Origin of the sequence: Acidovorax sp. SUPP3434 (assembly GCF_030159015.1) — a bacterium.
Classification (GTDB): Bacteria; Pseudomonadota; Gammaproteobacteria; order Burkholderiales; family Burkholderiaceae_C; genus Paracidovorax.
Genome location: NZ_BQXL01000015.1, coordinates 56424 through 112548, shown reverse-complemented (window position 1 = coordinate 112548; position 56125 = coordinate 56424). Strand labels below are relative to the sequence as shown.

The 56125-nt window shown below is 68.5% G+C and carries 49 protein-coding genes and 1 pseudogene (2 of these 50 only partly in view); 21 read left to right on the top strand and 29 right to left on the bottom strand.

Going from position 1 to position 56125, the window contains the following annotated elements; genetic code table 11:
* The coding region annotated (locus AVKW3434_RS19630) for a calcium-binding protein (protein ID WP_284407160.1) crosses the window boundary (this coding region is incomplete at its 5' end): on the top strand, positions 1-478 show 478 of its 1502 nt. Its footprint begins 1024 nt before the window's first position.
* 172 nt (positions 479-650) lie between these two features.
* Here the strand turns inward: AVKW3434_RS19630 and AVKW3434_RS19625 are convergent.
* Positions 651-1136 carry an NUDIX hydrolase gene (locus tag AVKW3434_RS19625; RefSeq protein ID WP_284407159.1) on the bottom strand — a complete coding sequence of 162 codons (486 nt, stop codon included), beginning with the start codon at positions 1134-1136 and terminating at the stop codon, positions 651-653.
* A 299-nt stretch (positions 1137-1435) separates the two neighbouring features.
* Between AVKW3434_RS19625 and paoA the strand changes: the two genes are divergently transcribed.
* Genes paoA through AVKW3434_RS19605 form a run of 4 tightly spaced genes read left to right on the top strand, consistent with a single transcriptional unit; the run spans position 1436 to position 6296 of the window.
* Positions 1436-2116: an aldehyde dehydrogenase iron-sulfur subunit PaoA gene (paoA, locus tag AVKW3434_RS19620; protein WP_284407158.1), complete on the top strand. Its 681-nt coding sequence runs from the start codon at positions 1436-1438 to the stop codon at positions 2114-2116.
* Positions 2113-3069, top strand: coding sequence for an FAD binding domain-containing protein (locus AVKW3434_RS19615; protein WP_284407157.1), 957 nt, complete (start codon positions 2113-2115; stop codon positions 3067-3069). Before paoA ends, AVKW3434_RS19615 begins: the two co-directional genes overlap by 4 nt.
* Positions 3066-5264, top strand: coding sequence for an aldehyde oxidoreductase molybdenum-binding subunit PaoC (paoC, locus tag AVKW3434_RS19610; RefSeq protein WP_284407156.1), 2199 nt, complete (start codon positions 3066-3068; stop codon positions 5262-5264). Before AVKW3434_RS19615 ends, paoC begins: the two co-directional genes overlap by 4 nt.
* 18 nt (positions 5265-5282) lie before the next feature.
* The gene (locus tag AVKW3434_RS19605; RefSeq protein ID WP_284407155.1) at positions 5283-6296 is read left to right on the top strand and encodes an XdhC family protein; all 1014 of its coding nucleotides are present in this window, start codon (positions 5283-5285) and stop codon (positions 6294-6296) included.
* A 46-nt stretch (positions 6297-6342) separates the two neighbouring features.
* On the opposite strand, the gene AVKW3434_RS19600 is transcribed toward AVKW3434_RS19605, so the two are convergent.
* Complete coding sequence (locus tag AVKW3434_RS19600) at positions 6343-6732, bottom strand: DUF4148 domain-containing protein (protein WP_284407154.1); 390 nt, start codon at positions 6730-6732, stop codon at positions 6343-6345.
* Between the two features lie 63 nt (positions 6733-6795).
* On the opposite strand from AVKW3434_RS19600, the gene AVKW3434_RS19595 reads away from it, so the two are divergent.
* The gene (locus tag AVKW3434_RS19595; RefSeq protein ID WP_272566480.1) at positions 6796-7233 is read left to right on the top strand and encodes a winged helix-turn-helix transcriptional regulator; all 438 of its coding nucleotides are present in this window, start codon (positions 6796-6798) and stop codon (positions 7231-7233) included.
* A gap of 23 nt (positions 7234-7256) precedes the next feature.
* Here AVKW3434_RS19595 and chrA read toward each other — a convergent pair whose 3' ends face one another.
* Together chrA and AVKW3434_RS19585 are read right to left on the bottom strand one after the other, a co-directional pair.
* Complete coding sequence (gene chrA / locus AVKW3434_RS19590; protein WP_284407153.1) at positions 7257-8615, bottom strand: chromate efflux transporter; 1359 nt, start codon at positions 8613-8615, stop codon at positions 7257-7259.
* A 121-nt stretch (positions 8616-8736) separates the two neighbouring features.
* Positions 8737-9441, bottom strand: a complete 705-nt coding sequence (locus AVKW3434_RS19585) for an SDR family oxidoreductase (protein WP_284407152.1) — start codon at positions 9439-9441, stop codon at positions 8737-8739.
* A gap of 115 nt (positions 9442-9556) precedes the next feature.
* Between AVKW3434_RS19585 and AVKW3434_RS19580 the strand changes: the two genes are divergently transcribed.
* Positions 9557-10477, top strand: coding sequence for a LysR substrate-binding domain-containing protein (locus AVKW3434_RS19580; RefSeq protein WP_284407151.1), 921 nt, complete (start codon positions 9557-9559; stop codon positions 10475-10477).
* Here the strand turns inward: AVKW3434_RS19580 and AVKW3434_RS19575 are convergent.
* The gene (locus tag AVKW3434_RS19575; RefSeq protein WP_284407150.1) at positions 10474-11385 is read right to left on the bottom strand and encodes a DMT family transporter; all 912 of its coding nucleotides are present in this window, start codon (positions 11383-11385) and stop codon (positions 10474-10476) included. The two genes, AVKW3434_RS19580 and AVKW3434_RS19575, sit on opposite strands and share 4 nt — an antisense overlap.
* A 181-nt stretch (positions 11386-11566) precedes the next feature.
* On the opposite strand from AVKW3434_RS19575, the gene gcvA reads away from it, so the two are divergent.
* The gene (gene gcvA, locus AVKW3434_RS19570; protein WP_284407149.1) at positions 11567-12457 is read left to right on the top strand and encodes a transcriptional regulator GcvA; all 891 of its coding nucleotides are present in this window, start codon (positions 11567-11569) and stop codon (positions 12455-12457) included.
* 21 nt (positions 12458-12478) lie between these two features.
* Here the strand turns inward: gcvA and AVKW3434_RS19565 are convergent, their stop codons facing one another.
* Positions 12479-13024 (bottom strand): GNAT family N-acetyltransferase, encoded by a 546-nt coding sequence (locus AVKW3434_RS19565; protein WP_284407148.1) that lies wholly within the window; start codon positions 13022-13024, stop codon positions 12479-12481.
* A gap of 218 nt (positions 13025-13242) precedes the next feature.
* On the opposite strand from AVKW3434_RS19565, the gene AVKW3434_RS19560 reads away from it, so the two are divergent.
* On the top strand, positions 13243-15018 hold the full coding sequence (locus AVKW3434_RS19560) for a diguanylate cyclase (RefSeq protein WP_284407147.1): 1776 nt from the start codon (positions 13243-13245) through the stop codon (positions 15016-15018).
* A gap of 105 nt (positions 15019-15123) precedes the next feature.
* On the opposite strand, the gene AVKW3434_RS19555 is transcribed toward AVKW3434_RS19560, so the two are convergent.
* The 7 genes and pseudogenes from AVKW3434_RS19555 to AVKW3434_RS19525 form a co-directional block, all read right to left on the bottom strand.
* Complete coding sequence (locus AVKW3434_RS19555; RefSeq protein ID WP_284407146.1) at positions 15124-15828, bottom strand: riboflavin synthase subunit alpha; 705 nt, start codon at positions 15826-15828, stop codon at positions 15124-15126.
* A gap of 112 nt (positions 15829-15940) precedes the next feature.
* Positions 15941-18756 (bottom strand): annotated as a pseudogene (locus AVKW3434_RS19550) (BPTD_3080 family restriction endonuclease).
* Positions 18756-19286, bottom strand: a complete 531-nt coding sequence (locus AVKW3434_RS19545) for a hypothetical protein (protein ID WP_284407144.1) — start codon at positions 19284-19286, stop codon at positions 18756-18758. The pseudogene AVKW3434_RS19550 and the gene AVKW3434_RS19545 overlap by 1 nt, the downstream one beginning before the upstream one ends.
* Complete coding sequence (locus AVKW3434_RS19540) at positions 19283-20515, bottom strand: AAA family ATPase (RefSeq protein WP_284407143.1); 1233 nt, start codon at positions 20513-20515, stop codon at positions 19283-19285. The genes AVKW3434_RS19545 and AVKW3434_RS19540 overlap by 4 nt, the downstream gene beginning before the upstream one ends.
* Positions 20515-23850, bottom strand: coding sequence for a site-specific DNA-methyltransferase (locus AVKW3434_RS19535; RefSeq protein ID WP_284407142.1), 3336 nt, complete (start codon positions 23848-23850; stop codon positions 20515-20517). Before AVKW3434_RS19535 ends, AVKW3434_RS19540 begins: the two co-directional genes overlap by 1 nt.
* A gap of 168 nt (positions 23851-24018) precedes the next feature.
* Complete coding sequence (locus tag AVKW3434_RS19530; RefSeq protein ID WP_284407141.1) at positions 24019-25380, bottom strand: esterase-like activity of phytase family protein; 1362 nt, start codon at positions 25378-25380, stop codon at positions 24019-24021.
* 140 nt (positions 25381-25520) lie between these two features.
* Positions 25521-26411: a DMT family transporter gene (locus tag AVKW3434_RS19525; protein WP_284407140.1), complete on the bottom strand. Its 891-nt coding sequence runs from the start codon at positions 26409-26411 to the stop codon at positions 25521-25523.
* 65 nt (positions 26412-26476) lie between these two features.
* On the opposite strand from AVKW3434_RS19525, the gene AVKW3434_RS19520 reads away from it, so the two are divergent.
* A complete protein-coding gene (locus AVKW3434_RS19520; RefSeq protein ID WP_284407139.1) occupies positions 26477-27403 on the top strand; it encodes a LysR family transcriptional regulator in 927 nt (308 codons plus the stop codon).
* A gap of 33 nt (positions 27404-27436) precedes the next feature.
* Here AVKW3434_RS19520 and AVKW3434_RS19515 read toward each other — a convergent pair whose 3' ends face one another.
* Positions 27437-28318, bottom strand: a complete 882-nt coding sequence (locus AVKW3434_RS19515; RefSeq protein ID WP_502869127.1) for a siderophore-interacting protein — start codon at positions 28316-28318, stop codon at positions 27437-27439.
* Positions 28319-28449: 131 nt separating this feature from the next.
* The gene (locus AVKW3434_RS19510; RefSeq protein WP_284407138.1) at positions 28450-28968 is read right to left on the bottom strand and encodes a PadR family transcriptional regulator; all 519 of its coding nucleotides are present in this window, start codon (positions 28966-28968) and stop codon (positions 28450-28452) included.
* Between the two features lie 232 nt (positions 28969-29200).
* Between AVKW3434_RS19510 and AVKW3434_RS19505 the strand changes: the two genes are divergently transcribed.
* Positions 29201-29959: a M91 family zinc metallopeptidase gene (locus AVKW3434_RS19505; RefSeq protein WP_284397440.1), complete on the top strand. Its 759-nt coding sequence runs from the start codon at positions 29201-29203 to the stop codon at positions 29957-29959.
* Positions 29960-29986: 27 nt separating this feature from the next.
* Here the strand turns inward: AVKW3434_RS19505 and AVKW3434_RS19500 are convergent, their stop codons facing one another.
* The 6 genes from AVKW3434_RS19500 to AVKW3434_RS19475 form a co-directional block, all read right to left on the bottom strand.
* A complete protein-coding gene (locus AVKW3434_RS19500) occupies positions 29987-31657 on the bottom strand; it encodes an FAD-dependent oxidoreductase (protein ID WP_284407137.1) in 1671 nt (556 codons plus the stop codon).
* A 30-nt stretch (positions 31658-31687) separates the two neighbouring features.
* Positions 31688-33352 carry a polyamine aminopropyltransferase gene (locus AVKW3434_RS19495; protein ID WP_284407136.1) on the bottom strand — a complete coding sequence of 555 codons (1665 nt, stop codon included), beginning with the start codon at positions 33350-33352 and terminating at the stop codon, positions 31688-31690.
* 97 nt (positions 33353-33449) lie between these two features.
* Entirely contained in the window at positions 33450-35621 is a 2172-nt protein-coding gene (locus AVKW3434_RS19490; RefSeq protein WP_284407135.1) for a TonB-dependent receptor, read from the bottom strand.
* 151 nt (positions 35622-35772) lie between these two features.
* Positions 35773-35997, bottom strand: coding sequence for a DUF350 domain-containing protein (locus tag AVKW3434_RS19485; protein WP_272566455.1), 225 nt, complete (start codon positions 35995-35997; stop codon positions 35773-35775).
* Positions 35998-36061: 64 nt separating this feature from the next.
* Entirely contained in the window at positions 36062-37558 is a 1497-nt protein-coding gene (locus AVKW3434_RS19480) for a DUF4178 domain-containing protein (RefSeq protein WP_284407134.1), read from the bottom strand.
* A gap of 71 nt (positions 37559-37629) precedes the next feature.
* Complete coding sequence (locus AVKW3434_RS19475) at positions 37630-38691, bottom strand: SPFH domain-containing protein (protein WP_284407133.1); 1062 nt, start codon at positions 38689-38691, stop codon at positions 37630-37632.
* Positions 38692-38867: 176 nt separating this feature from the next.
* Between AVKW3434_RS19475 and AVKW3434_RS19470 the strand changes: the two genes are divergently transcribed.
* Positions 38868-39119 (top strand): DUF2061 domain-containing protein, encoded by a 252-nt coding sequence (locus AVKW3434_RS19470; RefSeq protein WP_272566451.1) that lies wholly within the window; start codon positions 38868-38870, stop codon positions 39117-39119.
* Positions 39120-39318: 199 nt separating this feature from the next.
* Here AVKW3434_RS19470 and AVKW3434_RS19465 read toward each other — a convergent pair whose 3' ends face one another.
* On the bottom strand, positions 39319-39624 hold the full coding sequence (locus AVKW3434_RS19465; protein WP_272566450.1) for a flagellar basal body rod protein FlgC: 306 nt from the start codon (positions 39622-39624) through the stop codon (positions 39319-39321).
* A gap of 486 nt (positions 39625-40110) precedes the next feature.
* Between AVKW3434_RS19465 and AVKW3434_RS19460 the strand changes: the two genes are divergently transcribed.
* On the top strand, positions 40111-41355 hold the full coding sequence (locus AVKW3434_RS19460; RefSeq protein WP_284407132.1) for a DUF5666 domain-containing protein: 1245 nt from the start codon (positions 40111-40113) through the stop codon (positions 41353-41355).
* A gap of 122 nt (positions 41356-41477) precedes the next feature.
* On the opposite strand, the gene AVKW3434_RS19455 is transcribed toward AVKW3434_RS19460, so the two are convergent.
* Positions 41478-42170 (bottom strand): GntR family transcriptional regulator, encoded by a 693-nt coding sequence (locus tag AVKW3434_RS19455; protein ID WP_284407131.1) that lies wholly within the window; start codon positions 42168-42170, stop codon positions 41478-41480.
* An 81-nt stretch (positions 42171-42251) separates the two neighbouring features.
* Between AVKW3434_RS19455 and araD the strand changes: the two genes are divergently transcribed.
* The 3 genes from araD to AVKW3434_RS19440 all read left to right on the top strand — a co-directional run bounded on the left by araD (position 42252) and on the right by AVKW3434_RS19440 (position 45788).
* Positions 42252-43997 (top strand): L-arabinonate dehydratase, encoded by a 1746-nt coding sequence (gene araD, locus AVKW3434_RS19450; RefSeq protein ID WP_284407130.1) that lies wholly within the window; start codon positions 42252-42254, stop codon positions 43995-43997.
* 17 nt (positions 43998-44014) lie between these two features.
* Entirely contained in the window at positions 44015-44725 is a 711-nt protein-coding gene (locus AVKW3434_RS19445; RefSeq protein WP_284397471.1) for a ribonuclease activity regulator RraA, read from the top strand.
* An 88-nt stretch (positions 44726-44813) separates the two neighbouring features.
* The gene (locus tag AVKW3434_RS19440; protein ID WP_284407129.1) at positions 44814-45788 is read left to right on the top strand and encodes a Bug family tripartite tricarboxylate transporter substrate binding protein; all 975 of its coding nucleotides are present in this window, start codon (positions 44814-44816) and stop codon (positions 45786-45788) included.
* A gap of 107 nt (positions 45789-45895) precedes the next feature.
* Here the strand turns inward: AVKW3434_RS19440 and AVKW3434_RS19435 are convergent, their stop codons facing one another.
* Both AVKW3434_RS19435 and AVKW3434_RS19430 read right to left on the bottom strand, forming a co-directional pair.
* Positions 45896-46429 carry a HEPN family nuclease gene (locus AVKW3434_RS19435; protein ID WP_284407128.1) on the bottom strand — a complete coding sequence of 178 codons (534 nt, stop codon included), beginning with the start codon at positions 46427-46429 and terminating at the stop codon, positions 45896-45898.
* 124 nt (positions 46430-46553) lie between these two features.
* Positions 46554-47576, bottom strand: a complete 1023-nt coding sequence (locus AVKW3434_RS19430) for a LysR family transcriptional regulator (RefSeq protein WP_502869128.1) — start codon at positions 47574-47576, stop codon at positions 46554-46556.
* A gap of 174 nt (positions 47577-47750) precedes the next feature.
* Between AVKW3434_RS19430 and aptA the strand changes: the two genes are divergently transcribed.
* Both aptA and AVKW3434_RS19420 read left to right on the top strand, forming a co-directional pair.
* Positions 47751-49112, top strand: a complete 1362-nt coding sequence (gene aptA, locus AVKW3434_RS19425; RefSeq protein WP_284407126.1) for an omega-aminotransferase AptA — start codon at positions 47751-47753, stop codon at positions 49110-49112.
* Positions 49113-49203: 91 nt separating this feature from the next.
* The gene (locus AVKW3434_RS19420) at positions 49204-50730 is read left to right on the top strand and encodes a CoA-acylating methylmalonate-semialdehyde dehydrogenase (protein WP_284407125.1); all 1527 of its coding nucleotides are present in this window, start codon (positions 49204-49206) and stop codon (positions 50728-50730) included.
* A 100-nt stretch (positions 50731-50830) separates the two neighbouring features.
* Here the strand turns inward: AVKW3434_RS19420 and AVKW3434_RS19415 are convergent, their stop codons facing one another.
* From AVKW3434_RS19415 to AVKW3434_RS19400, 4 genes are all read right to left on the bottom strand, one after another.
* Positions 50831-51298, bottom strand: a complete 468-nt coding sequence (locus AVKW3434_RS19415; RefSeq protein ID WP_272566442.1) for an OmpA family protein — start codon at positions 51296-51298, stop codon at positions 50831-50833.
* Positions 51299-51374: 76 nt separating this feature from the next.
* Positions 51375-51863 (bottom strand): hypothetical protein, encoded by a 489-nt coding sequence (locus AVKW3434_RS19410; protein WP_284407124.1) that lies wholly within the window; start codon positions 51861-51863, stop codon positions 51375-51377.
* A complete protein-coding gene (locus AVKW3434_RS19405; RefSeq protein WP_284407123.1) occupies positions 51854-52435 on the bottom strand; it encodes a hypothetical protein in 582 nt (193 codons plus the stop codon). The genes AVKW3434_RS19410 and AVKW3434_RS19405 overlap by 10 nt, the downstream gene beginning before the upstream one ends.
* Before the next feature lie 213 nt (positions 52436-52648).
* Complete coding sequence (locus tag AVKW3434_RS19400; protein WP_284407122.1) at positions 52649-53458, bottom strand: FadR/GntR family transcriptional regulator; 810 nt, start codon at positions 53456-53458, stop codon at positions 52649-52651.
* A 242-nt stretch (positions 53459-53700) separates the two neighbouring features.
* Between AVKW3434_RS19400 and AVKW3434_RS19395 the strand changes: the two genes are divergently transcribed.
* From AVKW3434_RS19395 to AVKW3434_RS19385, 3 genes are all read left to right on the top strand, one after another.
* Entirely contained in the window at positions 53701-54906 is a 1206-nt protein-coding gene (locus tag AVKW3434_RS19395) for an ABC transporter substrate-binding protein (protein WP_284407121.1), read from the top strand.
* Between the two features lie 90 nt (positions 54907-54996).
* Positions 54997-55857, top strand: a complete 861-nt coding sequence (locus AVKW3434_RS19390; protein WP_284407120.1) for a branched-chain amino acid ABC transporter permease — start codon at positions 54997-54999, stop codon at positions 55855-55857.
* Positions 55858-55865: 8 nt separating this feature from the next.
* On the top strand, positions 55866-56125 hold the start of the coding sequence (locus tag AVKW3434_RS19385) for a branched-chain amino acid ABC transporter permease (protein ID WP_284407119.1). 736 nt of this gene lie beyond the right edge of the window; the window shows 260 of its 996 coding nt (coding positions 1-260); it begins with the start codon at positions 55866-55868; its stop codon lies off the right edge, out of view.

Below are 56125 nucleotides of genomic sequence, written 5' to 3'. Positions count from 1 at the left end.
CCAGTTCGCCGATGGCACGACATGGGATCTTTCAGCCATTGAAACCCAACTGTCAGCCTCCGCGGCGACGCAAGCGAACAAGGATGCCATTGCCTCCGACTCGATGGAGTTGAACAGCGAAAAGCCGTATGTGTTCGACGACGGCGTTTCCATGTCCGGCGTCAACAAGCCCTACGCGTTCACTGGCTTGGACGATGCGGACTTCGTGACCCTGAAGCCGCAGGAGAAAGAGCCATTGATCGACGCAGTGGCGCCGACCGGCTGGAGCATCGCACCCTTGGATTCTTTCGCAGCGATTCAGTGGAAACCGTTGTTCCAAACGGTGCAGATGGATGGTGCATCCGCATCACTGGACCGCCAGACCCAACTGCTGACGGACGCAATGGCGCAGTTCGCTCCACCTGCCGCCATCGACGCCAGGGGCGTGGCGGCGGCGCAGGATGGGCCATGGAAGGTCGTTGCCGCGCATTGGCAGTGAACGGACTTGCGATGAGCAGAAAGCCTGGGGCTGGCCGGCCTCAGGCTTTTTTCGACCGATGGCGCATGAGGTCCCGTCTCCATCGCTATTAAACAAATAGCATTGAATGCAATGAATACGGCGGCACCAGGGGCATTTGGCGCCGATGCGCCGCCTTGTGCCCCAACCTGGTTCAGGGCGGGGGCTGCAGCACGCTGGCGTCGGTGTGGATGAGCTCCAGCGGGTAGCGCTTGCCGGCCAGGTAGTCCTCGATGCACTCCATCACCAGCGGGCTGCGGTGGCGGTCCGCGCAGCAGCGGATCTCGTCGAGCGTCATCCACACGGTGCGAACGATGCCGTCGTCCAGCGTGCGCCAGGCATGCACCGGCCCCACCGAGCCGGCGAAGGCAAAGCGCAGGTAGGTGATGTCGTCGCCCGTGCGGGTGCGCGTGAAGCGGTTGAGGTACACGCCCACCAGTGCCGTGGGGGTGAAGTCGCAGGCGGTTTCCTCCAGCACCTCGCGCACGCAGCCGTCGATGGGCGACTCGCCCGGGTCCAGGTGGCCCGCCGGGTTGTTCAACCGCAGCCCGTCGGCCGTGTCTTCTTCCACCAGCAGGAAGCGGCCGTCCTGTTCGATGACGGCGGCCACGGTGACGTTGGGTTTCCAGCGGTTCGGCATGGCGGCCATTATGACGAGAGGGCATGTCAGGCCGTGTAGGGGATGCGCGACACGCGGGCGAGGACGGCGATTCGCCTGGCATCGGTATGGACGGACATCGAAGGGTACGGCCTGCCGATCGCCTGCCGCGCCACCGGTGGCTGACAAGCGGACGCGGCGTTGGCCTCCAAACCCTCTCCTTGCCCTCTGCGCAAGATGGATCGGGCGAGGCTTGCAAAGACATGCCCGCGCACGCACTGCCGCACCCTGGCGAGTGGTCAGAGGGCTCCCCTGCCCTGCCCCCAAAAAAGGATCCCACGATGCAAAACTTCACCGACCCAGCGCTGACCCGGCGAGACCTGTTCGTCGTGGGGGCCGCCTCGGCTTCGGCGGTGGCCGCCACCGGGGCCGCCGCCCGAACCACGGCGCAGGCCGCTTCACCGTCGCCAACACCCGGCGCGCTGGCGCCCCAGGGCGAGACGGCCATGCCGGTGCGCATGACCATCAACGGCCAGCAGCAGACCCTGTCGCTGGACACCCGCACGACGCTGCTCGACGCCCTGCGCGAGCACCTGCACCTCACCGGCACCAAGAAGGGCTGCGACCACGGGCAGTGCGGCGCCTGCACGGTCATCGTCGATGGCCGCCGCATCAATGCCTGCCTGACCCTGGCGGTGATGCACGAGGGCGCGCAGGTCACCACCATCGAAGGCCTGGGGCAGCCGCAGAAGCTGCACCCGCTGCAGGCCGCGTTCGTCAAACACGACGGCTACCAGTGCGGCTACTGCACGCCGGGCCAGATCTGCTCGGCCGTGGGCGTGCTGCAGGAAATCAAGGCCGGCATTCCCAGCCATGTGAGCGGCGACCTCACGGCGCAGCCCCTGCTCTCGGCCGACGAGATCCGCGAGCGCATGAGCGGCAACCTGTGCCGCTGCGGGGCCTATTCCAACATCCTGGATGCGATCACCGAAGTGGCCGCCACGAACGGGGGTGCCGCATGAAGCCATTCACCTACGAACGCGCGGCCTCGGTGCAGGCCGCCGCGGCCGCCGCTGCAGGCAACCCCCAGGCCCGGTTCATCGCCGGCGGCACGAACCTGCTGGACCTGATGAAGCTGCAGATCGAGGCGCCCACGCACCTCATCGACATCAACGGCCTGGGCCTGGACCGCATCGAGCCCCTGCCGGAGGGCGGGCTGCGGATCGGCGCGCTGGTGCGCAACACCGACCTGGCGGCGCATGCCGGTGTTCGGCGCGACTACGGCCTGCTGTCGCGCGCCCTGCTGGCCGGTGCGTCGGGCCAGTTGCGCAACAAGGCGACCACCGCCGGCAACCTGCTGCAGCGCACGCGCTGCCCCTACTTCTACGACACCAACATGCCGTGCAACAAGCGCCAGCCGGGCGCGGGCTGCGCGGCCATCGGCGGCGTCACGCGCCAGCATGCGGTGGTGGGCGCGAGCGAGGCCTGCATCGCCACGCACCCGAGCGACATGGCCGTGGCCATGCGGGCGCTGGATGCGGTGGTCGAGACGGTGCGGGCGGACGGCCAGCCGCGCCGCATTCCCATCGCCGACTTCCACCGGCTGCCAGGCAACACCCCGCACATCGAGACCGCGCTCGACGCCGGCGAATTCATCACCGCCGTGACGCTGCCCGCGCCCGCGGGCGGCACCCACATCTACCGCAAGGTGCGCGACCGCTCCTCGTACGCCTTCGCGCTCATTTCCGTGGCGGCCGTGCTGCAAAAGGACGGCACGGGCCGCGTCGCCCTGGGCGGCGTGGCGCACAAGCCCTGGCGCATGGCGTCGGCGGACGCGGCCCTGCCGCAAGGCGCGCAGGCCGCCACGGCGCAGCTGCTGGGCACGGCGCGTCCCACCCACGAAAACGCATTCAAGGTGGCCCTGGTCGAGCGCACGCTCGCCGGCGTGCTGGCCGAGGTGAAAGGCCAATCATGAAATTCGACACCCCGGCTTCGCACAATGCCATCGACCAGCTCAAGGTGGTCGGCCAGCCGCTGGACCGCATCGACGGCCCGCTCAAGACCAGCGGACAGGCGCGCTATGCCTACGAGCAGCACGACGTCGTGGCGCGCCAGGCGTACGGCTACATCGTGGGATCGTCCATCGCCAAGGGGCGGATCGCTTCGATGGACCTGACCGCCGCGCGCGCCGCGCCGGGCGTTCTGGCCATCGTCAATGCCCAGAACGCCGGCAAGCTCGGCAAGGGCAAGATGAACGTCGCCCGGCTGCTGGGCGGCAGCGGCATCGAGCACTACCACCAGGCCGTCGCGCTGGTCGTGGCCGAGACCTTCGAGCAGGCCCGCGCGGCGGCGCATCTGCTGAAGATCGATTACGTCAGCACGCCCGGCGCGTTCGACCTGGCGGCCGAGCGCGGTTCCGCCACCGTGCCCAAGTCCTCCAAGCCCGAGAGCGCGTTCGGCAACTTCGCCGGGCACTATCCCGAGGCCCCGGTGCGGCTGGATGTCACCTACACCACGCCCGACCACACCCACGCCATGATGGAGCCCTTCGCCTCGCTGGCCGCCTGGGAGGGCGACCACCTCACGGTGTGGCTGTCCAACCAGATGATCGCCTGGACCGCGGGCGATCTGGCCAAGACGCTGGGCTTGGCGCCGGACAAGGTGCGGCTGGTGTCGCCCTACATCGGCGGCGGCTTCGGCGGCAAGCTCTTCCTGCGGGCCGACACCGTGCTGGCCGCGCTGGGCGCGCGCGCGGCAGGCCGGCCGGTCAAGGTGGCGATGCAGCGCCCGCTCATGGCCAACAACGGCACGCACCGGCCCGCGACCATCCAGCGCATCCGCATCGGCGCGGGCCAGGACGGGCGGATCACCGCCATCGGCCATGAAAGCTGGTCCGGCAATCTGCCCGGCGGCGACCCCGAGGACGCCATCGCGCAGACACGGCTGCTGTATGCCGGTGCCCACCGCTACACGGCGCTGCGCATCTCGCAGCTGGACCTGCCCGAGGGCAATGCCATGCGCGCGCCCGGCGAGGCGCCCGGGCTGATGGCGCTGGAGATCGCCATGGACGAAATGGCCGAACGGCTCGGCATCGACCCCATCGAATTCCGCGTCCTCAACGACACCCAGACCGACCCGGAGAAGCCGGGCCGCAAGTTCTCGCAGCGCCAGCTGGTCGAATGCCTGCGCCTGGGCGCGGAGCGCTTCGGCTGGAGCCGGCGCAGCACGGCACCGGGCCAGCGGCGCGAGGGCCGGTGGCTGGTGGGCATGGGCGTGGCCGCGGGCTTTCGCAACAACCTGCTGATGAAGTCGGCCGCGCGCGTGCGCCTGGACCGCACGGGGCGCGTGACCGTGGAAAGCGACATGACCGACATCGGCACCGGCAGCTACACCATCATGGGCCAGACGGCCGCCGAGGTGATGGGCGTCGCGCTCCAGCAGGTGGACGTGCACCTGGGCGATTCCGCCTTTCCGGCCTCGGCCGGCTCGGGCGGCCAGTGGGGCGCCAACAATGCGACGGCCGGCGTGTACGCGGCCTGCATGAAGCTGCGCGAGACGATCGCGCGCAAGCTCGGCGTGGCGCCGGCCGATGCCGTGTTCGCCGATGGCATGGTGCGCGCTGCGGGGCGTTCGGTGCCCCTGGGCGAGGCGGCCGGCGAGGCCGGCCTGGTGGCCGAGGACGCCATCGAATACGGTGACCTCGACAAGCAGTACCAGCAGTCCACCTTCGCCGGGCATTTCGTCGAGGTGGGCGTGGCGGTGGACACGGGCGAAGTGCGGGTGCGCCGCATGCTGGCCGTGTGCGCCGCGGGCCGCATCCTCAACCCCAAGACCGCCCGCAGCCAGGTCATCGGCGCGATGACCATGGGCGTGGGCTCGGCGCTCATGGAAGAACTGGCCGTGGACAAGCGCCGGGGCTTCTTCGTCAACCACGACCTGGCCGGCTACGAAGTGCCGGTGCATGCCGACATCCCGCACCAGGAGGTCATCTTCCTGCCGGAGACCGATCCCATCTCCTCGCCCATGAAAGCCAAGGGCGTGGGCGAGCTGGGCCTGTGCGGCGTGGGCGCCGCCGTGGCCAACGCGGTCTACAACGCCACGGGTGCGCGGGTGCGCGACTACCCCATCACCCTGGACAAGCTGCTGCCGCACCTGCCGGCCCCAACCTGAGGCCGGAGGGAACGCGCCGTGGACAACCTCGATTTCCGGGTGCTGCACACCCTGCTCGACTGGCGCCGCGCGGGGGTGCACGGCTGGCTCGTCACCGTGGTGCGGACGTGGGGCTCGTCGCCCCGGCCCGTGGGCTCCATCCTCGCGCTGTCGGACCGCGGCGCGGTCGTGGGCTCCGTCAGTGGCGGCTGCATCGAGGACGACCTGATCGCCCGGTGTTGCACGCCCGGCCGGGTCGACGCCCTGCCCCGGGACTCGGCGAAGCCGGTGCTCCTGAAGTACGGCGTGTCCGCCGATGAGGCCCACCGGTTCGGACTGCCCTGCGGCGGCACGCTGGAGCTGCTGGTGGAGCGCGATCCGGCGCTCGACTCGCTGCAGGCCCTGGTCGAGTCGCTGGCCGAGGGCTGCCTGGTGCGCCGCAGCGTGCGGCTCTCCGATGGGGCGGTCACCCTGTCCGAGGCCCGCGGCGCGCAGGCCTTCCATGCGGATGCGCAAACGGTGGCCAGCACCTTCGGCCCGCAGTACCGCATGCTGCTGATCGGCGCGGGGCAACTGGCCGAATACCTGGCCACCATGGCCGGCTTCAACGGCTTCGCGGTGACGGTGTGCGACCCGCGGGTGGAGTACCGCGGCGCGTGGTCGGTGCCCGGCACCGCGTTGGCCGATGGCATGCCCGACGACGTGGTGCTGGCCTTCCGCCCCGATCGGCGCAGCGCCGTGATCGCGCTGACGCACGACCCCAAGCTGGACGACCTCGCCCTGCTGGAGGCGCTGAAGACCGATGCGTTCTATGTCGGCGCCATCGGCAGCCGGCGCAACAACGCGGCGCGGCGCCAGCGGCTGGCCGAGCACTTCGACCTGGACGCACCGGCGCTGGCGCGATTGAAGGGACCCATCGGCCTGTTCATCGGCAGCAAGACGCCGGCGGAGATCGCCGTGAGCGTCATGGCCGAGGTGTTGAGTGTCCGCAACGGGGTGGCGATCCCGCCGCAGATGCAGGTGGCGCCGGCCAAGGCCTTGCTCGCAGGGTGAGGCGGCGGCCGCCCGCGGGCGCCGCCGTGTCCCACCGTGCGCCGGCTCACTGGCCGTCCGCTGCCTGCTGTTTGCGGACTTCCGCCGGGAATGCCTCGCTCTGGCGAAGGCGCAGGTACTCCTGCTGGGCCGCGTCGTAGGCCTGCGTCTCCAGGCCGTACGAACGCGATAGCCCTTCGTACCGGTCGGCGCCCGCGCGGCGCCACAGGGCGAGGTCGGCGATCACCTCGGCGCGGGACAGCGTGGGCTGTTGCTGCTGCGTCGCGGTGCGTTCCTGTGCCTGGGCCTGGGCGGGCATCGCGAAGGCGCTCGCCAGCGCCAGTGCCGCGGCCACCGTGGCCCGAAGGCGTACCGGGGCGGCGGGCGAAGCAGGCAATGGGGTCTTGATCGACGGCGAGGAATTCAGGGTGAAATAGGGCATTGGGATGGTTTCCATGGGTGGACTGGCAGAGGTCCGCATGTTAGTATCGATTTAATAGTTAGTCAATACCGAAACGATATGAACGCTGAAAAATCGGGCGACAGCCCCTGCCCCATCGCGCGCAGCCTGCAGGTTCTGGGCGATGCCTGGACCATGCTGATCCTTCGGGATGCGCATGCCGGCCTCACGCGCTTCGATCAGTTCAAAAAGAGCCTCGGGATCGCGCCCACCATGCTGACCAAGCGGCTGGCCGCGATGACCGAGGAAAAGCTGCTCGAAAAGCGCCAGTATTCCGAACGCCCGCCGCGCGAGGAATACGTCCTGACCCAGGCGGGGCGCGACTACCTGCCGGTGCTTTTCATGATCGGCGCGTGGGGGCGAAAGCACCGGGGCACCGGCCCGCTGGTGCGCTTTCAGGACGCCGAGCGGGGAACCGACATCCAGCCCATCGCGATCGATGCGGTGACGGGCGCGGAGATCGGAACGCGCGCCATCAAGCTGGTGAATCCGGAGTGACGGTGGCTGCTCGCTGCAGCGGCTCACACCCCTGACAGCCGGCACGCGACGCCGAGCAGTCCGCAGAGCGCCAGCACCGGAATCACACCCCATCGGAGCCGGAACAGGGCCACCGCGGCCAGCACGCCGATGGCGGCCGACGCGGCGTCGAAGCGGCCCCCCAGGCCCTGCGGCCACAGCACGTGGCAGGCGAAGAACACCGCCAGGTTGGCGATCACGCCGACCACGGCGGCGGTGATGCCGGTCAGCGGCGCGGTGAACTTCAGGTTGCCGTGGGTGGACTCGATGAACGGACCGCCCAGCAGGATGAAGACGAACGAGGGCAGGAAGGTGAAGAACGCCACCGCGGTGGCGGCCACGGCGCCTGCCAGGAACAGCGATCCGGGCCCGAAGAGGGCATGGGTCCATCCCCCGACGAAGGCCACGAACGACACCACCATGATGAGCGGGCCGGGCGTGGTCTCGCCCAGCGCCAGGCCGTCGATCATCTGCGTGGCACTCAGCCAATGGTGGTGGTCGACCGCGCCCTGGTAGACGTAGGGGAGCACGGCGTAGGCGCCGCCGAAGGTCATCAGCGCGGCCTTGGTGAAGAACCACCCCATCTGGGTCAGTACCCCATGCCATCCGAACAGCGCCCAGAGCCCTCCCAGCGCCAGGACCCACAGCCCCCCGCCCACCAGCAGCACCTTGGCGAAACGCGCCCACGAAAACGAGGCGTGGGGCGGCGCGGGCGTGTCGTCGTCGATCAGCGCTCGCCCGGCCGATGCCGCTGCCGCGCCATGGGCGCCGCCGGCGGAAAAAGCCTGTGGCGACACCCGGCCGCCCACATGGCCGGCACACGCCGCGAGCAGCACGATCGCGGGAAACGGCACCTGCAGCGCGAAGATGGCCGCAAACGCGGCCACCGCGATGCCCCACAGCCAGCGGTTCTTCAGCGTTCTGCCACCGATCCGCCAGGCGGCCTGCACCACCAGCGCCGTGACGGCCGGCTTGATGCCGTAGAACACCCCGGCGATCACCGGCATGTCCCCATGGGCCATGTAGAGCCAGGACAGGCCGATGAGGAGGCACAGCGACGGCAGCACGAACAGCGTGCCGGCGAGGATGCCGCCCCCGGTCCGGTGCAGCAGCCAGCCGAGGTAGGTGGCCAGCTGCTGGGCCTCGGGCCCGGGCAGCAGCATGCAGTAGTTCAGGGCGTGGAGAAAGCGCTTTTCCGAGATCCACCGGCGGCGCTCCACCAGTTCTGCATGCATGAGGGCGATCTGCCCGGCCGGGCCGCCGAAGCTGATGAAGCCGAGCTTCAGCCAGAAAAGCAGGGCCTCGGAGAGTGGCAGCGGGTGGGGGCGTGCCGATGCGGCGTCGTCGGGCAAGGCGGTGTCCATGATCGATTCCATGAGGGCTGCCAGCACTTGGACGGGACACCGTCTACCCGGGACGGGAGGCTGTGTTCCCGGTGCGCGGATCATAGGCCCGCCGCCGTGGCCGTGGAAGGGCCCGGACGGATCACGGCGTGCGCATGAGCCCGCCGTCCACCCGCAGGCTCTGCCCCGTGATGTAGGCCGCCCCGTTGGAGGCCAGGAAGGCGACCGTGGCGGCCACTTCCTCCACGGTGCCGTAGCGCTGCAGCGGCACGGCGGTGCGCCGCTCTTCCCACACGGGCAGGCTGTCGATCCAGCCGGGCAGGACGTTGTTCATCCGCACGTTGTCGCGCGAGAAGCTGTCCACGAAGATGCGCGTGAACGAGGCCAGGCCGGCGCGCATCACGGACGACGCCGGGAACAGCGCGCTGGGCTCCAGTGCCCAGGCCGAGGAGATGTTGACGATCGCCCCGCCGCCCTGCCTTTGCATGAGGGGCGCCACCAGGCGGGTGGGCCGGACCACGTTCAGCAGGTAGGTGTTCATGCCCTCGAGCCACTGTTCGTCGGACAGGTCCAGCAGCGGTGCCCGCGGCCCGTGGCCGGCGCTGTTGACCAGCACGTCGATGCGGCCCCAGCGCCGGTGGGCCTGGTCCACCAGCCGCCCGATGTCCTCCACCGACTGGTTGGAGCCGGTGACCCCCACGCCCCCCAGCGCCTCGGCGAGCGCCTGCCCTTTCCCGGAGGAGGAAAGGATGCCGATGCGAAAGCCGTCGGCGGCCAGCCGGCGCGCGGCCGCCGCCCCCATGCCACTGCCGCCGGCGGTGATGAGCGCCACTTTTTCTACTGCCATTTATCGGTCCTTGCGTGCCGCCAGTGGCACCTGGAGATTGTTCGACAGTCCCAGCGTTTCAGGGGCATGGAGCCCGGCAGATCGCCTGCCTCGAATCAGTAGAAAATCTGCACCCATGACGGAACCTCTCGGACGCATGCCCTCGCTCAATGCCCTGCGTGCTTTCGAAGCCACCAGCCGCCACCTCAACTTCCGGCTGGCCGGGCTGGAGCTGGGGGTGACGCAAGGCGCCGTGGCGCAGCAGGTCCGGGCCCTGGAGGCGGAACTGGGCCTGAAGCTCTTCGAGCGCCTGCCCCGCGCGCTGGCGCTCACGTCCAACGGCCAGCGCTACATCGTCGGCGTTCGGCGGGCCTTCGAACTGCTGGCGCAGGCCACAGAGAGCCTGGTCCCCCAGCCCCTGCGACTGACCGTGAGCGTGACGCCCACCTTCGCCACCAAATGGCTCATTCCGCGGCTCGATGGCTACACGCGTCGGCACCCTGGCGTCGATCTGCGCATCCTGGCCACGGAGCGGCTGGCGCACTTCCACAACGAGGCGGTGGACCTGGCCGTGCGCTATGGCCGACCCCCGTTCGGGCCCGGGCTGTCCGCCGATCTGCTGTTCGAGGAGTGCCTGGTCGCCGTCTGCAGCCCGCGGTGGCGGGAGCCGAGCGCGCAGGCCGGGCGGGCCGGCGAGGGCATCGCGCAGGTGCTGCTGCACGATGCCCAGTCGCCATGGGAGACCTACTTCGAGCAGTGCGCGCCGCAGGCCAGGGCGCCTGCGGCGCGCGCCCTGCATTTCAACCAGACCACGCTCGCCATCGATGCCGCCGTCATGGGGCAGGGCCTGGCGCTGGCCCAGCAGGAATTCGTGGCGCCCGATCTGGCGGCCGGGCGGCTGGTGCTGGCCTTTCCCGAGGCCCTGCGCACCGGCGCGGGCTACTACCTTGTGCACCCCCGCAAGCAGCGGCACCCCGAATCGGTCGCACAGGTGCGGCGCTGGCTGCTGGGCGGCGCGGGCGGACCGCCGGCCGCCCCGCCCTCGCTGCCGGGCTAACGTCCAGGCTTTGCCACTGCCGCCGGCCGCAGCACCAGCCACAGCGCCGCGGCGATCAGCCCGCCGCCGGCCGCGTGCGCGGCGGTGGCGGCCTCGCCCAGCACCAGCCAGCCCCAGGCCACGCCGAACAGCGGCACCAGGAACGTCACCGACAGCGCCTTGAGCGGCCCCACGTCGGCGATGAGCCGGAAATACAGCACATAGGCCACGGCCGTGCACAGCAGCCCCATGGCGAGCATGGCGGCCCACACCGCGGGCGGCGCGGCCATCCAGGTGGCGGGCAGGCCGGGCTGGCGCCACACCTCCCAGGCCGCGAACGGCGCCAGCACCAGCACGGCACCCCACTGGCTGCCCACCGCCACCAGGCGGCTGTCGAGCCCGCCCCGAGCGGTGATCCAGCGGCGCGTGAGAAACCCCGCCGCGCCGTAGCAGGCCGTGGCCACCAGGCAGGCGCCCATGCCCGCCAGAACCTGCGGCGACAGGGCCACGGGGCCCGTCTGCGCCAGCACGGCCACCCCGGCCATGCCCAGCAGCACGCCGGCCGTGCGCGCGGCGGTGATCCGCTCGCCAAAGGCCGCGGCGCCGATCAGCACGCCCATGAGCGGCGTGGTGGCGTTCAGGATGGCGCTGTAGCCCGCCGGCAGCGTGCGGGCCGCGAGCGCGAACATCAGGAATGGCACCCCCGAATTGACCACGCCCAGCACCAGCGCCGCGCCCAGCTTGCCGTGAAAGGCCGGCCGCAGCCGCGCGAAAGCCAGCAATGCCATCAGCCCGGCCGCCGCCAGCGCCACGCGCCCGAAGGCCGTGGGCACCGCGCCCAGCACCGGCACGGCGATGCGCATGAACAGAAAACTGCCGCCCCACAGGGCGGCCAGGACGAACAGGCGGATCAGGCTGGCGAGGGTCATGGGCGGTGCCGGCGGGGCACGGACCCCGCCGGATCGGCAAAACGAAACGACGAAACCGAAGGCTTTCGCCAAGCCCTGGCGGGCCCGGGACGCCCCCGGCGCTGGAGGCCCATTCTTCGAAATCCGGTGGGTTTTCGCAAACCATTTATGCTGCGCGACTGTTTATTTTGACTGAACGGTCATGCGCCTGCCTCCCCTCATCGCCGTGCGATTTTTCGAAGCCACTGCGCGCCATCTGAGCGTGCGCCGCGCCGCCGCCGAGCTGCACGTCACGCCGGGCGCGGTGTCGCAGCAGGTGCGCAAGCTGGAGGAGTTCCTGGGCTGCACGCTGTTTGAGCGCCTGCCGCGCGGCCTGGCACTCACGCGGGCGGGTGCCGAATACCAGTCGGCCTGCAGCGATGCGCTCGCGGTCATCGGCCACGCCACCTCGCGGGTGGCCGCCGGCGCGCGGCGCGTCGTGCTGGTGAGCTGCACGCCTGGCTTCGCCGTGCAGTGGCTGGTGCCGCGCCTGCAGGACTTCCAGCAGCACGTGACCGGCCTGGACGTGCACGTGAGCACCACCAACCGCACGGTCGATCTGGCCGGCGAGGGCGTGCATTTCGCGGTGCGCCACGGCATGGGAAAGTACCCGGGCCTGCGGGCGCAAGCGCTGCTGGCCGACGATCTGGTGCCCGTGTGCAGCCCCCGCCTCATCGCGCCGCGGCGCATCGCGCGCGCCCGCGACATCGACGGCCACCGCCTGCTGCACGACGAGCACCGGGGCGACTGGCGGCTGTGGTGCGAGGCGCACCGTATGCCCCGGGTAAACACCGAACAAGGCGTGGTGTTCGCCGATTCCAACGGCGCCATCGAAGCCGCCGTGGCCGGCCGGGGCTTCGCGCTGGTGCGCCGCGCGCTCATCGGGCGCGAGCTGGCCACGCGCGCCTTGATCGGCGTGCAGGCGGGTGCGCTGGCCACGCCGCTGGCGTACCACCTGGTCTATGCGGCGCCCGCGCTCATCGATCCGGAGCTGCGGCGTTTCCGCGACTGGATCGTGGCGCAGGCCGGGCAGGAGCGCGGCGGCGGCGCTTGAGCCCTGCTGCGGGCGGGCCGCTCAATCCCCCGGCAGGTCCCGCACCATGTACACCGCGCCCTCGCCGTAGGTGGCCAGCCGCGTGCGCTGCGCAGCGTCCTGCAGCGGTGCGGGGGCATAGCCGTGCCGTGCCCAGTAGCCCTGCGAGCCCTGCACCGAGACCAGCGCGCTGTGGCGCAGCCCTTCGCTGCGTGCCGTGGCCCAGGCCGCGGCCAGCAGCACCTGCGCCAGGCCCTGTCCCGCCAGCGCGGGCGCCACGGCCATGTCGTGCAGGTACAGCGTGTCGGGGGCCTGGGCGGCCTCGAAGTCGCCGTGCAGCGGCGTGACCTTGCCCCGCAGCGAGCGGTAGGCCGCCAGATAGGCGCCCAGGTGGCCGTCCCGCTCCAGGGCCAGCGAGCACTGCGCCGGGCTCGCCAGGCGGCGCAGGAACACCGCATGGCTTTCCTCGAACCCCTCGCCATAGCAGGCGCGCTGCACCTGCAGCAGGCCGGGCAGATCGGCCGCGGCCAGTGGGCGCGCCCGGGGCGGGGCGGATGGCAGGGGGTGGGATCGGGCGTGGGCGGGCATGGGCGTGGGCGGTGCGAAGGGGCGGCACGGGCAGCGAAGGCCTCCATCCTACGGCCGGTGCCCGCCGGCCCGTGCAGGCGCATTTCTTGCACCCGTTCGTTGCCAATTCCCCGAAAACCGTCGCCATTTGGCCCATCCGTTCGCGGCCGCAGCGCCCCGATCGGATGCAGGTGAGAGAATTTCCACACCGTTGCCCCGCCGTACTGATGCCAGACACCATGTCTTTAAGCCGATTCCTCCGCCTTTTCGGGGCCCTCGTGGTGTTGGCCACGATGCTGCTGGTCGGCCGCATCGCCACGACGGAGTACCAGTCGGTGCGTGCGTCGGCGGCCAGCGTGGAGGCCATCGACCAGTTGCGCGCGGGGCTGCTCGCTGCCGAAATGGTGTCGCGCGAGCGCGGTCCCACCAACGGGGCGCTGGGCGGCCCGTCGCCCCTGCCGCCGGAACTGCAGCAGCCGCTGGCGCAGGCCCGTGCCCGCACCGACCGCGCCTTCGACGCGCTGCATGGCGTGCTGGCAGCGCGCACGGGCGATCCCACGCTGGCCGACGGCGCGCGGCGCGTGCTCGCCGCCAAGATGGCGCTGGCCACGGCCCGGGCGGGGGTGGATCAGGTGGTGGCGCAGCCGCGCGAGGCGCGGGCGCCCGAGTCGATCCGTTCGGCCGTCTACGGCATGGTGGCGATCGTGCCGCTGCTGGCCCCGGTCACGAGCAGCTTGGCCAATGCCGCGCGGCAGCACTACCCGGCCCTGGCCGATGACGTGCAGGTTGCGCGCCTCGCGGCCGAACTGCGGGAGTTCGCGGGGCTGCTGGGTTCGCATTTCACGGCGGCGCTGGCGCGCCAGCAGCCGTTCACGGCCGAGGAGCGCCGGGCCATCGAGCAAACGCGCGGGCGCATCGCGCAGCTGCGTTTCCTGATCGAGCTGCGGCTTTCGGTCCCCGAGCAGCCGCGCCCCATCGCCCAGGCGTGGCAGACGGTGCAGCAGCGCTACTTCCGCGATACCGGGCCGCTCATCGACCGCATGATCGCCGCCGGGGAGGGCAACGGCCGCTACGGGCTGGACGCTGCAGGGTTCGCGGCGCTCTACGTGCCCGACATGAACACCATCTTCGATGTGCGCGACACGCTGCTCAACCAGCTGCGCGAGCGCGCCAGCGCCGAGTACACCCGGGCCGTGCGCATGCTGGGCCTGGTCGCCGCGGGCTCGGTGGTGCTGCTGGCGCTGCTGCTGGTGGCGCTGTCGATGGTGGACCGCCGCGTCCTGCGCCCGCTGGTGCAGACCGCGCGGGCGCTGAAGGCGCTGGCCAACAACGACCTGGATGCGCCCCTGCCCCAGCCCGCCGCCAACGACGAAATGGCCGCGGTGATCCGCGCCGCGCGCGAGCTGCAGCTGCAGACCCGCCAGCGCGAGGCCCTGGAGCGCGAGCGCAACAGCCTGATCGCGCAGCTGCGCGAGCAGTCCAACACCGACTTCCTCACCGGCCTGCCCAACCGGCGCGCCTTCTTCGACGCGGCGGAAAGCGTGCTCGCGCAGGCCCGGCGCCATGGCTTCGGCGTGGTCATCGTCATCCTGGACGTGGACCGCTTCAAGATGCTCAACGACCAGTGGGGCCATGCGGTGGGCGACCAGGCGCTCGTGTCGGTGGCGCGCGCGCTGCGGGCCGAACTGCGGCTGGGCGATCTGGTGGGCCGCTTCGGCGGCGAGGAGTTCGTGGTGCTGCTGAGCCACTGCGACCCCGCGCACGGCGTGCGGCTGGCCGAGCGCCTGCGCGAGGTGGTGGCGAACCTGCAGCTGCTGCTGCCGGCATCGCCCGAGCCGCTGCGCGTGACGGCGAGCTTCGGCGTGGCCGATTCCGGCCGCCACGGCCTGGTGCTGGACCAATTGCTGTCCGAGGCCGACGCGGCGATGTACCGCGCCAAGGAAACGGGCCGCAACCGCGTGGTGCTGGCCGAGCCCCGGGCGGACACGGGCGCCGGGGAGCTGGTCATTCTTTGACCTGTCCCGGTGTTTGCTATTGAATTAATAGCAAAACGCCCTAGTGGAATCTGTGCTGGAGCCCGTTTTGATGCCGTGCTGCCGCACCCCGAGCCCGGTGGCCCTTCAGCGCGGCAGCACAGGCGGCTGCACGAAGTCTTCGAGCGACAGGCCCTTGTCGCGCAGCAGCGCCTCCAGCACCGGCTGCAGGGCCCCCAGGCTTTCCTGCACCGCCTCGCGCACGGTGTCCACCACCACCTGCGTGCTGCGCTCGATCTCGATGTTGAGGCGGTCGCCCGCCCGCTTGTGCTCGAACACCGTGGCGCGGCGCGTCTCGGGGATCAGCCACACCTCGAACCAGCCCTCGGCGCGGTTCACCTCGGAGACCGTCAGGCTCGCGCCGTGGATGGCGATGTAGCCCTTGGCGAAGATGTATTTGCGGAAGGCGGGCGGGATGTCCACGCGCCAGACCCGGTTGTTGTCCGACTCGCGCACCGACTGCAGCGTGGTGGCGAAGTCGATGTGGCCCGACAGCGGGTGCCCGCCGATCTCGGCGCCGTCCCTGGCCGCGCGCTCCACGTTCACGCGGTCGCCCACGGCGTAGCTGCCCAGGGTGGTCACGTTCAGGCTTTGCAGCACCACGTCGAACGCCGCCGCGTTGGGCGGCAGCAGCTCGGTCACCGTGAGGCACACGCCGTCCACCGCCACGCTCGCGCCCACGGCGAGGTCCTGGCAGAAGCCGGGCGGAAAATCGATGATGAAGGTCCTGAGGCCCTCGCGGTCATGGATGGCGGCGAGGGCCGCCGTGGCTTGGACGATGCCAGTGAACATGGTGGCGTGGCTTCCGGGTGCGTTGGAGTAGGAGCCGGGAATTTTGCCACCCGACCCAACAGCAAGCCCTATCACCCCGAGAACACGGCTCAGCCCAAGGGATACGCTGTCATCAGCGCGGCGCGTGTTTCGCGATCACGTCCTGGAGTCCAGCAGCGCTCCCCACCACCACATCCCACGCCCAGATGCCAAAGCCACCCTGCGCGTTCACGGCCTGAACCCACTGATCCAGTGCGCTGCGCTTCGCCTGGTCTTGAGCAGAGTCTTCCCCTTTGATTTCGAGGATGAGGGTCTTGCCCGAACGAAAACGCAACAGGAAATCCGGGATGAACTTGCGCTTGGTGCCGTTCCACAGGTACAGCACATGAAAACCCAGGTGGTCGTTCTGACCCAGGCCGCCACATCGGTATGGGTTTCGGCGGCATTCGCGGCGTATTTCTCCCAGCCGCTGTCCACCACGATATGGCTTACTTGGCTGTGCTGGGTCGGCTCGGCCACCCGCGTGGTGTACCAGGTGCGCATCTCCCGCGTACTGCCCACGGGCCTCTCGCCATCAAACACGGCCTCCAGCCGGGTGGTGTTCTGCTCCACCACATGGCCCATCATGTGCTGCACGATGGCATCCATGTGCATCGAAAACAAAATCCGTTTGCGCAATGGATCCTGGTGGAACAGCGAAGGAATGGCGATCTTGTCCGAGGCCAGAAAGGTTTCGACCAGCCGCACGAGCTGAAACAGCAAGTACTCCCGCTGGCCCTTGAACTGATCCTGCAGTTGCTCAAACGCCTTCTGCGCAGCCTTGAACACCAAACGCTGCAGCCGGAACTCCTCTGGCAGCTTCTGCAGGTCAATGGTCACGATCTGGCTCCAGTCGGCCGCACCTCCCAGCGCCGGGGCAATGTCTGCGTGCAGCGCCACCTTGGCGGGGTCAATCGTCAGCGGCGGAACCTCGCTCCATGACACCTCCAGTTGCGGGCGCACCACCTGGTCCACGCGCAAGATGTTGGGCCACTTGATTTCATACACCTGCCGCTCGGGCAGCGACTTGATCTGCACGCTCGGTTTCGGGGGCGGCGGCGCAGGCCCATCCCCGCCCGGCGGCATCGCCACCGACAGCGGCACGCCAAACACGTTCACAAACTCCGGCGCGTACAGGCCCGTTTCACGGTCAATGTCATATGCAACGCGGCGCAGTCCACGACCAATCACCTGCTCGCACAGCAACTGGCTTGTAAAGGCACGCAGGCCCATGATGTGCGTCACGGTTTTGGCATCCCAGCCTTCGGACAACATGGCCACCGACACCACGTTTTGCAGGTCTTGTCCAATCCGGTCCGGCTTGCCCACCGTGTCCACCAGTTCGCGCAACACCTCTTCCTTCTTGGTGCTGGTCGTCAGCCAACGTTCTTTGCCCTCGTTGACTATCCGTGCGGCCTGCACAATGCTGCGCAGGCGGGTGTCGTAGTCTTTATCGGCGCCGGCCGCCTCGCCCAGCTCGGCCTTCTCCAGCACCTTGGAGTCCACCCGCAGCGTGTGGGCAGCGTCATGCAGTTCAGACCATTGGGCATGTCCTTTGGTGAAGTAATGCTCCACACGCGCCGCGGTCTCGGTGCGGTTGCACACCGTCAACATCACGGGCGGCGACAGGTGCCCTTGGGCCGCCCAGTCTGCGGCCGTGGCTCGCCAGTCGGCCCCCAGCAGCGTGTAGGCCTGCTGCACCAGCGCGGGCAAAGGCTCATGGGCCTCGGCCTTGCGGTTCAGGTCTTCTGCCACATCGGGCTCGCGGTACAGGTGGTACAGCTTGGGCCGCAAGGTCTGTGCGTCGGGCAGGGCATCGTCACGCACCACCACGCGGGGCGTCTTCACCAACCCGGCCTCAATGGCATCGTTCAAGCCAAAGTCCGACACTACCCAGGTGAACAGGCCCGCTTCGGTGTTGGTACGACCCGTGGGGGCAAATGGCGTAGCCGACAGGTCAAAACAGTGCGCAATGCGCCGAGTCTTGTGGATGCGGTCAAGCCCCTCCACCCAGCGGGTGGCCTCGTCCAGGTCAATACCAAAAGCCTCGGCATCGGCCTTGCTCACCTTGACGTCGGCCGGCTTGCGGTAGGCGTGGTGTGCCTCGTCGTTAATGACCACCAGGTTCTTGGCGTTGGCCAGCTTGCCCAACACACGCCGCGTGAAGGCCTCGTCGCTCTCCTTACCCTTCCTGACCACCGAGCGTTCCTGCTCCTTCAGCGGCATCAGCGTGTGCCAGTTCTCGATCAGGATGTCTGCCTGGTTCAGCTTCTGCCGCAGGGCCTCGGAGGGGCACAGCTCAAACTGATCGTAATAATTGTTCTCGTGCCCCGGCATCAGCACCTGCAGGCGCGACTTCACCGTCAGGCCCGGTGCCACCAGAAAGATCGTGCTCGAATACTTGCGAGGCGACTTGGGATAAGTCAGCGCATTGAGCACCTGCCAGGTAATGATCATCGCCATCACCGTGGTCTTGCCGCTGCCGGTGGCCATCTTGTTGCACAGCCGCTCGAACTCGCCGCCATCGCCCTGGAGGTAGATGCCCTGCCGGTACTCGGGCATGGCCTCCAGATGCCAGATCAGCGTTTCAATCGCTTCGAGCTGGCAAAAATAGAACGGATACTGCCTGCGCGATACCTGGTCTGCATCCCACCAGTGCTGCAGCAGCGCCAGCGTGACCGCCGTGGTGCCGGGCCAGCCATCGGCGCGCCACTGGCGCACCCGTTCGCGGATCATGTCCACCAGCGGAATCGACACCTGCCGCCGCGTGTTCTCGCGCGTGTCGATGATTTCGTAGCCCGCCGGGCGGCGCACGGGCTCGATGCGCAAGGTGCGGTCAGGGTTCTCGGCCCAGTGTTGCTGGGGCTCCACGAATGCGCTGTTGATGATGAGGGATTTCGGCTGCGCCATCAGATCACCACCCGGCTCTTGGGCAAGTCCATGCCGCGCGCGGCGAGCATGTTGGCCTCGCGGCTGCCAGGGCGAATCGCGACGTTGGCAGAGGCCAGCCAGTGGTAGGGCCGACGCCCCTGCGCCACGCAGGCATCGGTCAAGGCCTTCAGGGGCTTGAATGGGGGTTGCGCGAGCTTGGCTTGCAACCAGTCCAGCTTGGCCAACATGGTTTTCACCTCGCCCGTGCTCGCAGCGGAATGCGGCTCCACCCACACAGCGCACTCTGGCTGGCCAGAGGCACGCGCGCCCAGTCCATAGTCCCAGCGGTTGGCTTTCCCTTCGGCCCTTTCGAATGCGGCGTCCATGTCCACACTGCCGGTAAAGCGCGTCGTGGCCATCTTGGCGTCGATCAGCCCCCTGTAGCAGCCCTCGACGGCACCCTTGCCGGGCTCAGACGCCAGCCCGGCAGCGGCCACCGCCTGCTCAAAGGCCGATGGAGCGGGTGTCGCGGGTGCTTTTCGGCGGGCTCCCTGTTGTCGCGTACTCATCGGGCCTTCACCCCCACTTTCGCGGCGCGCGGGCGCCGCGTCTTCTGAAGCCCGGCCTCGGCCCGGTTCACCACGTCGGCAATCACCTGCCCCGTGCGGCTGGCAAAGCCCACCAGGCCGCCCCATTCGGCCTCGGCGGTTTCTTCAGACAACGGACTCAAGCGAGAAATGTCCTGCACGGCGTTGTCGCGGTTGAAGAAATACACACGCATGTCTTTTCTCAACACAGCCTTGCCCAGCTCCTTGGCGTATCCGCTGGCACTCAGGTTCAGCAGCTTGCGCACATCGGCCTCGGTGCCGCCCAGGTGCTTGAACTCCTGCAGCGCCCACACCAGGTCCAGCACCACGGGCGAATGGGTGGAGAGCACCACCTTGTAGCCGCGCTTCATCAGCTCCAGCACCAGCAGCAGCACCGCTTCGATCCCTTGCGGGTGCAGGCCCATTTCGGGTTCTTCCACCACCACCCACTCGATGTCGTCTCTTCGAGACGTGCCCCCCGCCGGGCACAGCCAGTACAAACCCAGCAGCAGGGGCGTGAACTCGCGCTGCCCGGCAGACCACGCGGTGTAGGGCAGGCCTTCGCTATGCCCCGGCACGTTCAACACCAGCCGTTTGGTGAAATCCTTGGAATCCACCGACAGCCTGGCCGCACCATACAAATGCTGGGTGATGGGTTTGCGCAGCGTTTCGTTCAAGCGGTTGGGTTGCGGAAACAGCTCCCCCTTGGCGCCAAACTCGTTTTGCAGCAGGTCATGCACCGTGTCGCTGAAGTAGCGCAGGGTGTAGGGGTCGCCATAGTCGAACTGCCCGAAGTTCTGCGTCATGCCGCGCGTCAGGCTCATCACACGCTGGGCCGGTATGAAAAACAGCCGCTCTTCACGGCTTGAGCTCTTGCTGGGCTTGGCCAACGTGGGCAGAGATGCCTCCTTGCCGTTCCATTGCAGGGAGGATTTGCCGGCCTTCCAGGCCGCCGCCATGCCCTTGCCGTAGTAGCCCCCCAAAAAGGCGCTGGCGTCTCCGTTGAACGACACGCTGTGGTGCCGAAACGTGTCGTGAATATGGTCCCGGTCCAGCACCAGCTTGAGCGTCTGCAAAAAAATGCTCTTGCCCGTGGCCTGCGGCCCCACGATCACCGTCAGGTCGCCAAACGTCACATCGGCCGCCTGGATGGGCCCCACCTGCTCCATGCGGAGCGTGCAACTCCTCTTGCTTTTCTTAGGCGTCGCCATCACTGGCCTCCTTGCGTGCTCGCATCCAGCCGCATCACCTTCAGCGACTCAATGCCCCGGTCGTCCACAATCTTCACCGCCACCATGCGGTTCTCGCCCGCCGCGAATGGCAGCGACACCGTGCCGGTGAAGGCCTGCAGCCGCTCGGCGTCCAGCTCGGCGCGGATGTCTTTTTTCAACTTCATCCACCCCTCATCCTTGCCCGCCATGGGGAAGAACACCTGGTGCGGGAACAGGCTGCGCCCGTCGTAGTCGGTATCCAGCTGCCAAGCGGCAATTTTGGCCTTGCCGCCCGACACCAGTTCGCCCTTGGCGGTGTCAAAGTAATCAAAGCCGTTGACCTCCACCTGCCACAGGCCACCCTCCAGCAGCGTCAGCAGCACATCGGGCTGGCCCATGAGCCAGAAGCTCTGGTTGCTGCTGCGCGCCTTCTTCAGGTCTTCGGTCAGCAGGTCGGTGTTCATCTGCGCCTTCAGCGCGGTGATGCCCTTGAGCGCATCGATGTCCTTGGCCGCCTCGGGGTCGAAGGCGAAGGCGCAGAACACAATCATCTTGGGACGGGGGAACAGGTCGCTGGCCTCGTTCAGTGCACGCTCCACCTGACGCTGCTCCAGCGCACCATGCTCGGGGCCAAAGCTCACCACCACGCGCTCGCCGGTGTCGAGGCTGCCCGTGGCGTGCAGGCTGGCCGTGCCGGGCAGCACCTCCAGCTCGGCAAAGCGCAGCATCTGCCCACCCTTGCCGCGAATGCCCGTCTTCAGCAGCTCATCGCGCCAGGCATGCTGGCGGCTGGTGTGGCCGCTGCGGGCAATGCTCATATCGGCCAAATCGGCCCCTGGCGCTTGTCCCGCCTTGGCGTCCTGCTCCTCCAGTGATAGCACGGTGGGAAAGGGCACCGCCTCCACTGTGAACGGGCCGCTCACGCGCAGCTTGGCCTTGTCGCGCTCGGGCTGGTCGTACAGGGTTTCGTTGTCGGCATTGCTGGCAATGCTGCGGTCCATCTCGGCCTGCATCTTTTGCCGCGCGGTGTGGAAGGCGGCCAGCGGGGCTTGCAGTTCTGCCGCCCAGTCGGCGGGTGGCTCGAACGGCACCTCCCATTCGTCCAAGTCCTGGCCCTTCAAGCCCAGCACCAGCTTCTGGCCCTTGCGTGCGCCCTCGGTCACCAAGTAAGGCGTGGCTGGGGCGTGGGCCTTGAGTGCCGCATTCAGCACCGCCAGCGCCGACGTGATGGCCGGGTGCATGCGCTCGTAGATCGCGTCGATCTCGGCATTGTTGGCAATGCTCTTGAGCGTGACGTGCGGCACCGTCTTGTAGATGAAGCCGCCCCGCAGCCCCTCGTGCGGGTAGCGCAGCGCAAAGTAGTCAAAGCTGGCCGTCATCAGCCGCTGCTTGGCCAGCGTGATGGCCACGCGCGAGGTGTCGCAGGTCATCCAGCGGCGGCCCCATTTTTCGGCGACATAGGCCGTGGTGCCCGAGCCGCAGGTGGGGTCGAGAACCAAGTCGCCGGGGTCGGTTGTCATGAGCATGCAGCGCTCGATCACTTTGGGATGTGTCTGCACAACAAATGTTTTTGTCTCGCCGTAGCCTGCAACTGTGTCTGACCAAGTATTCAATAAACTCATCTTTGAAAAATCGTCAAAGTAGAGCTTGAAATAAACCTTGGTTCCAAGCACAAATAACCGATCGCTGCGCTCAGCTCGCTGGATACCAATGTCGTTTGTTCTCCAGCTCTTCCCACCTCTTGGCCAAAAAGAGACTCCGTGATGGTCGAATCTGAAAGTACAGCTCGGCGTAAATCCAGAAGACTCTAAAACCGATCGTTTAAATACACTGTTGTTTGCCATCTCCTTCAAGCCTTGAGTCACCTCTTCTTTTGTGACCTCGCGATATCCAGGCGAGCGGCTCACGAACTTGAATTCTGCATTTCCATCTAATTGTTTGTCGCGATACAAATTTCTGTACTTCAGTTTTTTAATATCTTTTGCATACCAAACGATATAGTCAAAAACTGTTTCCAAATGTCCCGACTCCAGCGGAGTCATTGTTTGAAAATTAATACAGGATACAAAGTTTTCAGCACCAAATAATTCGTCCAAAACCACCTTAACTCTGTGCAAGTTCTCATCCGAAATCTGCACAAACACGCTGCCCGAATCACTCAGCAACTCCTTGGCCAATAGCAGCCGGTCGCGCAGATACGTCAGGTACGAGTGAATGCCCAGCTCCCAGGTATCGCGGAAGGCCTTGATCATTTCGGGCTCTTGTGTCAAATCCGCATCGGCCCGGTCTTTCACGTCGCGCTTGCCCACAAAGGGCTGGAAGTTGCTGCCGTACTTGATGCCGTAGGGCGGGTCAATGTAGATCATCTGCACCTGCCCGGCCATGCCTTCCTTGTGCAGCAGGCTGTTCATCACCAGCAGGCTGTCGCCAGCGACCAGCCGGTTGGCCCAGCCTCGGTCGTGTTTGTAAAAGTCCAGCGCCGAGCGCAGGGGCACACTCTCGAACGGGGCCTCGAACAGGCCAGTCTGGAACTGAAAGTTTTGGATTTTTTGGCCGCTAGCGCTTGCTGCACCTGCGCTAGCAGCTCCTGATTTCATAGCGTTTTGCCGTTTGCTCACGCTGCTCAGGATACTCATGGCGTCGATGCGCTCGTGCACGTGCAGGCTGACGGTGTCCACCTCGAAGCTGGTGCGCTCGGCCTTGCCGGTCCATTGCAGGTAGGGCGCGCCCATGCGCTGCAGGGTTTGCAGGGCGTGCCGCATGGCGGCGGGGTCGTTGCCGGCCAGGGCGTCGGCGATCAGCGCGTCGGCCTGGGCGCGGGCGGTATCGAACTGCAGGGTGGGGTCCAGGTGGGGGTCGTAGGCCCAGCGGGTCTTGGGTTGCTCGGGGTCGCTTTCGGTGTTGACCAAGCCCACTTCGGGGTTGTTCTTGCGGCGGTCGGGGTGGCGGTAGGCCAGCACCTGGGCGTCGCCCGTGTCGGGCTGGCTGGGTGTGGGCCTGGCTCTGGCCTTGCTGGGCGCTGCCTTGGTTGGTTTGCCAGTGTTGTCGAGGGCTGCGAGGGCCTCGGGTGCGTCCAGCGCAAAGGCAGGGCGCTTGGCGCCAGTGGCCCTGGCGGTGGAGCCACCCCGGCCCTTGCCTTTGACCGCCTGCCCTGTGGCCACGAGCGCATCGCGTGCGGTTTTGAAGTCGTCGTCGGTAGCGGGCGGCGTGGTGCCAGCGTGGCGTGTCTGCTCCAAGAACTGCTCCAACAAGGTGTTGTTGCCGACCGTGGTGTGGTCTGCGGGCAGCAAATTGAGCAGTAGCGCCTGCAGCTGTGACGTTCGTTCGTTGGACATTCGCCCGTTCCCTCTGATCTCGATGAGGAGGGAAGTTATAGCAGGACATCACGAACCGCTGAGTTTGCAACGCGCTACTAACTACTAGTGCGGGGGGATGTCGAACTCTTATTAAACGAACGCGCGCAGCCGGTGCTGGCAAGCCTCTCAATGGTGCGGAACGCCCCTTTACCTCGCGCGCAGCAGCTCGCCCACTTCCAGCAGCACCAACTCGTTGTCGTCGGCCCGGTTGGGCTCGCGGCTGGAGCTGAACGGCAGGTTGTTGTCGTTGCCCACCACGATGTGAGTGGCGTCCACCACGTCCACGTTCTCGATGGTGAAGAACGGGAATGTGAGCACGCCGTTGTTCAAGGGCTTCTTAGCCAGGCGCTGCGGGTCCTGGATGTTCAGCAGGTCGATGTAGCCCACCTTGCGCAGCTCGGCGCCCGCGTTGGCATCGGTCAGCTCCACCTTGTACACGCGCTTGAACTTCGCCAGGTCGTGGAAGCAGTCGGTGCGCTTCTGGCCCTCGGGGCAGGCCTTGTCGGCCGTGCCCTCGCCGTTGTCGCGTTCGATGATCAGGCCGGTGTTCTCGTCGATCATGTTGAAGTCGCCGATGGCGTGGTGGTTGGCCTCCAGCACGTACTTCCAGTGGCGGCCCGTCCACTTTTCCTGCTTCACGTCGAACTCCAGCACGCGCAGGTATTGCTTGCCGCCTTCCACCGATTCGTAGGCCTTGGCCGATTCGTTCCACACCGGGCCTTCCAGCAGCGCGTAGAGCTTGCTGCCATCCCTGGACGACGCCATGCCCTCGAAGCCCTTGGAGCGCTTGATCTCGAACGCCGGCGCCTTGGCATCGGGCGCGCCCGCGGCAGTGATGGCCGGGTGGTCGGGCGAGCGCACGACCTTGCCGTCCACCTGCGTCTCGAACACGGCCAGCACGCGGCCGGACAGATCGGCCTTGATGAGGTAGGGGCCGAACTCCTCGCCGATCCACAGCGCGCCGCCGGCGAACTGGAAGCTCTCGGGGTCGAAGTCCGAGCCGGTCAGGTAGCGTTCCTTCGTGCCCTCTTCGGCGATGCGAAACGGCACCTTCTTGTCCGGGTCGTGCAGGAACACCGTCTTCTGGCGCTTGAACTGGCCGCTTCGGAAGTCCACCGTGTAGTGGTTCAGGTACAGCATGAAGTCCGGCGAGTTGGCCTTGGCCCCCGCGCCGTTGTCGGTCAGGATCCAGAACGACCCGTCGGCCATGCGCTTGATGCCCGAATGGCCCTGCGCGGGCTGGCCCTTGAACGGCAGCGACACGCCCGTGGGCCGGCCGGCGGAGGTGCCTTCCACGCTGCCCAGCTGGTCCACGCGCTGCGGCGTGGTGAACTTGCCGCTGGTCTGCAGATCGGCCGGGGCGTCCTTGGGCGCGGGAATGAAGGTCTGGGCCGGCAGCACCGCATGGCCAGCGAGCGTGGCGGGGAAGGCCTGCTGGGCGTGGGCGGGCAGCACGGCGGCGGCGCAGGCCAGAAGGGTGAAGGTGGCGAGGCGGGAGAGAGGAAACATGCGAACGGCTTGTGTGGAACAAAAACCGGACGATGCAGGGTGTGCGTGACAGGCGAGTGACGCCTGGAGATGGCACGACTCGGTCGCAGTGGGGCACAGGGGCCCGTTGGGCGTTGCGCCGATGTGCCGGGCGGCGTGGACTACCGGCGCTGCGCGCCCAACGCCGCCCCCACGATCAGCGCGCCGCCCAGCCATTGCACCGGGCCCAGACTCTCCCCCAGCCACAGCACGGCGAACAGCGCGCCCCAGGCCGGCTCGGTGCCCATCAGCAGGCCCACGCGGCTGGGGGCGGTGTGTTTCAGGGCCCAGTTCTGCGCGATGAAGGCGAACACCGTGCAGCCCAGCACCAGGTACAGGCTCGCGGCCCAGAAGGCGCCCGCGGCCGGCAGGGCGGGCAGCCCGCCCGGCAGCGACAGGGCCACCAGCAGGCACCCCAGCCCCACCACGGCGGACTGCACGGCGGTGAGCAGCAGCATGGGCGCCTGGGCATGCCGCCGGGTGAGGCGGCTGGTGGCGCACACGGTCACGGCGCGCAGCGCGGCGGCGGCCAGCATCAGCCCGTCGCCCAGGCCCCATCGAATCTGCAGGCCGCCGCCCGCCAGCAGCGCCGCGCCCAGCAGCGAAACGGCCGCGAAGCCGAACATGGCGCCGGACGGCCGCCGGCCCAGCATCCACCATTCGGCGAACGGGGTGAACACTACGCACAGGCTGATGAGGAACGCCGCCTGGCTGGCCTGCGTGTGCGCCACGCCATAAGTCTCGCACACGAAGATCGCCATCAGCAGCGCGCCCAGTGGCAGGCCGGCGCGCAGGGCGCCCTGCCATTGCGCCCGCGTAGCCCGCAGGCACGCCGGCGCCAGCAGCGCCGCCGTGAGCACGAAGCGCACCGCCAGAAAACCCAGCACCGGATAGAACGCCAGCGCCCCCTTGGCCACGCCGTAGCTGGTGCCCCAGACGACGGCCACCAGCAGCAGGACGAGGTCGGCGCTGCGCAGCAGCGTGGCGGGGCGGGCAAGGGGCAGCGTGGTCATGCGGCGATCGTAGATTCATGTCAGGCCATCGATAATGGCCTTTCAGAGAACAACATTGGTTCCCCATGCGCACAAATGACGCCCTGGACTGCCTGCCCGACATGGCGGTGTTCGCCCGCGTGGCGGCGGCGGGCAGCTTTTCGGCGGCGGCGCGCGAGCTGGGCCTGACCCCGTCGGCCGTGAGCCGCCAGGTGGCGCGCCTGGAAGGCGTGCTGCGCGTGCGGCTGCTGGAGCGCACCACCCGGCGCCTGCGCCTGACCGAGGCGGGCCACGCGGCGTTCGCGCGCTGCCAGGGGCTGGAGTCGTGCGCGCGCGAGGTGCTGGCGCTGGCCGGCCACCATGCCGACGTGCCCAGCGGCCTGGTGTGCATGAGCGCGCCCAAGGCCTACGGACGCCAGCGGGTGCACCCGCTGGTGCCGTCCTTCCTGGCGGCGCATCCGCAGCTGGTCATCACCGACCGCACCGTGGACCTGTTCACCGAGCACATCGACGTGGCGGTGCGCATCACCGACGCGCCGCCCCCGGGGCTGGCGGGCCGGCCGCTGGAGCCGGTGGAACACGTGGTGTGCGCCAGCCCGGCCTACCTGGCGCAGCGCGGCCTGCCGGAGCACCCGCGCGATCTGGCGCAGCACGACTGCCTGCCCCTGGGCGAGGACGAGCGCGACCGGCACTGGCGCTTCGAGCGGCCAGGTGGCGGGGGTGGCGCAGCGGAATCCGCCGTGGTGAAGGTGCGCGGCCGCTATGTGGCCAACCACAGCGAGGTGCGGTGCGAGGCCGCCCTGGGCGGCCTGGGCATCGCCTCGCTGCCGGGCTTCACGGCGCAGGCGGCCCTGGCGGCCGGCACGCTGGTGCGCGTGCTGCCCGGCTGGCGCCACACCACGGCGTACTCCGGCATGGCCTGGCTGCTGTACCCGCCCAACCGCTTTCTGCCGGCGCGGGTGCGGGCCTGGATCGACCATGTGGCGCAGGGGCTGGCCGCGCGGCCCGCATGAGGGGCCCGCGCGGCGCCTGCCGGTCCCTGCCGGTCAGTCCTCGTGCGTGTCGTGCGTGGCCGCGCTGCCCCGGCGCCAGTAGCCCGAGGCCTTGACCCACTTGGGGTAGGCGCCGCGCTCGCCCACCAGGTGCGCGCGCAGGGCCTTGGCCACGGCCGATTCGCAGGCCACCCAGGCGTGGAAGTCGCCCGCGGGCAGGGTCTGCGCGCGCAGCGCCTGCAGCAGGGGCTCGGCGGTGCCGGCCTCGGCGCCCTGGCGGTGCACCCAGACGATGCGGGCATCGGCGGCGGTGGGCAGGGGCTGCTCGTCGGCCGGGCCGTCCACCTCGGCCAGCACCAGCACGGGCGCGCCGGCGGGCAGCTCGGCGAGGCGCCGGGCGATGGCGGGCAGGGCCGTGTCGTCGCCGATCAGCACGTAGCCGTCGAAGGCGGTGGGAATGACCATGGAGCCGCGCGGGCCCCCCACGCCGACGGTCTGCCCGGGCGCTGCCTGCAGCGCCCATTGCGTGGCCGGGCCCGCGTCGTGCAGCGCGAAGTCGATGGTGAGGGTGCGCGCGGCGATGTCGTGGTGGCGCGGCGTGTAGTCGCGCATGGTGGGCCGGGGCGAGTCGGGCGCGAGGCCCCCGGTTTCTGCCGGCACGGGGAAGTCGATCCGGCCCGTGGCGGGGTCGGGCAGGATGAGCTTTACGTGGTCGTCGAAGCCCGCGCTGTCGAAGCCCTCCAGGTCGGGGCCGGTGAGGACGATGCGCACGCAGTGCGGCGTGACGCGCTCGGCACTTTGCACAGTGAGGATGCGCCGGCGCAGTTCATGGCGCATGCGCTGGGGCGCGCGGGCCGCCAGCAGTTCGGGGGAAGGCTGCGCTGCGGCGGCGGCAGAGGTGGCTGGGGTGGTGGTCGAAGCGGACGGTGTGGTCATTTCAGGCTTTCTGCCGGGGCGATACCGGCGTTGCGGAGGGAGGCCAGGGCGTCGTGGGGGCGCACTCCGGGCAACGGGGGGCGCCGGGGCGGTCGCTCTGGGGCGTCCTGCAGCCCGGCGGGGAACAGGTTCTAAAGGCGCTCGATCTGCCGCGCCGCGGCGTCCAGCGCGTCGGCGATGGCATGGATCTGCGCCTCGGCCAGCGGCTCGCGCGCCAGGCGAAGGTGCAGTGCATGGCGCAGGTTGTGCACGGCGCGCTCGATGGGCGCCGGGCGCTCGCCGTGACCGCCGCCGCGCATCGGCAGGCCGCTGGCCATGCGGGCCAGCAGTGCATCCACCTCGGTGCGGTGCTCGGCCAGGTGGTCGCGCCCCGCATCGGTCAGCGTGTGCAGCTTGCGGCCGCCATCGGCGGTGACGGTGACATGGCCCATCTCTTCCAGCAGGGTGAGCGTGGGGTAGATCACGCCGGGGCTGGGGCTGTAAGCGCCGTTCAGCCGGTCTTCGATGGCCTTGATGAGCTCGTAGCCGTGGCGCGGCTTGTCGGCGATGAGCTGCAGCAGCACGAGGCGCAGGCCGCCGTGGCCGAACACGCGGCCGCCACCGCGCCGCTCGAGAGGGGGCTGGCGCACATCCAGGAATTCATGTTTCATAGGGAATTAGATATATCTAAAAAACAGAAGATATATCTATTTCGAATGCGGGCTGGGTGGCTGCCTGGGGTATCCCTGCCGGCTGCATGGTTTGCGAGAGCTCGCCAGTGCCCAACCCCTTCCCAGGATGCCGTTCGGAACCTGGTCACTTCCTTCGCGTCGCGGGCCGCCGCGTGACCGGGATGCCGGTAGCGTCTTTCCCTTTTCGGCAAACGCCGTCAGGAGGTGTCCCATGCCCATCCACCGCACGGATTTTCCCGGTGTCTACATCCATACGCCCCGGCCGCAGGAAGCGGGCGCTCGCACCCTCCAGCAGGTGGAAGCCCTTGAAGCCAAGAACCAGGATTTCTTGCACCGCAACGAGGGAACCCTGGCGCAACTGGCGTCCCAATCTTCCGGCCGCACTCTGCTGCGGCAGATCGAATCCATCACCACCATGGCGCCCCGAAAGCGCGTGGTGCTGACGCCTTCGCAAGGGGGTTGGCCGCACGCGCTTTCCTGCCAGCAGAGCGCTGGCAACACGCAGTTGCGGCCCATGGACAATTGGGACGACATCGACAGCTACATGAGCCGCCGTCCGTCGGGTGATTCGTTCATGCCCGAAGTGGCGGCCGCCCCGATGCCCGGCAGGGAGACTCCCGGCGCAGACGAAGTCTGGATCCACACCGACCCAGACATCGGCATGAAGTTTTCATCCGAGGACTCGGATGAGTACGAGTTGAGCGCAGACCATTACGTGGCAACGCTCGGCCACGAAATGATCCATGCGCGTGACAGCCTGCACGGCATTCAGCCACACCGCTCGGAAGACACTTCGACCTCTGGTCATCAGGGCTCGGACCGTCCTTTGGAGAAAGCGCTGCTGCCCGTGGAGTTGCGCACGATCGGCGTCGGACCCTATGCCGACGAAGTCCCTTCAGAAAACTCCATTCGAAGAGAGCATGGGCTGACGCCGCGCAGGAGCTATCACGGCTTTACCGATGACCATTGATGGACAGAGGAGGCCAGAGAAAAGCGCTCAGGCCAGTGCCGCCGCGTGCCCGCGCGTGAAAGCCTCTTCGAACACCGAATAGCCCGACCAGTCCGCATGCGCGAATGCCAGCCGCGCGGTGCCGGGCGTGGGTGGCACGGGTACGCGCTCTCCATTCGATAGCGCATAGCGCTTGCCAGACGGGCGCTGGGGCGCGATTTTGCTGAGAAACGCCTGGGTGCCCGGCAAAGGGATCGACATGGCATGGCCGTAGCGCGTGATCTCCATGCGCCGGGCGTGCCGGGCCAGGTCGGGGTGCGGCGCGGCCAGCCCGGCGAGGATGGCGTCGCGCCAGTGCGCCCAGGGTTGCTCCGCCAACTGCCGGCGGCCATCGGCCACGTCGCCCAGCGCCTGGTAGTAGGTGAGCACGGTGGCGGCCGGGCGCGGGTCCAGCCGCTGGTGGCCGGCGTTCACGTAGCCCAGTCCGCCGGGCGTGGGGTCGGCGTAGAGCACGTTGTCCCAGGCGGGGGCCGCGCCTTCGCGGTCGGCCAGCGGGGCGTCGATGTGGATGTTGGCCACCAGCCAGGGCGCCCACGACAGGCGCTGCGCCGCCTGCTGCAGGAAGCCGGGCGGGTTGCGCACCACGCGCGCCGCGACGAAGACCGGCAGCGCCACGATGCAGCGGCGCGCCTGCCAGCGCTCCACGCTCTCGCTGGCGTGGTGGAACACGTCCACCTCCACGCCCTGGCGGGTTTCCTCGATGCGCAGCACCGAACTGCCGGTGCGCAGCTGCCCGCCGGCTTGCAGCGGCGCGGCCAGGCGCTGGGTGAGCCAGCCGTTGCCCTCGGGCCAGGTGAGCACGCCCTCGCGGTCTTCGGTGGCCGCATCGCTGGGGGCATGGAAGCCGTGGCGGCTGGCGAAGTAGTGGATGCCCGCCCAGGCCGACACGCGCGCCGCGCCGGCGCCGTAGTCGTCGCGGCAGCAGTAGTCCAGGTACCAGCGCAGGTGCGTGTCGTCGAAGCCCTCCTGCTCCAGCCATGCTATGAAAGTAATAGCGTCAAGCCCTAGATGAATCTGCGCCAGGGGCTGATTGGGTTTCCATCCTTTGACCACCGGCATGGTGAAGGGCGCCGCGCGGCCCAGTTCGGCCACGCGGGTGGAAAAGCGCCGGTACTGCGCCAGCGTTTCGGCGCCCACGCCCTGCACGGGCAGCAGCCCGTCCTGCCACTGGCCCTGGAAGAACAGGCGCTCCTGCGGGCTGTGGCACAGGTGGCGCTCGTCGTAGCGCCAGCGCCCGGCCACGCGCTGGCGCAGGCCCAGTTCTTCCAGCAGGTCCTGCACCTCGCGCGCGCTGTCGCCCGGCACGGGCAGGTAGTGCGCGCCCAGCGGGCAGGCCAGGCCGGCCACGCTGCCGGCGCGGCTGTTGCCGCCGGCGGTGTCCTCCAGCTCCAGCACCACGAAGTCGTCGGTGCCGGCCAGCCGCAGCGAGCGCGCGGCGGCCAGGCCCGCCACGCCCCCGCCCGCGATCACCACCTGGGTGCGCCGGACGATGTCGGGCTCGATCGGCCCGCCCTTCTGGAGCCGGTCGCGCAGCGCGTGGCCGCGCGCCATGTCAATGCCGGCAAAGCCACCCTCCAGTTCGGGCGGGGCGCCGCACCCGGCAAGGGCGGCGGCAGCGGCCGAGGTGGCCGAGGCGGCGAGGAATTGGCGGCGTTGCATGTGGGCGGTGCGGCCGGGCGGCCAGCGCGGTCAGTGGGCCGCCACCTTACCCCACTCCTGCTCGTAGGTGTGCACCAGCACCTGGTTGGACAGGCGGTTGACCTCGGCCGGCACGCGCGCCATGTCGCGCGGAAAGTCGAACAGCAGCGCCAGCGTGGGAACCGACAGGAATCGCAGCCCCTCGGGCAGCGCCTGCGGCAGGTGCCAGGGCCGGCGGCTGGCGATCACGAAGCCCCATTCGCCGAAGCTGGGCACGTGGGCGTGGTAGGGGGCGGTGCGCAGGCCCAGCGATTCGATGGTCTGCACCACCGTCCAGAAGCTCTGGCGCGCCACCAGCGGCGAGGTGGTCTGCACCACGGCATAGCCGCTCGCGGACAGGCGCTTGTCCAGCAGGGCATAGAAGCTGTTGGTGTAGAGCTTGCCGATGGCGAAGTTGGTCGGGTCGGGAAAATCCACCACGATCACGTCGAAAAATTCTTGCGCCCCCACGCTCCCCGCTGCGCGTGGTTCGCTGCCCCCCGAGGGGGCCCCCGCGCCTTGGGGCGGCCCGGCGGCGCTGGAGTCTTGCGCCCCCACGCTCCCCTGCTGCAGCCACTGGAACGCGTCGGTGTTCACGACATGCACCTTGGGGTTGGACAGCGCCCCACCGTTCAGCCGCGCGAGCGTGGGGTCGTCGGTGAACAGGCGCGTCATCGCCGGGTCCAGCTCGACCAGCGTGACCGACTCGACCGAGGGGTACTTGAGGATCTCGCGCACCGCCATGCCGTCGCCGCCGCCCAGCACCGCCACGCGCCGCGGCCCGGCGCCGCCCGAGGCGAACGCCGCCATCGCCGGGTGCACCAGGGCCTCGTGGTAGCGGTACTCGTCGCGCTCGGCGAACTGCAGGTTGCCGTTGAGGTACAGCCGGTGCCCCGCCTTGCCCTCGGTGACCACGATGCGCTGGTAGGGCGTGGCACGGCTCACCACGATGCGGTCCTGGTAGAACTTGTCCTCGGCAAAGCGCGTGATGTGCTCCGCGCCCACCAGCCCCGCCAGCAGCACGCCGAACACGGCCACGCAGGCCAGCACGTGCGCGCGCAGGCGCCGCAGCTCGTGGCGGAACAGCCAGACCGCCCACAGCGCCACCGCCGCGTTCATCAGGCCGAACAGCAGCCCCGTGCGGATCAGCCCCAGGTGCGGCACCAGCAGCAGCGGGAACGCGAGCGACACCGCCAGCGCCCCGAGGTAGTCGAACGTGAGCACCTGCGAGACCAGGTCTTTCAGCACCGCGTTGCGCTTCAGGATGCGCATCACCAGCGGAATCTCCAGCCCCACCAGCGTGCCCACCAGCAGCACCATGCCGTACAGCAGCACGCGGAACGCGCCCGGCGCGTAGGCGTTGGCCAGGAACAGCGTGGCCGGAAGCGCGCCGCCCACCAGGGCCACCAGCAGTTCGATGCGCAGGAAGTGCGCGGGCAATTGCCGTTCGAAGTAGCGCGACAGCCACGATCCCACGCCCATGGCGAAGAGGTAGGTGCCGATGATGGTGGAGAACTGCAGCACCGAATCGCCCAGCACGTACGAGGCGAGCGCGCCGGCCGCGAGTTCGTAGAGCAGGCCGCAGGCGGCGACGACGAAGACGCTGGCGAGCAGCGCGATGTCGATGGGGCGGGGCGCGGGCGCGGCGGAAGGGGTGGGGTGGGCAGCGGCGGTCAAGCCGCTATTTTGCGGGATGGGCCCCGGCGGCGGCCGCCGCAGGCCCACCGGGCGAGGGCGCCTTCTTCGCCCGCCCGGCATCGCCCGGGCTCCCGGGTCAGAACTGGTAGGTGGCGCTCACCAGCACGCCGCGCGGCGCACCGGGCATGTCGACGGAGCGCCAGTATTCCTTGTCCAGCAGGTTGGTGACCGCGACGGTCACGGTCCAGGGCGCGGCGCGCCAGCCCACCATGGCATCCCAGCGGGTGTAGGCCGGCAGGCGCGAGGTGTTGGCCGCGTTGAGCCAGCGGGCGCTGGTGTGCGTCACGCCGATCTCGCCGTACCATGGGCCCTGCGGCGCATAGCGCAGGAAGACGTTGCCATTGCGCTGGGCCGTGTCCTGCAGGTACTTGCCGACGTTCGCGGGCGCGCTGCGGTCCTCGGTGACCTTGGCGCTCATGAGGCCCACGCCGCCGCGCACGTACCACGAGGGCGCCACGCGGCCGGCCGCGCTGAACTCGATGCCGCGCGAGCGCTCCTTGCCGCGCACGGCCCAGGTGAACGGGTCGTTGACCGCATCGGGACGGTACCGGATGTTGTAGTGCTCCAACTGGTAGACCGACACCTGCGTGGACAGCTTTCCGTCCATCCAGTCGCTCTTGGCGCCGATTTCGAACTGGCGCGAATGCTGGGGCTCGTCGTCGTACACGGCGCTGGCCGAGGTGTCCACGGTGATCATGCCGCGCCCGCCGTAGGGCGAGTAGCTCTTGTTCCACGAGGCATAGATGCTGTGCTCGCGCACCGGCTGCCAGACCACGCCCACGCGGGGGCTGACCGAGTCGCCGTCGTAGCCGCGCCCGGCGGACGTGAGCAGGTTGGTGCTGTGGAAGTCGAACCGATCGTAGCGCAGCCCGGCCAGCAGCTTCCACTGCGTGCCCAGGCTCACGAGGTCCTGCAGGTAGAGCGCGCGGCTCTGCGCCTCGTGCAGGTTGTACTGGGTGGGCGCGCCCTGGGCGGGCTTGGGGGCCCAGGGAATGGGGCGCAGCGGGTCGTAGGTGAAGCTGGCCGCGCCGCTGGACAGGCGCGGCTGGCGCTCTTCCTCGCTGGCTTCCATGCCCACGAGCAGGTCGTGCTGCAGGCCGGCCAGCGTGAATTTGCCGGTGAGGTCCACGGTGTTGGAAAGCGTCTCGTTGCGCGTCTGCTGCCAGGCGTAGTTGGGCCGCACGCGGCCGGCGTAGTCGCAGCTGGCGCCCGTGGAGGTGCGGCCCCGGGCGTTGCAGTAGGTGCCGGCGAAGTAGTGGTCGAAGTCCTGGCTGGCCTCGCGCTTGCTCGCCACCCAGCGCACGCTCCAGGCCGGGTTGAAGTCGTAGCTCAGGTCCGAGCGCAGCACGCGCAGCCGGTCTTCCACCATGTCGTCGGGGTGGGCGAAACCGGTGCGGATCGAAACGCCGGCAGGCAGCTGGTCGTACGCCGGGCCGCGGTCGGGCACGCGCCACACCGTGTCGTACGTGTATTGCCCCGTCCAGCGCAGGCCGGTGCGCGTGTCCACGAGGATGCTGGGCGAGACCATTTCATTGCGGTTGCGGATGCCGCTGCGAAAACTGTTCGCCTGCTCGCGGTCGGCCGTCAGCCGCACGGCCACGTTCTCGTTCAGCACGCGGTTGATGTCCAGCGTGCCGCCCACGTTGTCCCACGAGCCGCCGCGCAGGTTGATGCTGCTCTTGGCATCGAAGCGGGCCTGCTTGCTCACCATGTTGATGATGCCGCCGCCGCTGCTGCGGCCGTACAGCACCGAGGCCGGGCCCTTGAGGATCTCGATGCGCTCCACGTTGGCGGTGCTGCGGCGCACCTGGCCGCTTTCGCGCACGCCGTCGCGGTAGATGTCGCCCGAGTCGGCGTTGAAGCCGCGGATCATCACGCCTTCGCCCCGCATGTCGTACTTGGTGTTCACGCCGGGCACGCCGTCCAGCATGACGGCCAGGTCGTTGATGCCATAGCTCTTGTACTTGTTGACCTCCAGCGTGTCGATGGTCTGCGGGATGTCCTTGGGCGCCATGTAGGTCTTGGTGGCCGTGGTCACGCCTTCGGGGCGCACGTCGTCGGCGTCGTACTCCGACGTGACGTGCACGGTGGGCAGGGCCGCCTGGGATGCGGCTTCGGCCTGCGGCTGGGACAGGGCGGTGGCCGGCAGGCCCGCCATGCCGGCGAGCAGCGCCGCCGCGGTGGCCGTGGCCCGGGGATGGAAGAAGGCCAGGGCGGCGGCCGTTGGTGCATGGTCCGGATGTGTCATTCGCTCTCTCTGGAAAAGAAAACGGCCGCCCGGCAGGGGCAGCCGTTTGTATCGGAAAGAGCAAAATTGTAACGTTACTGATAACGATTCGTATTTGGAATCTGGCCAAAAAAAGGGCATTCGGGCGGCCATCCGCCCCCTGCCCCGTGCCTCACCCCCCGTGCATCGCCGCCGCCACGATGATGCTGATCCCCAGGCACATGGCCGCCACCACCATGGCGAGGGCCTTGTTCTGCTTTTCGACGATCTCGGCCCACAGGTCATAGGGCGTGAGCTTGTCGATGATGATGAAGCTCACCCAGAACACCAGCACGCCGATGAGCGCGAACAGGATGGAGCCGAAAAACGCGGCGGGCCGCAGCCATTCAAGAGCCATGATGATGACCTCCGTCAGATGAAAAGGGGTTGCAACAAGGAAGCGCGGGGGCGTCGCCGTTCCGTCATTTGTGCCCGCCCCCGCTGGAATACCCGCCGAAGGAGCCGCCCGAGCTGCGGTAGCCGCCGCCCGACGATCCTGAGCAGTTGCTCATGAGCAGCAGCAGGATGATGAGCACGATCGCAATGACGATGATGGTCCCGCAGCCCAGGCTGGTGGCGCTGGCCAGGGGCGCGGCGTCCTCGCGCTTGAACATATCCTGCTGGCCGCCGAGCTTGAAGGCCTGCGCCACCACCGCGCTGTCGATCTTGCTGCCGCTGGACCAGGTGATCTCGCGCGGGGTCTGCTCCATCGACAGCAGGCCGCGGCCGGTGCTGCTGGCGAAGTCGCGGTTGGCGCTTTTTTGGCCGCGCTCCACGGGCCAGTAGAACTCGCCGGCCACGTAGGTGGTCTCGGCGTCGTACTGGCTCGACAGGCGGTAGGTGGTGCCCAGGTAGGTCGCGCTCTGGCCGCCGCCGGTGAGTTGCGGCGCGCCCGTGGTGGGCCGCACCAGGCTCCAGCCGTCGGTCGCGTCCACCAGGAAGGCGAAGCCACGCTTTTGGTGGTAAAGCAGGTATTCGTCCCAGCCGAAATGCTCGTCGTCGCCCGGCTCCACGCCCATGCGGTGCTGAAAGCCCACCACCTGCCAGTGCACGCCCTCCAGCTGCCCGGTCTGGCCCAGCGGGATGAGCGGGTTCACCGGCTCGTCCTGCACGGCGTGGCGCAGTTCGGCCCCCAGGCCGCTGGACAGGTCGATGAGGCTGTGGCACGACGGGCACGTCAGGCTCTTGGTGCTGCCCAGCTTCACGGGCACCGGCGCGCCGCAGTTCGGGCAGTTGAACTGGCGGCCTGTCTCGTCCTTGGCGGAAGCGTCTTTCAGGCCCTGCAGCTTCAAATCGTCGAGCTGCACGGCCCGGCCGCGGTCCACCTTCGGGGGCGTGCTGCCGTAGTCGATCGACAGCACCTCGCCGTCCGCGCTGCGCAGCTCCACCATGCTGAACGGGTGGCCCAGCGGCGGCAGCTTGGGCAGCTCGCCCTGGGCGGAGATGAGCTGCGCCTGCACGTTGGCGGCCACGCTGTAGGGCTTGCCGGCCACCGCCGTGGTCATGCCGACGCGGAACTGCTCGGCCACGGGCAGCTCACGCCCCGCCACGGCCGGCCGCGTGAACACGTAGGCGCCGTTGTCCTCGCCCAGCGTGGCGGTGCTGCCGTCCTCCAGGAAAGCGTTCCACTCGGTCCAGGTGCCGGCGTCGCCCTTGTATTGCAGGCGCCCGATCAGCGTGAAGGGCAGGTCCTGCCCGTCCAGCACGATGCGGCCGCTGGCCATGAGCTGCAGGGGGCTGTGGTCGTCGAAGACCTCGGCCATCTTGCCCACGCGCGTGAGCACCTCGCCGCTGCGCACCACCGTGCTCTGGCAGTAGGGGCAGACGGCGTGGGTGGACTGCGCGCTCTTGAATTCGACCGGCGCGCCACAGCCGGGGCAGGGCGCGCGGTAGGTACGCTGGGTGCCGCTCTCGGCCATGTTTTTTGAGTGTTTTTGGCCTCCTGCCTTAGTATCGATTGGGCAGGATGCTATTCAATCGATAGCGAAGACTAGACCAGCTTCTTGAGCAGTTCGGCCTTCTTGGCGTCGAACTCCTTCTGCGTGAGGATGCCCTTGGCCTTGAGCTCGCCCAGCTTCTCCAGCGTGGCCATCACGTCCTCGGGCTTGACGCCCGCCACGGGCGCGGCCGCCACCGCGGCGGCGGCCTGCTGGGCCGCGGCGGGGTTCTGGCCCTGCAGGCCCTGCTGCAGGTTCTGCGCCAGCACCTGGCCCAAAGCCACGCCGGCGCCCAGGCCCATGGCGTCGCCGGCAATGCCGCCCCCGCCGTTGCCCGAGCCTTCGGCGAATTTCGGGATCGCCTGCGCCGTCTGGTACTGCATGAACTTGCCCATGTCGTTGCCGACCATGCCCATACCGATCTTCTGGTCCAGGATCTTCTGCAGTTCTTCGGGCAGCGAGACGTTCTGCACCGTCATGCCTTCCAGCAGCAGGCCGATCTTGGCGAACGCGGGCTGCAGCTCCTTGGCCAGGGCCTCGGCGAACATCACCTGGTTGGCCGCCAGGTCGAGGAACGGCAGGCCGCTGCCCGCGATGGCGTTGCTGATGTTCTGCAGCACCAGGCCGCGCAGCTGGCCGTCGATCTCGGAGACGGTGTACTCGGCGCGCGTGCCCGAGATTTCGGTGTGGAACAGCTTGGGGTCGGCCACGCGGAAGGCGTAGTTGCCGAAGGCGCGCAGGCGCACGGCGCCGAAATCCTTGTCGCGGATGGTGATGGGCTGCGGCGTGCCCCACTTCTGGTCCACCTGCTGGCGCGTGCTGAAAAAGTACACGTCGCTCTTGAACGGGGACTCGAAGAGCTTGTCCCAGTTCTTCAGGTAGGTGAGCACCGGCAGCGTCTGCGTGGTCAGCTTGTAGGTGCCGGGGCCGAACACGTCGGCCACCTGGCCTTCGTTCACGAAGACCGCCATCTGCGACTCGCGCACCACGAGCGTGCCGCCGTTCTGGATTTCCATGTCCCGCATCGGGAAGCGCCAGGCCAGCGTGCCGTCGCTGTCCTCGGTCCACTGGATGATGTCGATGAACTGTTTCTTGATGAAGTCCATGAGGGCCATGCGGTGCTCCCGTTCGAGGTGTGCGGAGGGGTTGGAAAGTGCGGCCATCATAGCGGCGCCCCGGGGCTTGGCTATCGCGGCGTTGGACACGATCAATTGGCGCTCGCCAATGCGAATCACTAGCATTCGTGCAGTCGTTCGTTCCCCATCCGAGATCGCCCCCCAAGGAGTCCGCCATGTCCCGCATCCGCCAAGCCACGCTCCGCAACCTGCCCACCCTCATGAAGACGGGCAGCTACTACCTCATCCACATCTGCGTGGCGGCCCTGGTGGCCTACGCGGTCACCGGCAACCTGATCGCCTCGATCACGCTGAGCCTGCTGGAGCCCACGGTGCAGGCGGTGGCGTTCTTCTTCCACGAAAAGGCCTGGGAGCGGGCGGCCCGCCGCCGCGCGGCAGCGGCCGGCGATGCGCCCCTGGCGGCTTGAGGAAGCGGCCATGAATACCGCACCGAATCCACGCCCCCGGCAGTCGACCGGACCGTTTCAGCATTGGCTGATCGAGCGGCTGGCCGGCCTGGCCGGCGCGCTGTGATGGTCTGAGAGAAGAAGGAAAAGGAAAGAGGGCCGCCAGGCTGCCGTCGGCCCGGGCTGGCCCAGCGGACGGGTAAGAGGCGTATCCGGCGGTTCAGGCCCGCGTGTCGAGCAGCGAGCCCATCATGCGGTCTTCGGTGCGCAACACCTGCAGATTGGCCTTGAACGCATAGGTGGCCGAGATCTGGTCGACCGCATCGGCCTCGAGCGAGGCGCCTTCCTGCGCCGCACGGCCCACATTGGTGGTGGCCACGCCGCCTTGCGAGGCCACGGCCTCCTGGTCCACCGTCTGGCGCTTGAAGCCGGGGGTGTTCATGTTGGCGACGTTGTTGGCGGAGACATCCATGCGCACCTGGGCGGCGCGCAGGCCGGAGGCGGCGATCGAGGAAACAGAGGCCATGGGAGTGCTCCGGTGGAGGGCGAGGAAGTGCCTGGATTATCCGCCGCAGGTGCAGGAATGAGCAGCCCGGCCGTGCAAACGGCTTGGAACGATCGCAGGCCCCTGCGCTGGCCTCGGCATGGCTGAGGCGTTGGTTTTTTCACCACGGCACGCAGGGCCCGGCGTGGCGCGAAACGCTAAAGCGTACACAAGTGTTTCGAAATGAAATGGCGTTGGCCGCACGGCCGGCTCGGCGTTTGGTTGCGCGCCGCAGCGCACGCCGGGCGCGGTATCGAGACAGGCGCCCCGCCAACGCCCGGGCGGCGTGGTGGCCGAACCACTTCTAAAACTGAACAAGTTTGTACACATATTGAAATCATCGGCGCGACCGGTGATTCCAAGATGCCTCCAGGCGCTGGCGTGGCGCGCGGCATCGGTTCTGGCCGCTCACCCGCCAGCGCCGCCCGGCCTCGCCGTTTCAACATCCCATCGCCTTCGGAGGTTTCCATGCAGTCCACCTTGTTGCTTCCCGACGTCCACCCGTCATCCCCCGCGCGCCGCCGCCTGCTGGCCGGTGGCGCGGCTTCCGCCACCCTGGCGCTGTTCGGTTGCGGTGGAGGGGGCGGCGGCGGCGGTGGCGATGTCTCCGGCGTCGGCAGCACGGCCGATGCGTCGTTCTCCAGCGGCCCCATCAGCGGCTTCGGCTCCATCATCGTCAACAACCTTCGCTACGACGACACCGCCGCGCGCATCCTGGACGATGCCGGCCAGGCCGTCACCACCGCCGCCCTGCGGCTGGGCATGGTGGTGGAGGTGAACGGCTCGGGCATCGCGGTGGACGCCAGCGGGCTGCGCCGCTCCGTGGCCTCGACCATCAGCCTGCGCAGCGAGATCGAGGGGCCCATCACCGCCATCGACACCGCCGCCCGCACCTTCGCCGTGCTGGGCCAGACCGTGCAGTGGGCCGATGCCACGCTCTACAGCGACAACCTGCCCAATGGCGCGGCCAGCCTGGCGGTGGGCCAGGTGGTGCAGGTGTTCGGCCTGCGCAACCCCGACGGGCTTTACAGCGCCACGCTGGTGGTGCGTGACGAGCCCGTGCCGACCCGCTACAAGCTGCGCGGCGTGGTCTCCGCGCTGGATGGCACGGCGCAGACCTTCCGCATCGGCGGCGCGGTGATCGCCTACGGCGCCGTCGCGTCGCAGGCCCCCGGCATCGCCAACGGGCAGTACGCCCGCGTGGAGCTGCAGACGGCGCCCGACGCGTCCGGCCGCTGGATGGCCTCGGCCCTGCGCACCACCGCCAGCAGCGTGACGCTGCCCAGCGGCAACAACGTGGCGGTCGAACTCAAGGGCTACATCACCGCGTTCACCAGCAACACGGCCTTCAGCGTGAACGGCGTGCCGGTGAACGCCAGCGGCGTGGCCAACCCGCCTGCGGGCCTGGCGCTGGGCCGGCGCGTGGACGTGAAGGGCGTGTTCGTGAGCGGCCAGTTCAACGCGAGCGAGATCGCGCTGGAAGAGGCCGGCAGCCTGGCCAGCCGCAGCTTCGACGTGAAGGGGTCGATCCAGCGCGTGATCCCGGCGGCCTCGGTGATCGTGGTGCGCGGCGTGCCGGTCCACTACGCCAGCGCCCGCTTCGAGGGCGGCACCGCGTCCGACCTGGCCGAGAACCGCTCCGTGGAGATCCAGGCGCAGGTGGCCGCCGGCACCTTCGGTCTGGTGGCGCAGACCATCCGGTTCGTTGCCTGATTCGATTGCTATCAATTCAATAGCGATATGCCATAGTAGATATTGCGCTGGAGGCCGATGGGGTTGACGATGGGTCGGCGCGGGCGCCTTTCGCCCCGAGTCGCCCGGGTCCGCTCCGCCCTTTAGTCGGCGTTCACGTACTCCGGATGGCGGGCGCAGATCTCGTCCACCTGGCTGAGCGTGCCCGACAGGTGCGTGCGCAGCGCCTCCTGGGCGCCAGGCGCGTCCCCCTGCGCGATGGCCTCGGCGATGCGGCGGTGGTCGGCCAGCACCGACGCGGCCTTGCCCGCGCTGGGCAGGTGCAGGTGGCGCAGACGGTCCACGTGGCCCGAGTGGCTGCGCACCAGCTCCCACAGGCGCGGCACCTCGGCGGCCTCGTACATCAGGCGGTGGAACGCCAGGTCGGCCTGCGAGAACGCCTCGGGTTCCAGGGGGTCGGCCGCGGCCTGCATCACGCCGATCTGGGCCTGCAGGCGCCGGGCGACGGCCTCGCCGCCCTGCAGCGCCAGCGTGCGCACGACCTCCAGTTCGATGGACCGGCGCAGGTAGTGCGCCTGCCGTGCGGCGGCCACGTCGATGCGGCTCACCACCGTGGCGTGCTGCGGAAAGATGTCCACCAGCCCCTCTTCGCCCAGCCGCATCAGCGCATCGCGCACGGGCGTCTGGCTGATGCCGAAGCGCTCGGCCAGTTCGGCGCGGGCCAGCACGGTCCCGGGGGTGAGGTCCAGCGACACGATGGCCGCGCGCAGCTTTTCGAAGATCTGCGGTGCCGCGTGGCGCGACCGGTCGAGGCGGACTTTGTCTCTCACGTTCATAGGCGGCGGATTGTCGCACTGCACGATTTTGACGTACTAATATATTAGTGCTTTAATGCACCGAAACCTGTGATGGAGCCTATGACGACGACCCGCCGCACCCCCGAGTCCCTGCGCAGCGCACGCTGGTTCGCCCCCGACGACCTGCGCTCCTTCGGCCACCGCTCCCGCATCATGCAAATGGGCTACGCGCCCGAAGACTGGGTGGGCAAGCCCATCATCGCCATCGTCAACACGTGGTCGGACATCAACCCCTGCCACGGCCACTTCAAGCAGCGGGTGGAAGACGTCAAGCGCGGCGTGCTGCAGGCGGGCGGCTTTCCCATCGAACTGCCCGCCATCTCGCTGGCCGAGGCCTTCGTGAAGCCCACCACCATGCTCTACCGCAACCTGCTGGCCATGGAGACCGAAGAGTTGCTGCGCAGCCACCCGGTCGATGGCGCGGTGCTGATGGGCGGCTGCGACAAGACCGGCCCCGGCCTGCTGATGGGCGCCATCAGCATGGGCCTGCCCTGCGTCTTCGTGCCCGCCGGCCCCATGCTGCGCGGCAACTACAACGGGCAGGTGCTGGGCTCGGGATCGGACGCGTGGAAGCTCTGGGACGAGCGCCGCGCCGGCCAGATCACGCAGACGCAGTGGCTCGGGGTGGAAGGCGGCATCGCCCGCAGCCACGGCACCTGCATGACCATGGGCACGGCCAGCACCATGACGGCCATCGCCGAGGCCATCGGCATGACGCTGCCGGGCGCCTCGTCCATCCCTGCGCCGGACGCCAACCATGTGCGCATGAGCGCCGAGAGCGGCCGCCGCATCGTCGAGATGGTCTGGCAGGACGAAACCCCGGCCAAGCTGCTGAGCCGCGAATCGTTCCTGAACGGCATCAACGTGGCCATGGCCGTGGGCTGCTCCACCAACGCCATCGTCCACCTGGTGGCCATGTCGCGCCGCGCGGGCGCGCACTGCGCCGTCACGCTGGATGACTTCGACGCCGCCAGCCGCCACGTGCCGGTGCTGGCCAACGTGCGCCCCAGCGGCGACACCTACCTGATGGAGGACTTCTACTACGCCGGCGGCCTGCCCGGCCTGATGTCGCGCATGCCGCAGCACCTGCACCTGGGTGCGCGCACCGTCACCGGCCGCGCGCTGGGCGAGAACATCGAAGGCGCGGCCGTGTTCAACGACGACGTGATCCGCCCATTGGACAACCCCATCTACGCCGAGGGCGCGCTCGCCGTGCTGCGCGGCAACCTGGCGCCCGACGGCGCCGTCATCAAGCCCAGCGCGTGCGCGCCGCACCTGCAGCAGCACACCGGCCCGGCGCTGGTGTTCGACGACTACCCCAGCATGAAGGCCGCGGTGGAAGACCCCGACCTCGACGTGACGGCCGACCACATCCTGGTGCTGCGCAACGCCGGCCCGCAGGGCGGCCCCGGCATGCCCGAATGGGGCATGCTGCCCATCCCCGCGAAGCTGGTGAAGCAGGGCGTGCGCGACATGCTGCGCCTGTCCGATGCGCGCATGAGCGGCACCAGCTACGGCGCCTGCATCCTGCACGCCGCGCCCGAGGCCTACATCGGCGGCCCGCTGGCGCTCGTGAAAACCGGCGACCTCATCACCGTGGACGTGCCCGCGCGCCGCATCCACATGGAGGTGAGCGACGAAGAACTCGCCCGCCGCCGCGCCGCCTGGACGCCGCCGCCCGCACGCTACCAGCGCGGCTACGGCTGGATGTTCAGCCGCCACATCCTGCAGGCCGACCAGGGCTGCGACTTCGATTTCCTCGAAACCGGCTTCGGCGCCCCCGTGCCCGAGCCCGACATCTTCTGACCCCCGGAGACATGCCCTTGAACCCCGCCACCCGCGACCGCCTCGCCCACGTCAGCACCGCCACGCTGTGCACCGCCCTCTTCAAGAAGGGGCTGCGCAACCAGTTCCTGCAGAACGTCCACCCCCTGCGCACCGGCCGCGCCAACATGGTGGGCGAGGCCTTCACGCTGCGCTACATCCCGGCGCGCGAAGACCTGAACACCATCGACGTGTTCAAGAACCCCGACCACCCGCAGCGCAAGGCCGTGGAAGACTGCCCGCCCGGCGCCGTGCTGGTCATCGACAGCCGCAAGGACGCGCGCGCCGCATCGGCCGGCTCCATCCTCGCCTCGCGCCTCATGAAGCGCGGCGTGGCCGGGCTGGTCACCGACGGCGGCTTTCGCGACACGCCCGAGATCGCCGCGCTCGACATGCCGGCCTACCACCAGCGCCCCTCGGCGCCCACCAACCTCACGCTGCACCAGGCCATCGACATCAACGGGCCCATCGCCTGCGGCGACGTGGCCGTGTTCCCCGGCGACGTGCTGGTGGGCGATGGCGAGGGGGTCATCGTCATCCCCGCGCACCTGGCCGATGAGATCGCCGCCGAAGCCACCGAGATGACCGCCTTCGAAGACTTCGTGACCGAGAAGGTGCTGGAAGGCCGCTCGATCATCGGCCTGTACCCGCCCACCGACCCCGCCACCCACGGCGACTTCGCTGCCTGGCGCGCCGAGAAAGGCCGCTGACACCCGGCACACACCGCCCGCACCGCTTTTTCCGCCTTCCCCCGTTCCCCACATCGCAGCACCACAACGACACCCGGAGACAAACCCCATGCGATTCATCCGACACACCGCCCTGCTGGCCGCCCTGGCCCTGGCACCCTTCCTTGCGGGCGCCCAGGAATGGCCCACCGCCAAGCCCATCACCTACGTCGTGCCGTTCACGCCCGGCGGCTCCACCGACATCATCGGCCGCGTGCTCGCCAACAAGCTGAGCGAGGCGCTCAAGCAATCGGTGGTGGTGGACAACAAGCCCGGCCAGGCCGGCGGCATCGGCGCCTCGTACGCGGCCAAGGCCCCGCCGGACGGCTACACCCTCTTCGGCGGCACCATCAGCACGCACGCTATCAACGCCAGCCTGTACAAGAACCTGTCGTACAACCCGGTCAAGGACTTCGAGCCCGTGGCCCTGGTGGCCACGCTGCCCAACGTGCTCATCGTCAACCCCGCGCTGGGCGTGAACTCGGTGAAGGAACTGATCGAGCTGCTCAAGAAAGACCCGTCCAAGCGCATGTTCGCGTCGTCGGGCGCGGGCACCTCCACCCACCTGGCGGGCGAGATGTTCGGCGACCTGATCGGCGTGAAGCTCACCCACGTGCCGTACAAGGGCACGCCGCCCGCCCTCACCGACGTGGCCGCCGGCCAGGTGTCGTTCATGTTCGACCAGATGACCGCCGCCCTGCCCCTGGCCAAGGCCGGTCGCGTGAAGCTGCTGGCCGTGACCACCGGCCAGCGCATCGCCCTCGCGCCCGAACTGCCCACCATGATCGAATCCGGCGTGGCCGGCTTCGAGATGTCGTCCTGGCAGGCCGTGTACGCCCCCAAGGGCACGCCCAAAGCCGTGGTTCAGCGGCTGAACGCCGAGATCGTCAAGGCCCTCAAGCAGCCCGACGTGGTGGACAAGCTGCACACGCAGCTGGGCATGGACATCGTGGGCAGCACGCCGGAAGCGCTGGCGGCGCACATGGCCAAGGAGATTCCGCGCTGGGCGGAACTGGTGAAGAAGTCGGGGGCTTCGGCGGATTGAGTTTTTCTGGTGCCCGCTTTGCAACAGCATGGCCTGTCCCCACGACGGCCATGCGTGGCTTCATGCCGCTTTCGCGGTGGTTTGGGGCCGGAGCCCAGTCTGCAATGTCAGGCGTTGTTGTCTGAAGCCTGCCGGATCTGGATGTCGCGAACCCGCTTGAGCACGATCTGCTGCAGTGCCGACATGAGCCAGTTCAGGCCCTGGATACCGATTTCCGCGCTGAACGCCTCGCTGGTTTTGGTGTTCTCGTCATGAAAACGCGCGCCATCGCCCATCCACTCCGTGCGGGCGTGTGAAACCGCATTCCTGATGTGCCGGGTGAATGCGATGTTCCCTTCCTTCTCCTTTTTATAAGTGGTCTTTACATTGCGGGCGAATCGACCAAGCTGCCGATCGATCGCCTCAAAGTCCGATGCGTATTGATCGAATATGGTTTCCCGGGGCAGCACGAGGGCGACATACAAGCTCGGCATCAGCAAAGCAATGGGGCCTTCGCCGGACTGCAGCCTGGATTTGACGAACGCATCGCGAAAAGGCATGGCGTCGAACGCCGGGGATTCGAAGTGCCGCTGGTTGAGTGTTTCGGCCCACCAAGTGAGTGCGTAGTAACTGGCGATGAGCAGTTCGTCCTGTTTTTCCATCTTTTCGCTCCTCCCGGGTGCGTTTTGTTTTGGTTAACGATGTGGCCGTCCTCAGGTAAAAGGCCGCCTCCTTGAACGAGGGCATTGTGGTGCATTGAGCAGGGGAGTAAAAAAACGCTTGGCTTCAATCCCCATGGTCCGCGGAGCCTTGTGGGCCAGCACTCCCGCCGCAAGCATGCGCCCCCACCAAACACCGCTGAAACGCTTGCGCCGCCCTCGGCGGCTCGGGCGACCTTCGCAGCAGGCTCACGAACTGGCATTCATAGCGCAGCGCCTCGCGCCGTACGGCCTGCAGGCGGCCGGTGCGTTCGAACGCCTCGGCGTAGTGGTCGGGCAGAAAGCCCAGGTAGCGGCCCGAGAGCACCAGCGTGGCGATGGATTCCTGGTCGAAGCCCGTGGCGGTGCGGGTGAGGCGGGCCTGGTGGCTCAGCTCCATGTTGGGCGAGTGGTAGCCCAGGCCGGCGAAAGGGTGCGCGCGCACGGCGTCCCAGTCGAGCGCCGAGTGGTCCGCCCCGAACAGCGGGTGGCCCGCGCCGCAGTACAGCAGCATGGTCTCGCCGAACAGGTCGGTGTACAGCAGGCTCTGCGAGGCGCGGTGGGCAGGGATGATGCCGACCTGGTAAGTGCCGTCGATCACGCCGCGCTCGATGGCGTTGATCGAACCCACGTGCATCTGCAGGTGTACGTCCGGCGCCTGGACGGTGAAGGCGGCGATGGCCTCGCCGATGCGCGCGGCCGGGTTGCTGGCGGTCTTGTCGAACACCGCGACGGCCAGTTGCCCGCCCATGCGCGAGTGGATGCCGTCCACGCTGTCGCGAAAGCCCTGCACGGCGGCCAATAGGCGCAGGGTTTCGTCGTACACGCGCTGGCCTTCCGGGGTGAGCGCGAAGCCCGCCCGGCCGCGCCGGCACAGGGTCAGCCCCAGGCGGGTTTCGAGGTCCTTCACGTGGCGGCTCACCGTGCTGGTGCCGATGTTCAGCTCCAGCTCGGCCGCGGCCATGCCGCCGCAATCGACCACGCTCTTGAACACCTGCAGCAGGCGCAGGTCCATGTCGCTCAACTGGCCGAGCACCGCGCGTTCGCGCGCGGCCTGGGGCGCCGGGGACGGCAGCGTGGGCGAGGCGGGGGGCGGGGCGTCGTCGGGCATGGCGAGCGGGGTGGGCTTTACTTGCATGAATCGTCAAGTAAACATTGATATTTGTCCATTGGAGGGATTATCGACCGCCGGAACAATGGGGCCACCCGCCCGCTGGCAGGGCCACCTGCGGCCTGTGCGGCAGCGCCTTGCACCCCTTTTGTTTTCTTTGTGATTGGACCGACCATGAGCTTTACCGTCCTCGACTCCGCTCCCGAAGCCTCCGCGCCGCGCATGGACGCGGCCTGGCTGGATGCGCACTGGATGCCCTTCACCGCCAACCGGCAGTTCAAGGCCGCGCCGCGCATGATCGTCTCGGGCCAGGGGGCCTACTACACCGATTCCGAAGGCCGCAAGATCTTCGACGGCCTCTCGGGCCTGTGGTGCGCGGGGCTGGGCCATGGCCGCAAGGACGTCGCCGAGGCGATCGGCAAGGCGGCCGCCACGCTCGACTATTCGCCGGCCTTCCAGTTCGGCCACCCGGCGTCGTTCGCGCTGGCCAACAAGATCAAGGAACTCACGCCCGCGGGGCTGGACTACGTGTTCTTCACCGGATCTGGCTCGGAGTCGGCCGACACCTCGCTCAAGATGGCGCGTGCCTACTGGCGTGCCAAGGGCCAGGCCGGCAAGACGCGCCTGATCGGCCGCGAGAAGGGCTACCACGGGGTGAACTTCGGTGGCATCTCGGTGGGCGGCATGGTGGGCAACCGCAAGACCTTCGGCCAGGGCGTGGAGGCGGACCACCTGCCGCACACGCAGCCGGCGATGGGCTCGTTCGTGCGTGGCATGGCCGAGGACGGCGGCCGGGCGCTGGCCGACAAGCTGCTGGACGTGATCGCGCTGCACGACGCCTCCAACATCGCGGCGGTGATCGTGGAGCCGTTCTCGGGCTCGGCCGGCGTGGTGATTCCGCCCAAGGGCTATCTGGAGCGCATCCGCGAGATCTGCACGCAGAACAACATCCTGCTGATCTTCGACGAGGTCATCACCGGCTTCGGCCGCTGCGGCGCGTGGACGGGGGCGGAGGCCTTCGGCGTGACGCCCGACATCCTCAACTTCGCCAAGCAGGTGACCAACGGCGCGCAGCCGCTGGGCGGCGTGGTGGCCTCCAAGGAAATCTACGACACCTTCATGGCGCAGGGCGGGCCCGAGTACATGCTCGAATTCCCGCACGGCTATACCTACTCGGCCCACCCCGTGGCCTGCGCCGCCGGCCTGGCGGTGCTCGACATCCTGCAAAAGGAAGACATGCCCGGCCGCGCCAAGGCGCTGGCGCCGTACTTCGAGCAGGCGGTGCACAGCCTCCGGGGTGCGCAGCACGTGCTGGACATCCGCAACTACGGCCTGGCCGCGGGCTTCACCATCGCGCCGCTGCCGGGCGAGCCGGCCCGCCGGCCCTACGAGATCGCCATGAACTGCTGGAAGAAGGGCTTTTACGTGCGCTACGGCGGCGACACGATCCAGCTGGCGCCGCCGTTCATCAGCGAACGCGCCGAGATCGACCGGCTGGTGAGCGCCCTGGGCGATGCGCTGGCCGAGACGGCTTGAGCCTCGCTGCCAGCGTTTGCTATTTATTTTGTAGCTGTATGCCCTAGTGGAATATGCACTGGGGGCACTTTTTACCCTGAACTCCATTCCCATGCACCAAGACCAGAACGTCACCGCCACCATCGGCCACCTGATCGACGGCCAGATCGTGGCCGACACCGCTCGCACGCAGCGCGTGTTCAACCCGGCCACGGGCCAGTCGTCCACCAGCGTGGCGCTGGCCTCGCAGGCGACGGTGGAGCAGGCCATCGCTTCGGCCGAAGCAGCCTTCCCCGCCTGGCGCAACACGCCGCCGCTCAAGCGTGCCCGCGTGATGTCCAGGCTCAAGGTGCTGCTGGAAGAGCACGCCGATGAAATCGCCGCCCTCATCACCGCCGAGCACGGCAAGGTGCTGAGCGATGCGCATGGCGAGCTGCAGCGCGGCATCGAGAACGTGGAATACGCCAGCTACGCGCCCGAGCTGCTCAAGGGCGAGCACAGCCGCAACGTGGGCCCGAACATCGACTCGTGGAGCGAGTTCCAGGCGCTGGGCGTCACCGCCGGCATCACGCCGTTCAACTTTCCGGCCATGGTGCCGCTGTGGATGTGGCCCATGGCCATCGCCTGCGGCAACACCTTCGTGCTGAAACCGTCCGAGCGCGACCCGAGCAGCACGCTGTTCATCGCCCAGCTGGCGCTGCAAGCCGGCCTGCCGCCCGGCGTGCTGAACGTGGTCAACGGCGACAAGACGGCGGTGGACACGCTGCTGCGCGACCCGCGCGTGAAGGCGGTGAGCTTCGTGGGCTCCACGCCGATCGCCGAGTACATCTATTCGGAAGGCTGCAAGCATGGCAAGCGCGTGCAGGCCCTGGGCGGCGCCAAGAACCATGCGGTGCTCATGCCCGATGCCGACGTGGACAACGCCGTGAGCGCACTGATGGGCGCGGCGTATGGCTCGTGCGGCGAGCGCTGCATGGCGATCCCGCTGCTGGTGGCCGTGGGCGATGCCGTGGGCGACGCGGTGATCGCCGGCCTGAAGACCGAGATCGCCAAGATGAAGGTCGGCCCCGGCACCCAGACCGACAACGGCGGCAACGACATGGGCCCGCTGGTCACCCAGGCGCACTTCGAGAAGGTGAAGGCCTACGTGGACAGCGGTGTGGCCGAAGGCGCGACGCTGGTGGTCGATGGCCGCGGCATGCAGGTGGCCGGCCATGAGCAGGGCTATTTCCTGGGCGCCTGCCTGTTCGACCATGTGAAGCCCGGCATGAAGATCTACCAGGAAGAGATCTTCGGCCCCGTGCTGGGCGTGGTGCGCGTGAAGACGCTGCAGGAAGCCATGCAGCTCATCAACGACCACGAATACGGCAATGGCACCTGCATCTTCACGCGCGACGGCGAGGCGGCCCGCTATTTCACCGACCACATCCAGGTCGGCATGGTGGGCGTGAACGTGCCGCTGCCGGTACCCGTGGCCTACCACTCGTTCGGCGGGTGGAAGCGCAGCCTGTTCGGCGATCTGCACGCCTACGGCCCCGATGCCGTGCGCTTTTACACCAAGCGCAAGACCATCACGCAGCGCTGGCCCTCGGCCGGCGTGCGCGAAGGCGCGGTGTTCGCCTTCCCGAGCAGCCGCTGAGCCCCACAAAGCACAGCGGCCCGGGGCGCGCAAGGCGCCCGGGCCGCCGGGTGGCCTGCCCGGGCGATGGCCCCGGGGCAGGCGACGGATGCGCGCGCGATCAGCGTGGCAGCACGGTCACCGCGTTGCGGGCCTGGTCGGTGCTGAACATCACGCGCAGGTTCTTCGCCGGCACGCCGCGCGACACCAGTTCCTTGCGCACGGCCAGGGCACGCGCCAGGGCGACCTCGCGGGCGTTCTTGGCGGTCTTGCGGTCGGCGTAGCCCTTGATCTCCCAGCGCTGGTTGCCGGCCTTGTCGGCGGTCAGGATGTCGAGCAGCGCAGGCGTGTCGGCCGGCAGTTCGGTCTCCAGGCCCGAGAACTCGGCCACGGTGCCGTCTTCGGGAATGCGCAGCGGCTCGGGTTCGGGCGCTGGCGGGGGCGCGACGGGCGCCGGGGCGGGCGCTGCGGCCGCCTGGGCCGATGCGTCCGCAGCCGCCGTGCTGGCTTCGGTGTTGGACGTGTTGGCGCAGCCGCCCAGGAGCGCGGCGCTGAAAAGAAGACCCAGAAGTTTGCTGTGAGAGGCCATGGAGATCACCTGTTGCTGTGAATGAAAAAAACGGATCGGGGGGAAAGGCCGGACGGGGCGGCGGGCGGCGAAGGGCTTACTGCACCAGCTGCCAGAACGTCACGCTGGCGAACTTGGCGTCGCTCGCCCAGGGGTCCCAGATGGTCTTGTCGCCCTTGCTGCGGGCGCCTTCCCAGGGGCCCAGCGAGGTGGACATCGCGGGCGGGTAGCTGCCGCGGGTGCGCAGCGTCTCGGTCTTGCCGCCGCGGGTGTAGGCATAGCCGCCGGCGGCCTTGTCGGGGCCCGGGTAGACCACGATGACGTGGCCGTTGCCCGACTCCTTCTTGCCCCCGACGATGACCGCCCCGCCGCGCGCGAGGTCGCCCACCTGCGAGGCGGGCACGGAGCGCCAGTGGCGCTGCCCCTGCACGTGGTCCATCAGCGCGTTGGCGCTCATGTAGGGCTGGTCGGGCAGGTACTGCTTGATCACGTGCCAGACGGCGTGGCTGCAGGAGTTGGGATGGAGGTCGGCGGCCTGGTCGCAGGCCTGCTTCAGCTTCGCGACCGCGGTGGCGTCTACGGGCATGGGGTCTTGTCCTGGTCCGGGGGCGTCGGGGGCTTGGCGGAGGCGGGCCCGGAGGCTGCCGGCCGGTACAGGCGGTTCTTGGCATCCCACCGCAGGGTGGGCAGGTGGTAGTCGCCACCCACGGCGGGCGAGCGCACCTGGAGCTGGATCTCGTGCGGCACGCCGTCGCGCCAGCGGCCGGGGACCACGTCCAGCTCCTCGGGCGGGTCCGCGGGAAAGAGGTGGGTCAATTTGCCGACGCAGCGGCCGGTGTCGTCCACCAGCAGGGGCAGCGGAAAGCGCTCCCACGGCGCATCGGGCGGCAGGCCGCGGTAGTGGGCGTCGGTGAACACGGCCAGCAGGCGCACCTTGGCGGCCTTGGCCGGCGCATTCCCGGCGGCGCCGCCCTGCACCAGTGGGCAGGCGCGCACCGCGTCGCGGTAGGGCTCCCAGGCCGCCGGCAGCGAAAGGTCCGCGTCCGGGGGCTGGCACTGGGCGGGGTCGAGCGCCATGGGGGGTTTCGCCCCGGCGTGGACCGCAGCGGACAGCATGGCGGCCGCCAGCCAGCCGGCCCACGGAAGAACTGCGTTCATGGGTGCATCAAAGAATGGAAATGGAATGTATCGGGTGCCCGAGCCGGCCGCGCCCTCCCGGTCGCGCTTTCCCGGTCATTGGGGCCCGCAGGCGCGAAGTGTCGCCGCGGAAGCCGCGAAATCGATGTCAAAGGTTCCAGAAGATACCAATTGATTCAAAAATAACACGCCCCAACACCAACTTTTGGCGTTTTGGGGAGTCCGGCGCGCCGTTCAGCGGCTGCGGACGTGGGCCGAGCGGGGGCTGCGCAGCGTGTCGGCGTCCAGGATCAGGCGCCCCTGGATGCGGCCTTTCATGCGCTTGACGCTGCTGGCCGCATCCAGCATGTGCCGGGCCATCAATTCGCGCACTTTCTCTGCGTCCCGGGCGCGCGCCGCCTGCACGATGTCGCGGTGGAAGTTGGCATTGGCCTCGCCGAAGCGCCGGTGCTCCGACTTCGGGGTGCGGTTGCCGTACACGATCAGCTGGCGCAGCATCTCGTTGATCAGCTCGCAGGTGAAGCGCAGGAACGGATTGGGGTTGGCCGCGGCCAGGATGTCGTGGAAGTTGACGTCCTCGCGCCGCTGGCTGAGCAGGTCTTCGCTGCTGGAGTTGGGGTCGCAACAGGCGATGCTGTGCTCCAGCGCCTCGAAATCGGCCTCGGTCAGGTGCGGCACGGCGCCGGCGGCCAGCTCGGGCTCCAGGAACTGGCGCACGGCGTAGATGTTGTCGATCGTCACGTCCTGGAAGAACAGGTAGTTCTGCAGGAACTGCAGCGTGCGGTCCAGCGACACCTCGGCGATGGTGCCGCCGCCCGAAGGGCCGGTGGAAATGGTCACCAGGCCCTGCACCTCCAGCGACTTGAGCGCCTCGCGGATGGTGCCCTTGCTCACCTCGAACTGCGCCTGCAGCTCGCTCTCGCGCGGCAGGCGGTCGCCCGGGCTCAGGTTCTTCTCGGTGATGAGCCGCTTGATCTCCTGCGCCACCAGGTCGGGGCGCTTCAAGGGCTTGATCGGCTTGCCGGCGGGCGGTTTCGTGGCCATGGTGCATTGCTGGGTTGAAGACGAGGAAAGGCGCAGCGTGGTGGCGGGCATACCGCGATCGCTTCCGTGGTGCAGTGTATGCACCAGGGCCGTGCGGCGGCGTGACGGGCAGGGTTTACGTGCACGCGATTTGCTCTATTTATCACTATAAATAGGAAAAACACATGGCACGCCATGTGCTTTGCAGAAAAGCCGTGCCTGGCCGATGGCCAGCCGGCCCAACCCCCCACAGGAGCCCCTTCATGCACCGTCGTCAACTCTTGCAACTTTCCGCACTGGGCGCGCTGCCCGCATCGCTGGGCCTGGCGCGCAGCGCCTGGGCGCAGTCCGCGGGCGCCATCCAGTTCGGCTGCCCGGTGCCCATGTCCGGCGCCTTCGCCGCCAACGGAAAGTTCGCCGACCTGGGCATGAAGCTGGCCATCGAGCAGTACGGCTCGGCCCTCAAGCGCCCCCTGGCCTACACGGTGCTGGACACCGAGGGCAAGCCTGCCACGGCCGTGCGCAAGGTGCAGGAGTCGTCGCAGCAGCAGGGCACACGCTTTTTCGCGGGCGGCATCCTGTCGTCCGAATCGCTGGCCATGGGCAAGGAGGCCGAGAAGGCGGGCGGCATCTTCATCACCACGGCCGGGGCCGACGAGATCACCGGCAAGGACTGCAACAGCGCTACATTCCGCTGGTCGGTGCCGACCTTCGGCGCCATCGAGCAGACGGTGCGCCCGCTGGCCGACGCGCTGCCCAAGGCCAAGCGCTGGTACACCATCACGCCGCAGTACGTGTTCGGCGACGGCCTGCTGTCGGCCGCCAAGAACGTCTTCAAGGAAAAGGGCCTGGAGCACGTGGGCAACAGCTACCACTCGCTGGCCGAGAAGGAGTTCAGCGGCTACCTGACCAACGCCATGGCCGCCAAGCCCGACGTGCTGCTGCTGCTGAACTTCGGCTCGCAGTCGTCGGATGCACTGCGCCAGGCGGTGAGCTTCGGCATGCACAAGAACATGACCATCCTGATCGCCTGGGCCTCGGGGCTGGAGCAGTTCGAGTCGCTGGGCGCGGACCTGTGCGACGGCGTGTATTTTGGCGCGCAGTACTGGCACACCGCCGACGCCCCGCTGAACCTGGAACTGGTCAAGCGCAGCAACGACAAGTTCAAGTCCAACCCCAACTACAGCCTGGCGGGCTCGTACATCTGCACCAAGCTGCTGATCGACGGCATCCTCAAGGCCGGCACGGTGGACCAGAAGGCGGTGATCGCCGCGCTGGAGGGCATGAAGTACGCGGGCCTCACGGGAGAGGAAGAGATCCGCAAGGGCGACCACCAGGTGCTCAAGAACTACTACCTGCTCAAGGGCAAGCCCAAGGCCAGGATGGCCAACAAGGACGACTACGTGGACGTGGTGAGTTCGGGCAAGTCGTTCCTGCCGCTGGACCAGACCGGCTGCAAGCTGGGCTGACCGCTCGCTCCTGCCTTCCTGCGCCCCGCGCCCTGCCCCTCACTGTTCGCCCCGCAACTGCGGGGCCAAAGCCTTGACTGCCCCACCTCCATGAGCATCTACCTGCTACAGGTCATCAACGGGATCGGCATCGGCATGCTGTATTTCCTGCTGGCCGTCGGCCTGTCCATCGTGTTCGGCCTGCTGCGCTTCGTGAACTTCGCGCACGGCGCGTTCTACCTGCTGGGCGCGTATTTCTGCTACCAGATGACGCGCTGGGGCCTGAGCTTCTGGCTCGCGCTGGCCGTGGTGCCGCTCCTGGTGGGCGCGCTCGGCTGGCTGACCGAAAAGCTCGTGCTTCGCCACGTCTACGCCAAGCCGCACGAGTTCCACATCCTGGTCACCGTGGGCCTGGCGCTGGCGATCCAGGAGCTGGTCATCCTTCAGTGGGGGCCGCTGGGCGACAGCGTGGCGGTGCCCGACCTGCTGCAGGGCGTGGTGATGTGGGGCAGCTTCGTGTATCCCAAGTACCGCCTGTTCGTGATCGGCTTCACCGCCGTGCTGGCCGTGGGCCTGTGGTGGGTGCTCGAAGGCACGCGCCTGGGCAGCGCGGTGCGCGCGGGCAGCGAATCGACCGAGATGGTGTCGCTGCTGGGCATCAACGTGTTCCGCATCTTCAGCCTGGTGTTCGCGCTGGGTGCTGCCACCGCCGCCATCGCGGGCGTGCTGGCCGCGCCGATCCGCGGCGCCGAGCCCTTCATGGGCATCGAGGCGCTGGGCGTGGCCTTCGTGGTCGTGGTGGTGGGCGGCATGGGCAGCTTCGGCGGGGCGCTGGTCGGTGGCCTGCTGATCGGCATCGTGCAGAGCGTGATGAGCACGGTGTGGCCCGAAGGCGCGCGGCTGATGATCTACATCGCCATGGCCGCCGTGCTGCTGCTGCGCCCGCATGGCCTGCTGGGCCGCAAAGGATGAACACCGCCATGACGATCTTGCGCAAACACTTCCACCTGCTGCTGGCCCTGGCCTTCGTGCTGGCGATGCCGCTCACCATGCAGTCGGGCTCGCTCGCCAGCGAGGTGCTGATCTACGGCCTGGCGGCCATGGGCTGCAACCTGCTGCTGGGCCACACGGGGCTGCTGTCCTTCGGGCAGGGCATCTTCTTCGGGCTGGGCAGCTACACCATCGCCCTCACGCTCACGCGGTGGCCGCTGCCCATGCCGCTCGCGCTGGCGCTCGCCGT

Bases quoted from the DNA above. Each gene is read 5' to 3' on its own strand.
- AVKW3434_RS19460 (WP_284407132.1), top strand. From the start codon at position 40,111: ATGCAGTCCACCTTGTTGCTTCCCGACGTCCACCCGTCATCCCCCGCG.
- AVKW3434_RS19625 (WP_284407159.1), bottom strand. From the start codon at position 1,136: ATGCCGAACCGCTGGAAACCCAACGTCACCGTGGCCGCCGTCATCGAA.
- AVKW3434_RS19505 (WP_284397440.1), top strand. From the start codon at position 29,201: ATGCCCATCCACCGCACGGATTTTCCCGGTGTCTACATCCATACGCCC.
- AVKW3434_RS19540 (WP_284407143.1), bottom strand. From the start codon at position 20,515: ATGGCGACGCCTAAGAAAAGCAAGAGGAGTTGCACGCTCCGCATGGAG.
- AVKW3434_RS19585 (WP_284407152.1), bottom strand. From the start codon at position 9,441: ATGGCAGTAGAAAAAGTGGCGCTCATCACCGCCGGCGGCAGTGGCATG.
- AVKW3434_RS19485 (WP_272566455.1), bottom strand. From the start codon at position 35,997: ATGGCTCTTGAATGGCTGCGGCCCGCCGCGTTTTTCGGCTCCATCCTG.
- AVKW3434_RS19490 (WP_284407135.1), bottom strand. From the start codon at position 35,621: ATGACACATCCGGACCATGCACCAACGGCCGCCGCCCTGGCCTTCTTC.
- araD (WP_284407130.1), top strand. From the start codon at position 42,252: ATGACGACGACCCGCCGCACCCCCGAGTCCCTGCGCAGCGCACGCTGG.
- AVKW3434_RS19575 (WP_284407150.1), bottom strand. From the start codon at position 11,385: ATGACCCTCGCCAGCCTGATCCGCCTGTTCGTCCTGGCCGCCCTGTGG.
- gcvA (WP_284407149.1), top strand. From the start codon at position 11,567: ATGCGCCTGCCTCCCCTCATCGCCGTGCGATTTTTCGAAGCCACTGCG.
- AVKW3434_RS19470 (WP_272566451.1), top strand. From the start codon at position 38,868: ATGTCCCGCATCCGCCAAGCCACGCTCCGCAACCTGCCCACCCTCATG.
- paoA (WP_284407158.1), top strand. From the start codon at position 1,436: ATGCAAAACTTCACCGACCCAGCGCTGACCCGGCGAGACCTGTTCGTC.
- AVKW3434_RS19510 (WP_284407138.1), bottom strand. From the start codon at position 28,968: ATGAAACATGAATTCCTGGATGTGCGCCAGCCCCCTCTCGAGCGGCGC.
- AVKW3434_RS19405 (WP_284407123.1), bottom strand. From the start codon at position 52,435: ATGAACGCAGTTCTTCCGTGGGCCGGCTGGCTGGCGGCCGCCATGCTG.
- AVKW3434_RS19430 (WP_502869128.1), bottom strand. From the start codon at position 47,576: ATGCCCGACGACGCCCCGCCCCCCGCCTCGCCCACGCTGCCGTCCCCG.
- AVKW3434_RS19500 (WP_284407137.1), bottom strand. From the start codon at position 31,657: ATGCAACGCCGCCAATTCCTCGCCGCCTCGGCCACCTCGGCCGCTGCC.
- paoC (WP_284407156.1), top strand. From the start codon at position 3,066: ATGAAATTCGACACCCCGGCTTCGCACAATGCCATCGACCAGCTCAAG.
- AVKW3434_RS19415 (WP_272566442.1), bottom strand. From the start codon at position 51,298: ATGGCCTCTCACAGCAAACTTCTGGGTCTTCTTTTCAGCGCCGCGCTC.
- AVKW3434_RS19410 (WP_284407124.1), bottom strand. From the start codon at position 51,863: ATGCCCGTAGACGCCACCGCGGTCGCGAAGCTGAAGCAGGCCTGCGAC.
- aptA (WP_284407126.1), top strand. From the start codon at position 47,751: ATGAGCTTTACCGTCCTCGACTCCGCTCCCGAAGCCTCCGCGCCGCGC.
- AVKW3434_RS19535 (WP_284407142.1), bottom strand. From the start codon at position 23,850: ATGTCCAACGAACGAACGTCACAGCTGCAGGCGCTACTGCTCAATTTG.
- AVKW3434_RS19525 (WP_284407140.1), bottom strand. From the start codon at position 26,411: ATGACCACGCTGCCCCTTGCCCGCCCCGCCACGCTGCTGCGCAGCGCC.
- AVKW3434_RS19395 (WP_284407121.1), top strand. From the start codon at position 53,701: ATGCACCGTCGTCAACTCTTGCAACTTTCCGCACTGGGCGCGCTGCCC.
- AVKW3434_RS19615 (WP_284407157.1), top strand. From the start codon at position 2,113: ATGAAGCCATTCACCTACGAACGCGCGGCCTCGGTGCAGGCCGCCGCG.
- AVKW3434_RS19560 (WP_284407147.1), top strand. From the start codon at position 13,243: ATGTCTTTAAGCCGATTCCTCCGCCTTTTCGGGGCCCTCGTGGTGTTG.
- AVKW3434_RS19390 (WP_284407120.1), top strand. From the start codon at position 54,997: ATGAGCATCTACCTGCTACAGGTCATCAACGGGATCGGCATCGGCATG.
- AVKW3434_RS19465 (WP_272566450.1), bottom strand. From the start codon at position 39,624: ATGGCCTCTGTTTCCTCGATCGCCGCCTCCGGCCTGCGCGCCGCCCAG.
- AVKW3434_RS19475 (WP_284407133.1), bottom strand. From the start codon at position 38,691: ATGGCCCTCATGGACTTCATCAAGAAACAGTTCATCGACATCATCCAG.
- AVKW3434_RS19435 (WP_284407128.1), bottom strand. From the start codon at position 46,429: ATGGAAAAACAGGACGAACTGCTCATCGCCAGTTACTACGCACTCACT.
- AVKW3434_RS19545 (WP_284407144.1), bottom strand. From the start codon at position 19,286: ATGAGTACGCGACAACAGGGAGCCCGCCGAAAAGCACCCGCGACACCC.
- AVKW3434_RS19515 (WP_502869127.1), bottom strand. From the start codon at position 28,318: ATGACCACACCGTCCGCTTCGACCACCACCCCAGCCACCTCTGCCGCC.
- AVKW3434_RS19455 (WP_284407131.1), bottom strand. From the start codon at position 42,170: ATGAACGTGAGAGACAAAGTCCGCCTCGACCGGTCGCGCCACGCGGCA.
- AVKW3434_RS19520 (WP_284407139.1), top strand. From the start codon at position 26,477: ATGCGCACAAATGACGCCCTGGACTGCCTGCCCGACATGGCGGTGTTC.
- AVKW3434_RS19580 (WP_284407151.1), top strand. From the start codon at position 9,557: ATGACGGAACCTCTCGGACGCATGCCCTCGCTCAATGCCCTGCGTGCT.
- AVKW3434_RS19600 (WP_284407154.1), bottom strand. From the start codon at position 6,732: ATGGAAACCATCCCAATGCCCTATTTCACCCTGAATTCCTCGCCGTCG.
- AVKW3434_RS19420 (WP_284407125.1), top strand. From the start codon at position 49,204: ATGCACCAAGACCAGAACGTCACCGCCACCATCGGCCACCTGATCGAC.
- AVKW3434_RS19400 (WP_284407122.1), bottom strand. From the start codon at position 53,458: ATGGCCACGAAACCGCCCGCCGGCAAGCCGATCAAGCCCTTGAAGCGC.
- AVKW3434_RS19480 (WP_284407134.1), bottom strand. From the start codon at position 37,558: ATGGCCGAGAGCGGCACCCAGCGTACCTACCGCGCGCCCTGCCCCGGC.
- chrA (WP_284407153.1), bottom strand. From the start codon at position 8,615: ATGGACACCGCCTTGCCCGACGACGCCGCATCGGCACGCCCCCACCCG.
- AVKW3434_RS19440 (WP_284407129.1), top strand. From the start codon at position 44,814: ATGCGATTCATCCGACACACCGCCCTGCTGGCCGCCCTGGCCCTGGCA.
- AVKW3434_RS19595 (WP_272566480.1), top strand. From the start codon at position 6,796: ATGAACGCTGAAAAATCGGGCGACAGCCCCTGCCCCATCGCGCGCAGC.
- AVKW3434_RS19565 (WP_284407148.1), bottom strand. From the start codon at position 13,024: ATGCCCGCCCACGCCCGATCCCACCCCCTGCCATCCGCCCCGCCCCGG.
- AVKW3434_RS19555 (WP_284407146.1), bottom strand. From the start codon at position 15,828: ATGTTCACTGGCATCGTCCAAGCCACGGCGGCCCTCGCCGCCATCCAT.
- AVKW3434_RS19530 (WP_284407141.1), bottom strand. From the start codon at position 25,380: ATGTTTCCTCTCTCCCGCCTCGCCACCTTCACCCTTCTGGCCTGCGCC.